General features: G+C 73.6%; 60 protein-coding genes (2 of these 60 running past the window's edge). 43 read left to right on the top strand and 17 right to left on the bottom strand.

The window, feature by feature from the left end; all coding sequences use genetic code 11:
- Together infB and rbfA are read left to right on the top strand one after the other, a co-directional pair.
- On the top strand, positions 1-664 hold the 3' portion of the coding sequence (gene infB / locus ACYVHQ_RS04785) for a translation initiation factor IF-2 (RefSeq protein ID WP_460510993.1). 2120 nt of this gene lie to the left of the window's left edge; 664 of the gene's 2784 nt are visible here — the last part of the coding sequence; its start codon lies off the left edge, out of view; it ends in the stop codon at positions 662-664.
- A 162-nt stretch (positions 665-826) separates the two neighbouring features.
- Complete coding sequence (gene rbfA / locus ACYVHQ_RS04780) at positions 827-1342, top strand: 30S ribosome-binding factor RbfA (protein ID WP_460510992.1); 516 nt, start codon at positions 827-829, stop codon at positions 1340-1342.
- A gap of 9 nt (positions 1343-1351) precedes the next feature.
- Here the strand turns inward: rbfA and ACYVHQ_RS04775 are convergent, their stop codons facing one another.
- On the bottom strand, positions 1352-2215 hold the full coding sequence (locus ACYVHQ_RS04775) for an HhH-GPD family protein (RefSeq protein WP_460511245.1): 864 nt from the start codon (positions 2213-2215) through the stop codon (positions 1352-1354).
- Positions 2216-2284: 69 nt separating this feature from the next.
- Between ACYVHQ_RS04775 and ACYVHQ_RS04770 the strand changes: the two genes are divergently transcribed.
- The 5 genes from ACYVHQ_RS04770 to ACYVHQ_RS04750 all read left to right on the top strand — a co-directional run bounded on the left by ACYVHQ_RS04770 (position 2285) and on the right by ACYVHQ_RS04750 (position 5621).
- Entirely contained in the window at positions 2285-2830 is a 546-nt protein-coding gene (locus ACYVHQ_RS04770) for a nucleoside/nucleotide kinase family protein (RefSeq protein ID WP_460510991.1), read from the top strand.
- 73 nt (positions 2831-2903) lie between these two features.
- Positions 2904-3806: a tRNA pseudouridine(55) synthase TruB gene (truB, locus tag ACYVHQ_RS04765; protein ID WP_460510990.1), complete on the top strand. Its 903-nt coding sequence runs from the start codon at positions 2904-2906 to the stop codon at positions 3804-3806.
- On the top strand, positions 3803-4171 hold the full coding sequence (locus ACYVHQ_RS04760) for a hypothetical protein (protein ID WP_460510989.1): 369 nt from the start codon (positions 3803-3805) through the stop codon (positions 4169-4171). The genes truB and ACYVHQ_RS04760 overlap by 4 nt, the downstream gene beginning before the upstream one ends.
- A gap of 50 nt (positions 4172-4221) precedes the next feature.
- A complete protein-coding gene (locus ACYVHQ_RS04755; protein ID WP_460510988.1) occupies positions 4222-4689 on the top strand; it encodes a hypothetical protein in 468 nt (155 codons plus the stop codon).
- Positions 4689-5621 carry a bifunctional riboflavin kinase/FAD synthetase gene (locus ACYVHQ_RS04750; RefSeq protein WP_460510987.1) on the top strand — a complete coding sequence of 311 codons (933 nt, stop codon included), beginning with the start codon at positions 4689-4691 and terminating at the stop codon, positions 5619-5621. Before ACYVHQ_RS04755 ends, ACYVHQ_RS04750 begins: the two co-directional genes overlap by 1 nt.
- A 22-nt stretch (positions 5622-5643) precedes the next feature.
- Here the strand turns inward: ACYVHQ_RS04750 and ACYVHQ_RS04745 are convergent, their stop codons facing one another.
- Together ACYVHQ_RS04745 and deoC are read right to left on the bottom strand one after the other, a co-directional pair.
- Positions 5644-5937 (bottom strand): hypothetical protein, encoded by a 294-nt coding sequence (locus tag ACYVHQ_RS04745; protein ID WP_460510986.1) that lies wholly within the window; start codon positions 5935-5937, stop codon positions 5644-5646.
- An 11-nt stretch (positions 5938-5948) separates the two neighbouring features.
- Positions 5949-6677: a deoxyribose-phosphate aldolase gene (deoC, locus tag ACYVHQ_RS04740; protein WP_460510985.1), complete on the bottom strand. Its 729-nt coding sequence runs from the start codon at positions 6675-6677 to the stop codon at positions 5949-5951.
- A gap of 26 nt (positions 6678-6703) precedes the next feature.
- Here deoC and ACYVHQ_RS04735 point away from each other — a divergent pair, with 26 nt between their 5' ends.
- The 14 genes from ACYVHQ_RS04735 (at position 6704) to ACYVHQ_RS04670 (ending at position 18594) form a co-directional block, all read left to right on the top strand.
- Positions 6704-8281: an SDR family oxidoreductase gene (locus tag ACYVHQ_RS04735; protein WP_460510984.1), complete on the top strand. Its 1578-nt coding sequence runs from the start codon at positions 6704-6706 to the stop codon at positions 8279-8281.
- Positions 8278-8493: a hypothetical protein gene (locus ACYVHQ_RS04730; protein WP_460510983.1), complete on the top strand. Its 216-nt coding sequence runs from the start codon at positions 8278-8280 to the stop codon at positions 8491-8493. The genes ACYVHQ_RS04735 and ACYVHQ_RS04730 overlap by 4 nt, the downstream gene beginning before the upstream one ends.
- Positions 8494-8617: 124 nt before the next feature.
- Positions 8618-9199 carry a GDSL-type esterase/lipase family protein gene (locus ACYVHQ_RS04725; protein WP_460510982.1) on the top strand — a complete coding sequence of 194 codons (582 nt, stop codon included), beginning with the start codon at positions 8618-8620 and terminating at the stop codon, positions 9197-9199.
- Positions 9200-9273: 74 nt separating this feature from the next.
- The gene (locus tag ACYVHQ_RS04720) at positions 9274-9639 is read left to right on the top strand and encodes a DUF6804 family protein (RefSeq protein WP_460510981.1); all 366 of its coding nucleotides are present in this window, start codon (positions 9274-9276) and stop codon (positions 9637-9639) included.
- Positions 9640-9735: 96 nt separating this feature from the next.
- The gene (locus ACYVHQ_RS04715; RefSeq protein WP_460510980.1) at positions 9736-11370 is read left to right on the top strand and encodes a stealth family protein; all 1635 of its coding nucleotides are present in this window, start codon (positions 9736-9738) and stop codon (positions 11368-11370) included.
- Between the two features lie 2 nt (positions 11371-11372).
- On the top strand, positions 11373-12305 hold the full coding sequence (locus ACYVHQ_RS04710) for a diacylglycerol/lipid kinase family protein (RefSeq protein ID WP_460511244.1): 933 nt from the start codon (positions 11373-11375) through the stop codon (positions 12303-12305).
- Between the two features lie 9 nt (positions 12306-12314).
- A complete protein-coding gene (locus ACYVHQ_RS04705) occupies positions 12315-12881 on the top strand; it encodes a hypothetical protein (protein WP_460510979.1) in 567 nt (188 codons plus the stop codon).
- Between the two features lie 48 nt (positions 12882-12929).
- Positions 12930-13550, top strand: coding sequence for a class I SAM-dependent DNA methyltransferase (locus ACYVHQ_RS04700; RefSeq protein ID WP_460510978.1), 621 nt, complete (start codon positions 12930-12932; stop codon positions 13548-13550).
- Positions 13547-14284 carry a glycosyltransferase family 2 protein gene (locus ACYVHQ_RS04695; RefSeq protein ID WP_460510977.1) on the top strand — a complete coding sequence of 246 codons (738 nt, stop codon included), beginning with the start codon at positions 13547-13549 and terminating at the stop codon, positions 14282-14284. Before ACYVHQ_RS04700 ends, ACYVHQ_RS04695 begins: the two co-directional genes overlap by 4 nt.
- Entirely contained in the window at positions 14272-15324 is a 1053-nt protein-coding gene (locus tag ACYVHQ_RS04690) for an acyl-CoA dehydrogenase family protein (protein ID WP_460510976.1), read from the top strand. Before ACYVHQ_RS04695 ends, ACYVHQ_RS04690 begins: the two co-directional genes overlap by 13 nt.
- Before the next feature lie 92 nt (positions 15325-15416).
- Complete coding sequence (locus tag ACYVHQ_RS04685; protein ID WP_460510975.1) at positions 15417-16172, top strand: PIG-L deacetylase family protein; 756 nt, start codon at positions 15417-15419, stop codon at positions 16170-16172.
- 88 nt (positions 16173-16260) lie between these two features.
- On the top strand, positions 16261-16989 hold the full coding sequence (locus ACYVHQ_RS04680) for a histidine phosphatase family protein (protein ID WP_460510974.1): 729 nt from the start codon (positions 16261-16263) through the stop codon (positions 16987-16989).
- Entirely contained in the window at positions 16973-17857 is an 885-nt protein-coding gene (locus ACYVHQ_RS04675) for an NAD(P)H-hydrate dehydratase (protein WP_460510973.1), read from the top strand. The genes ACYVHQ_RS04680 and ACYVHQ_RS04675 overlap by 17 nt, the downstream gene beginning before the upstream one ends.
- 8 nt (positions 17858-17865) lie before the next feature.
- Positions 17866-18594: an ion transporter gene (locus ACYVHQ_RS04670; protein ID WP_460510971.1), complete on the top strand. Its 729-nt coding sequence runs from the start codon at positions 17866-17868 to the stop codon at positions 18592-18594.
- A gap of 24 nt (positions 18595-18618) precedes the next feature.
- Here ACYVHQ_RS04670 and ACYVHQ_RS04665 read toward each other — a convergent pair whose 3' ends face one another.
- Entirely contained in the window at positions 18619-19110 is a 492-nt protein-coding gene (locus tag ACYVHQ_RS04665; RefSeq protein ID WP_460510970.1) for an NUDIX hydrolase, read from the bottom strand.
- Between the two features lie 81 nt (positions 19111-19191).
- Between ACYVHQ_RS04665 and ACYVHQ_RS04660 the strand changes: the two genes are divergently transcribed.
- The 3 genes from ACYVHQ_RS04660 (at position 19192) to ACYVHQ_RS04650 (ending at position 20757) form a co-directional block, all read left to right on the top strand.
- Positions 19192-19503 (top strand): hypothetical protein, encoded by a 312-nt coding sequence (locus ACYVHQ_RS04660; RefSeq protein WP_460510969.1) that lies wholly within the window; start codon positions 19192-19194, stop codon positions 19501-19503.
- A gap of 49 nt (positions 19504-19552) precedes the next feature.
- Positions 19553-19825, top strand: coding sequence for a hypothetical protein (locus ACYVHQ_RS04655; RefSeq protein ID WP_460510968.1), 273 nt, complete (start codon positions 19553-19555; stop codon positions 19823-19825).
- Between the two features lie 86 nt (positions 19826-19911).
- Positions 19912-20757 carry an oxygenase MpaB family protein gene (locus ACYVHQ_RS04650; protein WP_460510967.1) on the top strand — a complete coding sequence of 282 codons (846 nt, stop codon included), beginning with the start codon at positions 19912-19914 and terminating at the stop codon, positions 20755-20757.
- Between the two features lie 5 nt (positions 20758-20762).
- Here the strand turns inward: ACYVHQ_RS04650 and ACYVHQ_RS04645 are convergent, their stop codons facing one another.
- From ACYVHQ_RS04645 to rplU, 4 genes are all read right to left on the bottom strand, one after another.
- Positions 20763-21773 (bottom strand): phosphodiesterase, encoded by a 1011-nt coding sequence (locus tag ACYVHQ_RS04645; protein WP_460510966.1) that lies wholly within the window; start codon positions 21771-21773, stop codon positions 20763-20765.
- Between the two features lie 136 nt (positions 21774-21909).
- A complete protein-coding gene (locus ACYVHQ_RS04640) occupies positions 21910-23085 on the bottom strand; it encodes an alcohol dehydrogenase catalytic domain-containing protein (RefSeq protein ID WP_460510965.1) in 1176 nt (391 codons plus the stop codon).
- Between the two features lie 117 nt (positions 23086-23202).
- Positions 23203-23457 carry a 50S ribosomal protein L27 gene (gene rpmA, locus ACYVHQ_RS04635; protein WP_460510212.1) on the bottom strand — a complete coding sequence of 85 codons (255 nt, stop codon included), beginning with the start codon at positions 23455-23457 and terminating at the stop codon, positions 23203-23205.
- Positions 23458-23471: 14 nt separating this feature from the next.
- Positions 23472-23783 (bottom strand): 50S ribosomal protein L21, encoded by a 312-nt coding sequence (rplU, locus tag ACYVHQ_RS04630; RefSeq protein WP_460510964.1) that lies wholly within the window; start codon positions 23781-23783, stop codon positions 23472-23474.
- 87 nt (positions 23784-23870) lie between these two features.
- On the opposite strand from rplU, the gene ACYVHQ_RS04625 reads away from it, so the two are divergent.
- Positions 23871-24518 (top strand): hypothetical protein, encoded by a 648-nt coding sequence (locus tag ACYVHQ_RS04625; protein WP_460510963.1) that lies wholly within the window; start codon positions 23871-23873, stop codon positions 24516-24518.
- A gap of 48 nt (positions 24519-24566) precedes the next feature.
- On the opposite strand, the gene ACYVHQ_RS04620 is transcribed toward ACYVHQ_RS04625, so the two are convergent.
- The 3 genes from ACYVHQ_RS04620 to ACYVHQ_RS04610 form a co-directional block, all read right to left on the bottom strand.
- On the bottom strand, positions 24567-24932 hold the full coding sequence (locus ACYVHQ_RS04620) for a TraR/DksA family transcriptional regulator (protein ID WP_460510962.1): 366 nt from the start codon (positions 24930-24932) through the stop codon (positions 24567-24569).
- On the bottom strand, positions 24929-25945 hold the full coding sequence (locus tag ACYVHQ_RS04615) for a glutathione S-transferase family protein (RefSeq protein ID WP_460510961.1): 1017 nt from the start codon (positions 25943-25945) through the stop codon (positions 24929-24931). The genes ACYVHQ_RS04620 and ACYVHQ_RS04615 overlap by 4 nt, the downstream gene beginning before the upstream one ends.
- Positions 25946-26465: 520 nt before the next feature.
- Positions 26466-29909 (bottom strand): DNA polymerase III subunit alpha, encoded by a 3444-nt coding sequence (locus ACYVHQ_RS04610; protein WP_460510960.1) that lies wholly within the window; start codon positions 29907-29909, stop codon positions 26466-26468.
- Between the two features lie 145 nt (positions 29910-30054).
- Here ACYVHQ_RS04610 and ACYVHQ_RS04605 point away from each other — a divergent pair, with 145 nt between their 5' ends.
- The 3 genes from ACYVHQ_RS04605 (at position 30055) to ACYVHQ_RS04595 (ending at position 33696) form a co-directional block, all read left to right on the top strand.
- The gene (locus ACYVHQ_RS04605; RefSeq protein WP_460510959.1) at positions 30055-31299 is read left to right on the top strand and encodes an aromatic acid exporter family protein; all 1245 of its coding nucleotides are present in this window, start codon (positions 30055-30057) and stop codon (positions 31297-31299) included.
- 166 nt (positions 31300-31465) lie between these two features.
- Positions 31466-32338, top strand: coding sequence for an aldo/keto reductase (locus ACYVHQ_RS04600; RefSeq protein WP_460510958.1), 873 nt, complete (start codon positions 31466-31468; stop codon positions 32336-32338).
- On the top strand, positions 32335-33696 hold the full coding sequence (locus ACYVHQ_RS04595) for a glucose-6-phosphate dehydrogenase (RefSeq protein WP_460510957.1): 1362 nt from the start codon (positions 32335-32337) through the stop codon (positions 33694-33696). The genes ACYVHQ_RS04600 and ACYVHQ_RS04595 overlap by 4 nt, the downstream gene beginning before the upstream one ends.
- Positions 33697-33811: 115 nt before the next feature.
- Here ACYVHQ_RS04595 and ACYVHQ_RS04590 read toward each other — a convergent pair whose 3' ends face one another.
- The 3 genes from ACYVHQ_RS04590 to ACYVHQ_RS04580 all read right to left on the bottom strand — a co-directional run bounded on the left by ACYVHQ_RS04590 (position 33812) and on the right by ACYVHQ_RS04580 (position 37617).
- Complete coding sequence (locus ACYVHQ_RS04590; protein WP_460510956.1) at positions 33812-35704, bottom strand: glycoside hydrolase family 15 protein; 1893 nt, start codon at positions 35702-35704, stop codon at positions 33812-33814.
- A 70-nt stretch (positions 35705-35774) separates the two neighbouring features.
- Complete coding sequence (gene pnuC, locus ACYVHQ_RS04585; protein WP_460510955.1) at positions 35775-36464, bottom strand: nicotinamide riboside transporter PnuC; 690 nt, start codon at positions 36462-36464, stop codon at positions 35775-35777.
- Positions 36465-36564: 100 nt separating this feature from the next.
- Positions 36565-37617, bottom strand: coding sequence for a LacI family DNA-binding transcriptional regulator (locus ACYVHQ_RS04580; protein WP_460510954.1), 1053 nt, complete (start codon positions 37615-37617; stop codon positions 36565-36567).
- A gap of 268 nt (positions 37618-37885) precedes the next feature.
- On the opposite strand from ACYVHQ_RS04580, the gene ACYVHQ_RS04575 reads away from it, so the two are divergent.
- The 6 genes from ACYVHQ_RS04575 to ACYVHQ_RS04550 all read left to right on the top strand — a co-directional run bounded on the left by ACYVHQ_RS04575 (position 37886) and on the right by ACYVHQ_RS04550 (position 44101).
- Positions 37886-39151: an ABC transporter substrate-binding protein gene (locus tag ACYVHQ_RS04575; RefSeq protein WP_460511242.1), complete on the top strand. Its 1266-nt coding sequence runs from the start codon at positions 37886-37888 to the stop codon at positions 39149-39151.
- Positions 39152-39258: 107 nt separating this feature from the next.
- Complete coding sequence (locus tag ACYVHQ_RS04570) at positions 39259-40101, top strand: carbohydrate ABC transporter permease (RefSeq protein WP_460510953.1); 843 nt, start codon at positions 39259-39261, stop codon at positions 40099-40101.
- The gene (locus ACYVHQ_RS04565) at positions 40098-41006 is read left to right on the top strand and encodes a carbohydrate ABC transporter permease (protein ID WP_460510952.1); all 909 of its coding nucleotides are present in this window, start codon (positions 40098-40100) and stop codon (positions 41004-41006) included. Before ACYVHQ_RS04570 ends, ACYVHQ_RS04565 begins: the two co-directional genes overlap by 4 nt.
- A gap of 43 nt (positions 41007-41049) precedes the next feature.
- Positions 41050-42426 (top strand): glycoside hydrolase family 32 protein, encoded by a 1377-nt coding sequence (locus ACYVHQ_RS04560; RefSeq protein ID WP_460510951.1) that lies wholly within the window; start codon positions 41050-41052, stop codon positions 42424-42426.
- On the top strand, positions 42426-43388 hold the full coding sequence (locus tag ACYVHQ_RS04555; protein ID WP_460510950.1) for a carbohydrate kinase family protein: 963 nt from the start codon (positions 42426-42428) through the stop codon (positions 43386-43388). The genes ACYVHQ_RS04560 and ACYVHQ_RS04555 overlap by 1 nt, the downstream gene beginning before the upstream one ends.
- A gap of 89 nt (positions 43389-43477) precedes the next feature.
- On the top strand, positions 43478-44101 hold the full coding sequence (locus ACYVHQ_RS04550) for a DUF6518 family protein (RefSeq protein WP_460510949.1): 624 nt from the start codon (positions 43478-43480) through the stop codon (positions 44099-44101).
- A 116-nt stretch (positions 44102-44217) separates the two neighbouring features.
- Here the strand turns inward: ACYVHQ_RS04550 and ACYVHQ_RS04545 are convergent, their stop codons facing one another.
- From ACYVHQ_RS04545 to ACYVHQ_RS04535, 3 genes are all read right to left on the bottom strand, one after another.
- Positions 44218-44544 (bottom strand): DUF6504 family protein, encoded by a 327-nt coding sequence (locus ACYVHQ_RS04545; RefSeq protein WP_460510948.1) that lies wholly within the window; start codon positions 44542-44544, stop codon positions 44218-44220.
- Between the two features lie 86 nt (positions 44545-44630).
- Entirely contained in the window at positions 44631-45683 is a 1053-nt protein-coding gene (locus ACYVHQ_RS04540; RefSeq protein ID WP_460510947.1) for an App1 family protein, read from the bottom strand.
- 26 nt (positions 45684-45709) lie between these two features.
- A complete protein-coding gene (locus ACYVHQ_RS04535; protein WP_460510946.1) occupies positions 45710-46357 on the bottom strand; it encodes an SOS response-associated peptidase family protein in 648 nt (215 codons plus the stop codon).
- Between the two features lie 141 nt (positions 46358-46498).
- Between ACYVHQ_RS04535 and ACYVHQ_RS04530 the strand changes: the two genes are divergently transcribed.
- The 9 genes from ACYVHQ_RS04530 to ACYVHQ_RS04490 form a co-directional block, all read left to right on the top strand.
- Positions 46499-47128 (top strand): TetR/AcrR family transcriptional regulator, encoded by a 630-nt coding sequence (locus tag ACYVHQ_RS04530; protein WP_460510945.1) that lies wholly within the window; start codon positions 46499-46501, stop codon positions 47126-47128.
- Between the two features lie 121 nt (positions 47129-47249).
- Positions 47250-48146, top strand: a complete 897-nt coding sequence (locus ACYVHQ_RS04525) for an ABC transporter ATP-binding protein (RefSeq protein ID WP_460510944.1) — start codon at positions 47250-47252, stop codon at positions 48144-48146.
- Positions 48143-48823: an ABC transporter permease gene (locus ACYVHQ_RS04520; RefSeq protein WP_460510943.1), complete on the top strand. Its 681-nt coding sequence runs from the start codon at positions 48143-48145 to the stop codon at positions 48821-48823. Before ACYVHQ_RS04525 ends, ACYVHQ_RS04520 begins: the two co-directional genes overlap by 4 nt.
- On the top strand, positions 48820-49557 hold the full coding sequence (locus ACYVHQ_RS04515; RefSeq protein WP_460510942.1) for an ABC transporter permease: 738 nt from the start codon (positions 48820-48822) through the stop codon (positions 49555-49557). Before ACYVHQ_RS04520 ends, ACYVHQ_RS04515 begins: the two co-directional genes overlap by 4 nt.
- Entirely contained in the window at positions 49554-50480 is a 927-nt protein-coding gene (locus ACYVHQ_RS04510) for an ABC transporter substrate-binding protein (RefSeq protein ID WP_460510941.1), read from the top strand. The genes ACYVHQ_RS04515 and ACYVHQ_RS04510 overlap by 4 nt, the downstream gene beginning before the upstream one ends.
- Before the next feature lie 190 nt (positions 50481-50670).
- Positions 50671-52083, top strand: a complete 1413-nt coding sequence (locus tag ACYVHQ_RS04505; protein ID WP_460510940.1) for a cytochrome ubiquinol oxidase subunit I — start codon at positions 50671-50673, stop codon at positions 52081-52083.
- Position 52084: 1 nt separating this feature from the next.
- Entirely contained in the window at positions 52085-53086 is a 1002-nt protein-coding gene (gene cydB, locus ACYVHQ_RS04500) for a cytochrome d ubiquinol oxidase subunit II (RefSeq protein ID WP_460510939.1), read from the top strand.
- A 13-nt stretch (positions 53087-53099) separates the two neighbouring features.
- Complete coding sequence (gene cydD / locus ACYVHQ_RS04495) at positions 53100-54842, top strand: thiol reductant ABC exporter subunit CydD (protein ID WP_460510938.1); 1743 nt, start codon at positions 53100-53102, stop codon at positions 54840-54842.
- A protein-coding gene (locus tag ACYVHQ_RS04490) for an amino acid ABC transporter ATP-binding/permease protein (RefSeq protein ID WP_460510937.1) crosses the window boundary here: on the top strand, positions 54839-55483 show its 5' portion. The gene runs 1191 nt beyond the window's last position; 645 of the gene's 1836 nt are visible here — the first part of the coding sequence; the start codon lies at positions 54839-54841; its stop codon lies beyond the right edge, outside the window. The genes cydD and ACYVHQ_RS04490 overlap by 4 nt, the downstream gene beginning before the upstream one ends.

Here is a 55483-nt window from a genome sequence, read left to right as displayed (position 1 = left end):
GCGCATCTCGCTCGAGGACTTCACCCGTGCGCTCGAAGAGGGCAAGGTCGAGGCGCTCAACCTCATCATCAAGGGCGACGTGTCCGGTGCCGTCGAGGCACTGGAGGAGTCGCTCCTCAAGATCGAGGTCGACGACAGCGTGCAGCTGCGGATCATCCACCGCGGCGTCGGCGCCGTCACCGAGAGCGACGTCAACCTCGCCACGGTCGACAACGCGATCATCATCGGGTTCAACGTCCGCCCCGACACGAAGGCGCGCGAGCGCGCCGCTCGCGAGGGCGTGGACATCCGCTTCTACTCGGTCATCTACGCAGCACTGGAGGACATCGAGAACTCGCTCACGGGCATGCTCAAGCCCGAGTTCGAGGAGAAGCAGTCCGGTGTCGCCGAGATCCGCGAGGTGTTCCGCTCCTCGAAGTTCGGCAACATCGCCGGTGTCGTGGTCCGTTCGGGCACGATCACCCGCAACGCCCGAGCCCGCGTCATCCGCGACGGCGTCGTGGTCGGCGACAACCTCGGCATCGAGTCGCTGCGCCGCTTCAAGGACGACGTCACCGAGGTCCGCACGGACTTCGAGGCCGGCATCGGCCTGGGCAAGTTCAACGACATCCAGATCGGCGACGAGATCGAGACCATCGAGATGGTCGAGAAGCCCCGCGGCTGATCAGGTAGTCAGCACCACCAGCACCACCAGCACCACCAGCACCACCAGCACCACCAGCACCACCGAGGCCCCGCTCCGACCCCGTCGGGCGGGGCCTCGTCCGTCCTAGGCTCGTCGAGAGCACCCCGCGCCGGAGAGGCGCCCACGAGAAGGAGCAGCACCATGGCCGATCCGCAGCGCGCCCGCAAGATGGCCGACCGCATCAAGGAGATCGTGGCGAGGCGCCTCGACCGCGGCATCCGCGACCCTCGCCTCGGGTTCCTGACGATCACCGACGTGCGCGTCACCGGCGACCTGCAGCACGCCTCGATCTTCTACACGGTCTACGGCACCGACGAGGAGCGCGCCGACACGGCGGCGGCGCTCGCCAGCGCGACGGGCATGCTCCGCAGCGAGGTCGGCAAGAACATCACGGCGCGGCTCACCCCGAGCCTCGAGTTCATCCTCGACGCCCTGCCCGAGAACGCCGCCTCGATCGAGGCGCTCCTGCAGGAGGCCCGCCAGCGCGACCAGGAGAGCCAGGCCACCGCCGCCACGGCCGAGTACGCCGGCGACGAGGACCCGTACGTGAAGCCGCGCTCCCTCGAGGACGACGAGCCCGACGACGACGAGACCGAGGTCGCGGCGCCCGAGGCTCCCGCCCCGTCCGGCGACGCGGACGACGCCACGGCCCGCTGACCCGAGCGGTCAGTCGGCGAGGGACCAGCCCTCGTCGGTCGAGCCGCCGACGAGACCGTCGGCGACGAGGCCGGCGAGGGCTCTCTCGCGCTGCACGGGCTCGGGCCACGTCGCCTCGAGCTCGGCGGTGGTGACGGGCACGTCGCTGGCACGCAGCTCCGCGAGGATCCGGCCGCGGACCTGCCGGTCGGAACCCTCGTAGCGGGCCTGCACGCGCCTCCTGGGCCCGTCGTGCGCCGGTCGACCGGCGAGCACCCAGGCGCAGCGGTCGACGAGCGGGCACTCGTCGCAGCGGGGGGAGCGGGCGGTGCAGACGAGGGCGCCGAGCTCCATGGTGGCGGCGCTCACCACGGCGGCCTCGTCGCGGTCGGCGGGCAGCTGCGCCTCCATGAGCGGCAGGTCGCGCCGCGCGGCCGGCGACCACGGCTCGGCGAGCCCCTCGACGGCGCGGGCGAGCACGCGGCGCACGTTGGTGTCGACGACGGGGTGGCGGTGCCCGTAGGCGAAGACGGCGACGGCCCGGGCGGTGTAGTCGCCGATGCCGGGCAGGGCGAGCAGCGCATCGACGTCGTCGGGCACGACGCCACCGTGCCGCTCGGTGATGGCGACGGCCGCGGCGTGCAGGCGCAGGGCGCGGCGCGGGTAGCCGAGGCGGTCCCAGGCGCGCACGGCCTCGGAGGCGGGGGAGGCCGCGAGGGCGGCGGGCGTGGGCCAACGGTCGAGCCACTCGGCGAGCCGGGGGACGACGCGCACGACCGGCGTCTGCTGCAGCATGATCTCGCTCACGAGCGTGCCCCAGGCGGGGAACCCCTCGTGCCGCCACGGCAGGTCGCGGCCGTGCTCGCGGTACCAGGCGGCGAGGGGCTCGGCGATCGTCACCCGTCCACCGTAGGCGAACGCAGGAGGCGCGCCCCGCGACCCGGGGCGGCCTACGCTGGCCGCATGACGACACGGTGGGCACCCGAGAAGCGCGACGTCCTGCGCGAGCTGGCGACCGAGCTCCTGCACAACTACGGCCGTGGGCGCGTGCTCGTGGCGGTGGACGCCGCGCCGGGGACGCCGACGGCGGGCTTCGCGGACGAGCTCGCCGAGGCGCTGCGCGAGCAGGGTCACGCGGCGTACCGGGCGAGCACCGCGGACTTCGCGCGGCCCCGTGCCGAGGGCGGCGGGCTCGACGAGTCGCTGCTGCGCCGCGTGCTCGTGGAGCCGTTCCGCCTGGGCGGCAGCACCGGGTGGCAGCCGGCCGCGTGGGACGCGGACGCCGATCGCGCCGTCGAGGCCAGCTGGGTGACCGGTCCGGCGGACGCGATCCTCGTGGTCGACGGGGCGGAGCTGAACGCGGACGCCCTGCGCGGCGCCTGGCACGCGTCGCTGTGGCTCGCAGCGGCGGGGGAGTCCCGCGGCGGCGCGCTGCGGGCGCGGGCGACGATCATCGTCGACGCCTCGGACCCCGCGCACCCGCGCCGCGTCTTCGACGACGCCTGCTGACGAGGGGCGGCGGACGCTCCGGGACCCGCGGCGGCGCACCGGGGGCGTCGGCGCGCGCTGGTACCGTTCCAGGGTGAAGAACAGCGGCATCCTGCTCGTCGACAAGCCGCAGGGCCTGACCAGCCACGACGTCGTCGCCCGGGTGCGACGTGCCGCGGGCACGCGCAAGGTGGGGCACGCCGGCACGCTCGACCCGATGGCCACGGGGCTGCTGGTCGTGGGCGTGAACTCGTCCACGCGCCTCCTGACCTTCCTCGTCGGGCTCGACAAGGGCTACGAGGCGACCGTGCGCCTCGGCGTGACGACGAGCTCCGACGACGCCGACGGCGACGTGCTCGAGGTCCGCCCGGCGGGCGACGTCACCGACGACGCGGTCGACCGGGGCGTCGCCGCGCTCACGGGCGAGATCGACCAGGTGCCGACGACCGTGAGCGCCATCAAGGTCGACGGGCGACGTGCCTACGACCTGGCCCGCGAGGGCGTCGAGGTCGAGCTGGCCTCGCGCCGCGTGACCGTGGGGAAGTTCACGGTCCTCGCGCGACGCCGGTCCGAGGTCGACGGCGTCCCCGTGCTCGACCTCGACGTGCGGGTCGCCTGCACCTCCGGCACCTACGTCCGAGCACTGGCCCGCGACCTCGGCGCCGCCCTCGGCGTGGGCGGGCACCTCACGGCCCTGCGCCGGACGCGCGTCGGCCCGTTCGAGGTGGCCCGCGCCTCCGGCCTCGACGACCTCGACCCCGCCGCGGCCCTGCTGTCGCCGGCCGAGGTCGCGGCCGGGCTCTTCCCGACCTGGCAGATGGACGCGGCGCAGGCCGTCGACCTCTCGCACGGCAAGCGCGTCGCCACGGGGCGCGACGACGACGAGGGGCCCGTCGCCGCGCTCACGCCCGACGGGCGGCTCGCCGGCCTGGTGGCCGTGCGCGGGGGAGCGGCCAAGCCCATCGTGAACTTCCCGACCGACGAGGTGGCACCGTGATCGAGTGGTTCACCTGGGCGCAGGTCGTCGTGGCGACCGTGGCCGGTCTCTTCTGCCTAATCTCGGGCCTCGCCCGCCGCCTGCCCGACGACCGGACGGTGGGGGCCGCCGCCGTCGTGCTCGTGCTGCTGGTCGTGCAGGCCGTCGTCGCCGTGGTGGCGCCGTTCGTCGGCAACGCGCCGACCGGCAACCTGCTCGAGTTCTGGATCTACCTCGTCTCGGCGATCCTCCTGCCGCCGCTCGCCGTCGTCTGGGCCCTCGTCGACCGCACGCGCTGGAGCAACGTCGTCATCGCCGCCGCGCTCTTCGCCGTCGCGGTCATGGTCTACCGCATGTTCCAGATCTGGACCGTGCAGCTCGCGTGAGCCCCGGGCCGGTGCGGCCGCAGGAGGCGCGGGAGCATATCCTGGTGGGGATGCCTGCTCAGAAGTCCCGTCGCGCCTCCGGCCTGGGACGCGTCCTCGTCGCCGTGTACGCGATCCTCGCCCTCGCGGCGACCGGGCGCAGCGTGTTCCAGATCGCCACGCAGTTCGACGAGGCCCCGCTGGCGTACGGGCTGAGCGCCCTCGCGGCCGTGGTCTACGTCGTCGCCACGCTGGCGCTCGTGCTGCCGGGCCGCACCTGGCAGGCCGTCGCCTGGGCGACCATCGCCTTCGAGCTCGTGGGGGTGCTCGTCGTCGGCCTCGTCACGGTGCTCGACCCCGAGCTCTTCCCGCACGACACGGTCTGGAGCGCCTTCGGGCGTGGCTACGGCTTCGTGCCGCTCGTGCTGCCCGTCCTCGGCCTGCTCTGGCTGCGGCGCACGCGGCAGGAGGCCGTGGCGCCCGCACCAGGTGACGGCACCGCCGAGCAGGCGGGCACCCGACCCGGCGCCGACGCGTGATGCGCTGGTTCGAGGGCCTCGAGGCCGTGCCCACGGGGTTCGGGCCGAGCGCGGTGACCATCGGCAAGTTCGACGGGGTGCACGTGGGCCATCGCGCGGTCGTCGACCTGCTCGAGGAGCGCGCCGCGGTCGACGGTCTCGTCTCGACCGTCGTCACCTTCGACCGGCACCCGCTCGCGGTCGTGCGGCCGGAGTCCGTGCCGCCGGCCCTGGTCAGCAACCGCCAGAAGCGCGAGCTGCTCGAGGCTGCCGGGCTCGCCGCGACCCTGCTGCTCCGCTTCGACGACGAGCTGCGCTCCTGGACGCCCGAGGAGTTCGTCGACCGGGTGCTCGTCGGCGCCCTCGCGGCCCGGGTCGTCTTCGTCGGCGACGACTTCCGCTTCGGCGTGCGCGGCAGCGGCACGGTCGACACCCTCCGCGAGCTCGGACCGTCGCGCGGCTTCGAGGTCGTCTCCATCGACGACGTGCGGCCCGGTGGCGACCGTCGCGCCTCGTCGACCTGGATCCGCGAGCTGCTCGACGGCGGGCGCGTGCGCGAGGCCGCCCAGCTGCTCGGCCGAGAGCCCGCCGTCCGCGGCGTCGTCGTGCGCGGCGAGCAGCGGGGACGCGAGCTCGGGTTCCCGACCGCGAACCTCGACCCGCGCAGCGAGGGGTTCATCCCCGCCGACGGCGTCTACGCCGCGCGCGTGCTCGTCGGCGACCGGCTCTACCCGGCGGCCGTCTCGGTCGGCCACAACCCGACCTTCGAGGGGGTGCCGGCGAAGCAGGTCGAGGCGCACCTGCTCGACGTCGACCTCGACCTCTACGGTCAGGAGATCACGGTGTCGTTCGTCGACTGGGTCCGCGGCAACGTCGCCTTCGACGGGCTCGAGTCGCTCGTCGCGCAGATCGGCCGCGACGTCGACGACATCCGGGCGGTCCTCGGCGCCTGACGCCGCCCTCGTCGCGAGCCCGTCAGCCCAGTCTCACCGCCGTGATCGCCGCCGCGACGTAGAACGTCGCGAGCGACGCGACACAGGCCGCCCACGGCCACCACCAAGCACGGCGGTGCGCCGTCACGCGCCGGAGGAACATCGCGAGGCCGACCACCGTCACGAGGACGATGACGATCGTGCCCGCGACGGTGAGCGTGACGTCCTCGAGCAGGCTCGTGAGCAGGACGCAGGCCCAGCCGACGAGGAGCGAGACGAGGACGCCCACCGCGCCCACGGTGACGTCGAGCGCCCTGGCGGCGCGGGAGCGTGCCACCGGTGCCGGCCTCAGTAGGACGTCGTGTCGTCGCCGGCGCCCGACGCGGCACCGGTCTCGTGACGGTGGGCGAGGTCGGCGAGGATCGTGGCGCTGCCCGAGGTGCCGAAGCGGGTCACGCCGAGGTCGAGCATCTCGAGGATCGTGTCGAGGCCGCGCACGCCGCCCGAGGCCTTGACCTCGACGGAGTCCGACACGGCGTCGCGCATGAGGCGGAGGTGGGGGAGGGTGGCGCCGCCACCGGCGAAGCCGGTCGACGTCTTGACGAAGCGTGCGCCGGCGCGCTCGGAGGCCCGGGACCCGGCGACGATCTCGTCGTCGGTGAGGAAGGCCGTCTCGAGGATCACCTTGACGAGCACGTCGCCCGCGGCCTCGACGACCGCGCGCACGTCGGCCTCGACGTCGTCGACGAGCCCGCTGCGGAGACGGCCGATGTTGAGGACCATGTCGAGCTCGGCGGCCCCGTCGGCGATCGCCTGGCGGGACTCGGCGACCTTGGCCTCGGTGGACGTGGTGCCGTGCGGGAACCCGATGACGGTCCCGACCAGCACGCCCGTGCCCTCGAGGCGGGCGACGGCGTGGGCGACGTCGGAGGGGCGCACGCAGACGCTGAAGACGTGCTGCTCGGCGGCGACGTCGAGCTGGGCGTCGACCTCGGCGCGCGTGAGCTCGGGCTTGAGGATGGCGTGGTCGATCATGCCGGCGATGGCCTCGACGGTGGGCAGCTGCTGAGTGGTCATGGTGCCTCCCAGCGTAGCTTGGGCCGATGACCAGCACCCCCGACGCCGCCGTCAGCTCCGAGCCGCACGAGGCGGTGCGCCGCCGTCGCGTCCTCGTCACGGGCGCCACCGGCTACATCGGCGGCCGCCTCGCCCCGAGGCTCGTCGAGGCCGGCGCCGACGTGCGCGTCTTCGTGCGCTCGCCCGAGAAGCTCCGCGACGTCCCCTGGGCCGCCGACGTCGAGGTGGTGCAGGGCGACCTCACCGACGCCGACGCCGTGGCGCGGGCGACCGAGGGCGTCGACGTCGTCTACTACCTCGCCCACGCGATGGGCGGGCAGGGCGACTTCGCCGACGCGGAGGCGCGGGCCGCCCGCAGCGTGGCGGACGCCGCCGCCGCCTCCGGCGTCTCCCGCATCGTCTACCTGGGCGGGCTGCACCCCGAGGGCGACGACCTGTCGAAGCACCTGGCCTCGCGCAAGCAGGTGGGGGAGATCCTCCTCGCGAGCGGCGTCCCCACCGCGGCGCTGCAGGCGGGCGTCGTGATCGGCTCGGGCTCGGCGTCGTTCGAGATGATCCGCCACCTCACCGACGTGCTGCCGTACATGCCGGCGCCGAAGTGGGTGCGCAACCGGATCCAGCCCATCGCGGTCCGTGACGTGCTGCACTACCTGCTCGGTGCCGCCGACCTGCCCGACGACGTCAACCGCACCTTCGACATCGGCGGGCCCGACGTGCTGCGCTACGGCCAGATGATGAACGGCTACGCGCTCGAGGCGGGCCTCAAGCAGCGCCCCATCGCCTCGCTGCCGGTGTTCACCCCGTGGCTCGCGTCGCAGTGGGTCAACCTCGTCACGCCGATCCCGCGTGCCCTCGCCGTGCCGATCATCGCGTCGCTGCAGTACGACTGCGTCACGAAGGAGCACGACCTCGACGCGTACGTCCCCGCCCCCGCGGACGGGCTGCTGGGCTACCGCGCGGCCGTGCGGCTCGCCCTGCAGCGCGAGCGCGACGGGCAGGTCGAGACGAGCTGGCAGGACGCGAGCGTCTTCGGCGCCCCGAGCGACCTGCTGCCGAGCGACCCCGACTGGTCGGGGCACACCGTCTACACCGACGACCGCGAGACCGACACGAGCGCCCCGCCCGCGGAGCTCTGGAAGGTCGTCGAGTCCATAGGCGGCGAGAACGGCTGGTACTCCTTCCCGCTGGCCTGGTCGGTCCGCGGCTGGATGGACCGCCTCGTGGGCGGCGTCGGCCTCGCGCGCGGTCGCCGCAGCGCGACCACCCTGCACACGGGCGACGCCCTCGACTGGTGGCGGGTCGAGGCGATCGAGCGGGGCCGCCTCCTGCGCCTGCGCGCCGAGATGAAGGTGCCCGGTGGCGCCTGGCTCGAGATGACGGTCGAGCCGCGGGACGGCGGGGGCTCGCACTACCGGCAGCGTGCGGTCTTCTTCCCGACCGGGCTCGGCGGCCGCCTGTACTGGCTGGCGATCCTGCCGTTCCACGGCGTCATCTTCTCGGGCATGCTGCGGCGGATCACGACGACCGCCGAGCGCGACGCGGCCGACCCGCAGGAGGCCCGGACCGGCTCCGGCGCGGACCGCGAGCCCGCCACGGCCCCGTGACGCCCCTCGCGGTGGTGCTCGCCGCCCTGCCGACGTCGACCCCGTCGCCCCTGTACCAGGACGGCGCGGGGACGGGTTCGCCCGTTCCGCTCCCGGTCGGCATCGGGTTCGGCGTGGTGGTGGTCGTGCTGTCCTTCGTCGTCCTGCTGCCGAGCGTGCGGCACTGGCTCGACCGGGTGTCGGCGAGGCGCCCCCGACGGTTCCGCGACTGACGCGAGGGGCGTGGCGGGCGTCGTCCGGGCCTCCTGACGCGGCCGCGGGCCCGCTCCCGGGGCGACCGCTCCCAGCCCGGCGTGCCAGCATGGGGTGCACTGCACGCCAACAGGGAGGTCGGACATGTCGCACCCAGAGAAGCTCGTCTTCGTCGGGGACAGCATCACCGAGGGCGGTGACTGGGCCTCGTGGTTCCCGGACGACGACGCCGTCAACCTCGGTGTCGGCGGCGACACGGTCGCCGGGCTGACCGCCCGCGTCGACGACGTCCTCGCCACCCGGCCCGACTCGATCGTGCTGCTCATCGGCACGAACGACTTCGGGGCGCACAAGCGCACCGTCGAGCAGGTCGTCCGCGGCATCGAGAACGTCATGGTGGCCTTCCGGCGCGAGCTCCCCGGAGCCCGTCTGCTGCTCGTGTCGATCCTGCCGCGCACCCCCGAGCTGGCGCCGCGCATCAAGGACGCCAACCGCCACCTGCGCCAGTTCTCGGCGACGGTGCGCGCCCAGTACCTCGACCTGTGGCCGGCGCTCGCCTCGGGCGACGCGATCCGCCCCGAGTTCTCCGACGACGCCCTCCACCTCACCGAGGCGGGCTACCAGGCCTGGCTCGACGAGCTGCGCCCGGCCCTCGAGCGGCTCCGCGAGGAGCCCCCGATGAGCCGCCCCATCGGCATCGTCTCGAGCGACTACAGCATCGACTGACCCTCGCCCCGCTGGGCCGTCGTCGTCGACGGCGACGCCCAGGAGGCCCGGGTCGCGCCCGGTAGGCTCGCCCGGTGCCCACGCCCACCGCCCCCGAGTTCACCCGCCCGGCGCTCGCGCCCGGCCTGCTGGCCGCCGTGGCCCTCGTCGCCGGGTCCGTGCTGCTCGACTCGAGCGTCTTCACGGCGTTCCGCTACGGCGTCTCGATCCTCGCGCTCATCGTGCTGGTCTTCGTGGTCCGCGGTCGCGCATGGTGGGCGGTGCCGCTCCTGGTGGCGGTCGCCGTGCTCTGGAACCCCGTGGTCGTGGTGCCCCTCGAGGGGCAGGGCTGGGCCAGCCTGCAGTTCGTGGCCGCCCTCGTCTTCGTCGTCGCGGGGGTCCGCACCAAGGTGCCGACGGACGGCGCCGCCACCGGTGGGCGCGGAGCCCGGGCGCGCTGACCGGCCGCTGACGGCGGGCCCGCCCCGCCGGGTACAGTGAGGCGACTGCGACAGTGCTGACGGCCCACCCGAGCCGGCACGGAAGGGTGCGTCTGGATGACCACGGAGATCACCGGTACGACGGAGAGCCCCCTGCTGACCCCCCGCCCCCGCCCCGGTGGTCTCGAGCGTGACGACGTCGTCGTCCGCAAGGGACAGTTCACGTTGCTGAACGGCCATCTCACGCCGCAGCAGTCGATGATCGAGGACCTCTTCTTCATCCGCCGCGTGCTCGACGAGGCGGACGTGCCGTTCCTGCTCGTCCGTGGCAACGACGTCCGACCGGTGATCGCCGTCGACGCGGTCCACCGGGAGCGCTTCGAGCAGGCCATGCTCGAGGCCTGCCGCACCGAGCCCTTCTACGCGAAGCCGCCCAAGGGGCGTGCCGTGCTCGTCAGCGAGGACGGCCTCTCCTCCGAGGGCGAGCGCGTCTTCCGGGTGTTCCGCCCCCGGGTCGAGCCGATCGGCCGCCTGCGCTACGGCGCGGGCACGGCCGTGCAGGTCGAGTTCTGGCTGCTCACCGACGACGAGGTGCTCGTCCCCACCGAGAACGCCCTCACGCGCACGACGCTGCCCCGCTCGGAGGCCGTCGAGACGACGGTGGAGCGCTTCGGCCTCGAGTGGCCGACCCTCGAGCACATGTTCGACGACCACGCCACGGACATCACGTTCGACATCGACATCGTCTTCTCCTGGGTCGACGGCAACAGCGTCGAGTACCAGCGCGCGCGGGCCGCGCAGGCGAAGAGCCACGTGGTGGGAGAGGGCGACGACGCCCCCGCGCGCTTCCGGCAGATCGACGAGCTCAAGTACGCGCTGCGCAGCGTCTACATGTTCGCCCCGTGGGTGCGGAACATCTACATCGCCACCGACTCGCCCGTGCCCGAGTGGCTGGGGGAGCACCCCCGCGTGCGCGTCGTGCGCAGCGAGGAGTTCTTCGCGGACCCGTCGGTGCTGCCGACCCACAACTCGCAGGCGGTCGAGGCCCAGCTGCACCACATCGAGGGCCTCAGCGAGCACTTCCTGTACTCCAACGACGACATGTTCTTCGGTCGCCCGGTCGCGCCGAGCACGTTCTTCTCGCCGGGCTCGGTGACGAAGTTCGTCGAGGCCGACACCCGCATCGGGCTCGGCGTCAACAACGTCGAGCGCAGCGGCTTCGAGAACGCGGCGCGCGTCAACCGGCGGCTGCTGCAGCAGCGGTTCGGTCGCGTGACGACCCGTCACCTCGAGCACTGCGCGGCGCCCCTGCGCCGCAGCGTGCTGTTCGAGATGGAGCACGAGTTCGCGGACGACTTCCGCGCGACCGCGGCCAGCCCGTTCCGCGCGAAGGAGAACATCTCCGTCACGAACTCGCTGTACCACTACTACTCGCTCATGACGGGGCGGGCGATCGTGCAGGAGGCGGCGAAGGTCGCCTACGTCGACACCACCATGGTGTCGGGGCTCGCCTCGCTCTCGGAGCTGCTCAAGAAGCGGTCCTACGACTTCTTCTGCCTCAACGACGGCAGCTTCCCCGAGGTCACCGACGAGGAGCGCACCGCGACGGTGACGGACTTCCTCGAGCGCTACTACCCGTTCCCGGCCCCGTGGGAGAAGGCGGAGCAGGAGCGCCTCGCCGGGGAGCGGGCCGAGCAGGGTCGTCGCGACCGCCTCGCCGGTGCCGAGGCGCCGGCCGCCCTCGAGGAGTAGCCCTGCGCATCACGGTCGCCGTCAACCCCTCGGCCTCGTTCGGGCGCGGCAGCGGCGTCGGGCCCGACGTCGTGCGGGCGCTCACCACGGGCGGGCACGACGTGGTGCCGCTGGTCGCGTCGTCGTGGGACCTCCTGGTCGAGGCGTGCCGCGCCGAGCTGGCGACGGGTCCCGACGCCCTCGTCGTCGTGGGCGGCGACGGCATGGTGTCGCTCGGGGTGGACCTCGTCGCCGGCACCGGCGTGCCGCTCGGCATCGTGCCCTCGGGCACGGGCAACGACTTCGCCCGCGCGCTCGGCCTGCCGCACGACGACCACCGGGCCGCGATCGGCACGCTGCTCGGGCAGCTCGCGCTCGGGCCGCGCACGGTCGACGCGGGCCTCGTGACCGGGGCCGACGGCCGGCGCACCTGGTTCGCGGGCACGCTCTCCGCCGGCTTCGACGCCCTCGTCAACGAGCGTGCCAACCGCCTGCGCTGGCCCCGCGGTCGCCGCCGCTACGACCTGGCGCTGGCCCTCGAGCTGCTCGCGCTGCACCGCATCCGCTACGAGCTCGTCGTCGACGGCGCGGCCCGCAGCGTCGACGGCACGCTCGTCAGCGTGGGCAACGGCCGGTCCTTCGGGGGCGGCATCGAGGTGCTCCCCGACGCCGTCCTCGACGACGGCCTGCTCGACGTGCTCGTCGTGGAGCGCCTGACGCGGCTGCAGTTCCTCCGGCTCTTCCCGCGCGTCGCGAAGGGCGAGCACCTGGGCGACCGGCGTGTCTCCGTGCACCGGGCCTCGCGCCTGCGGATCGACGCGCCCGGCGTCGTCGCCTACGCGGACGGCGAGCGGGTCGGGCCGCTCCCCGTCGACGTCGAGGTCGTGCCGGGAGCCCTGCGCGTGTACGCTCCCGGGGCGGGGTCCCCCCGGTCCGCTCCCGGTCGCCGGGGCTAGGGTCGGCCCGTGCTGAGCAGGTGGCGGCGGAGCGTCGACCCCGACGTCCGCCGGTCGGTCGAGGAGGGCGCGCTCATCGTGCGCGCCGCCGTGGTCGTCGCCGTCGCGAACGCGATCATCGTGCGCGGGGTCGGTGAGCAGCGGCCCTTCGACGAGGGCGTGGCCCGGCAGCGCGTCCGCGACGAGCTGCGCCACCTCGCCGACGAGCAGGAGGCGGAGGCCCGCCGGCTGCGTCGCACCCGACGCGTCGCGCACCGCTCCTACGGGCAGTCGCAGCACCAGTTCGACTACCGGGTGGAGGACGCCGACGCCCTGCGCCGGCGGGAGCGGGCCGCCGCCCTCCTCGCCGTCGACCTCCGGGCCGCGAGCGAGGACGCCAGCTACCTCGACGGCGTCCTGGCCGCCGCCCGGCGCCGGGCGGCCGACGACGTCGGCGCGGCGGCCGTCACGAAGCTCGGCAACGTGCGGCCGCCGGACGCGGACTACGAGCAGGAGCGGGCCGAGCGGCTCCGACAGCTGCGCGAGGTCGACCTGGCGGGGCTGGGCGGCGGCACCGGGGGCGACGCTCCGGCCTGACGCGCGTCTCGGCGTCACATGTCGCACGGGTGCCGTAGCGTCGCACCCATGAGCGACCCTGTGACAGGGTCGGCCGCGGCGGCGGTGCGCTTCGACGAGGCCCACCGACGCCGCCCCGATCCCTGGTCCGTGACCACCCGCTGGTACGAGATCCGCAAGCGTGCGGTGACCCTGGCCGCGCTGCCCGACGAACGCTACGGGCGCGCGCTCGAGCTGGGCTGTTCCATCGACGCGCGCGCCGCCGAGCTCGCGGGGCGCTGCGACGAGCTGCTCGCCGTCGACCTGTCCGCCGAGGCCGTCGCCCGGGCCGACGCCCGCCTGTCGACGCTCGCCAGCGTCACGGTGCGCCAGCACGACGTCGCCGACGGCGTGCCCGAGGGGCCCTTCGACCTGGTCGTCGTGAGCGAGATGGCCTACTACCTCGACCCCGCCGTGCTGGAGCGTGCCGTCGACGGCGTGGGGCGCGCCCTCGCGCCGGGCGGCACCGTGCTCGCCTGCCACTGGCTCGTCGACGAGCCCGACTTCGCGCAGCGCGCGGTCGCCGTGCACGCTGCCCTCGACGCGGGCCTCGGCCGGCGCAGGATCGTGCACCACGAGGAGGCCGACTTCGTGCTCGACGTGTGGAGCGACGACCCCCGGAGCGTCGCCGAACGGACGGGGCTGCGATGAGCGCCGTCGACCTCGTCCCGCCGGTCGCGCGCTGCGCGACGGGCCTCTGCGCCGTGGCCGTCGTCGTGCCGGCCCGTGACGAGGAGGAGCTCGTCGGCCGCTGCCTGGCATCCGTCGTGGTGGCCGTGCGCCGGCTGCGCGCCGCGCGCCCCGAGGTGGCCGTGCGCGTCGTGCTCGTGAGCGACGCGAGCACGGACGCGACCGAGGCCGTGGCCCGCGCCGTCGAGGGCGTCGACGTCGTCGTGGTCGACGCGGGCGCCGTCGGCGTCGCCCGGGCGGCGGGCGTGCGGCACGCCCTCGACCTGCTCGGCGACCCGGACCCCGCGGCGACCTGGCTGGCCTGCACCGACGCCGACAGCGTCGTGCCCGCCGACTGGCTGCTCTCGCAGGTGCGCCACGCCGAGGCGGGCGCCGACGTCGTGGTGGGCACGGTGCGTCCCGAGGGGCTCCGGGGCAGGAGGCTCGTCACGTGGGCCCGCACGCACGTCCCCGGGCGTCCCAACGGGCACGTCCACGGGGCGAACCTCGGCGTGCGGCTCGACGCGTTCACGGCGGCCGGGGGCTTCCCCGCCGTCGCCGAGCACGAGGACGTGCAGCTGGTCGAGGGGCTGCGCGCCTCCGGCGTCCGGATCGTCGCGAGCGACGAGGCCGAGGTGCTCACGAGCGGGCGCCGAGTCGGGCGCACCCCCGGCGGTTACGCCGCGTACCTGGCGGGCGACCCGTGGGGCGCGTGAGGCTGGGCGGGGCAGGAGGCCCGGGCCCGCTGACCCGTCGAGCGGTCGCGTTCGTCGAGGCGGCCGGGCAGGCCCCGTCGTCCGACCCCGTCGGCGAGGCGCTCGTGCTCGCCGGGCGCCTCGCCGGCGAGCGGCCTTTCGTGGGGAAGGGCGGCACCGCCGACCTCTGGGAAGCGCTCGCGACGCTCGCCGCGCACGACCTCGCCGTGGCACGGGCGGTCGAGCCGCACGTCGACGCGCTGACGATCCTGCACCAGGCGGGTCGGGACGCCCTGGCGCCCGAGGGGTCGACGTGGGGCGTCTTCGCGGCCGAGGGTCCCGGCGTGCGCGTCACGGCGACCGAGGGCGCCGACGGCTCGTGGAGCCTGTCGGGCACGAAGCCGTGGTGCTCGCTCGCCGGTCGGCTCAGCCACGCGCTCGTGACCGCCTGGGTCTCCGACGACGAGCGACGGCTCTTCGCGGTCGACCTGGGCCACCCGGGCGTGCACCCGTCCGAGGCCTGGGCGGCCCTGGGCCTGCCCACCGTCCCGAGCGGTCCGGTCGACCTCGACGGCGTCCCGGCGGTGCCCGTGGGCGACGCCGGCTGGTACCTCCGCCGTCCCGGGTTCGCCTGGGGCGGTGCGAGCGTCGCCGCCTGCTGGCACGGCGGCGCCGTCGGCCTGGCCCGCACGCTGCTCGAGGCCGCACGACGGCCGCGCAGCGTCGACGACGCGCTCCTGCTGCAGCACGTGGGCGCCGTCGACGTGCGGCTCGACCAGGCGCGGCGCGCCCTCGCGACCGCCGCGGCCGCGATCGACGCCGGTGAGCTCGACGGCTCGGCCGGCGCGATCGAGGCGGCCCGGGTGCGCGGCACGGTCTCGCGGACTGCGGAGGACGTCCTCCGGCACGTCGCCCACGCGCTCGGACCAGCGCCCCTCGCGCAGGACCCCCGGCACGCGCAGCGGGTCGCCGACCTCGAGCTCTACGTGCGGCAGCACCACGCCGAGCGCGACGACGCGTCGCTCGGGCGCAAGGTGCGCGACCTGGCGGAGCCGTGGTGAGCCTCCTGCGCGGGGACCCGTCGTGCGCGGGGCGTCCGTCGTGCGCGCACGGCACGGCGTGGGTCGCCCCGGCGACCGGGCGGCGCTGAGCCGTGGCGACCTTCGACGCGCGGGATCCCGGCACCGATCCGCGGACCTGGGCGGACGACGGCCGGCACCGGGCCCTGCCCGCGCTCGACCCGGCACCGTTCGACGCGGTGGTCGTGCTGGCCGCGCACGCCGACGACGAGACCCTGGGGGCGGGCGGGCTGCTGGCCCGAGCGGCGCGGTCCGGGGTGCCCGTGACGCTCGTCGTCGCGAGCGACGGGGCCGCCTCGCACCCGGGGGCGGCGAGCACCCGGGCGCTCGCCGCCGAACGGGCGGCGGAGGCGCGCGCGGCCGCCGCGGTGCTCGGCGTCGGCCGCGTCGTGCAGCTCCAGCACCCCGACGGCGCGCTCCGCGAGGCCCGGGCGGCGCTCACGACCGAGCTGGCCGCCGTGCTCGACGACCTGCTCGGCCCCGTCGGCGAGGAGCGGGGCCGGCCGCTCGTGCTCACCACGTGGCGGGGAGACGGGCACCGCGACCACCGGATCCTCGGCGAGGTCGCCGTCGAACTGCTCGCCGGTCGCGCCGCCACGCTGCGGGAGTACCCGGTGTGGCTGTGGCACTGGGGCAGCCCCGATCACCCCGAGGTGCCCTGGGACCGGCTGGAGCGCGTCGACCTGGCACCGGGGGACCAGGAGGCCCGCCTCCGCGCCCTCGCCGCCTACCCCTCGCAGACCACGGTCCGCGACGGGCGGCCTCCCGTGCTGCACGAGCGGTTCCTGGCCCACGCCCGCCGCGACCACGACCTCGTCGTGCGTCCCTGATCGCCGCGGGTCCCGCCTCCCCGTGCACCGACGGTCGTCGTCCGTCGAGGGCGACCACGGGGAGCGCCGAGCGCCTACCGTCGCACCGATGATCGACCAGCTCGTCCTCGTCCGACACGGCGAGAGCGCGGCCAACGTGGCCGCCTCCGCCGCCGAGCGCTCCGGTGCCGAGACCATCGACGTCGCCTGGCGCGACGCCGACGTCCCGCTCACGCGGGAGGGGCAGGACCAGGCCGCGGCCCTGGGGGCCTGGTGGCGCGACGCCGGCCCCACCTCGGGCACCGTCGCGTGGAGCTCCCCGTACCTGCGCGCCCGCGAGACCCTCGGCACGGGCCTGCACGCCGCCGGCCTCGACCTGCCCGTGCGCGTGGACGAGCGGCTCCGCGACCGCGAGCTCGGCGTGCTCGACCTGCTCACCCGGCGCGGCGTGGCCGCCCGCCACCCGGAGGAGGAGGCCCGCCGGCACCGGCTCGGCAAGTGGTACCACCGTCCGCCGGGCGGCGAGTCGTGGGTCGACGTGACCCTGCGCCTCCGGTCGGTGCTCGGCGACCTGCTCGCCGAGCCCGACGCGACCCGCGCCGTCGTCGCCACGCACGACGTCGTCGTCACCCTCGTCACGGGCCTCCTGCTCGGCCTGGGCGAGCGCGAGGTGCTCGATTTCGCCACCGAGAACCCGGTGCCCAACGCGTCCGTCACGACCCTCGAGCGCACCGCCGACGGGTGGCGCCTCGTCGCCTTCGCCGACGTCGCCCACCTCGACCGCGGCGACGCCGTCGTCACCGAGCACGGAGGAGACCCCGATGTCCAGCCCCGCTGACGGCACGCCGATCACGCCCGCCCTGCTGCGCGACTGGGCGCTGCCCGGCACAGGAGGCTCGAAGTACGGCCGCGGCCAGGTGGTCGTGGTCGGCGGTGCGGCCCGCACGCCCGGCGCGGCGGTCCTGGGCGCGGTGGCCGCCCTGCGGGTGGGCGCCGGCCGGCTGACGATCGCGCTCGCCGCCTCGGTGGCCCCGCACGTCGCCGTGTCGGTGCCGGAGTGCGGCGTCGTGCCGCTCGACGAGACCGACGACGGGCACGTGCGCGGCGACGGCGTCACGGCGGCCGGCGACGACCTCGCCGGCGCGGACGCCGTGCTCGTCGGCCCGGGGCTCGACGACGCCGACGAGGCCGCGGCCCTGCTGCGCCACCTGCCCGACCTCGTGGCCGAGGAGGCCGTCGTCGTGCTCGACGCGTTCGCCCTCGGGGTGCTCGTCGACCTGCCCGAGGTGGTCGAGGCGTTCCGCGGGCGCCTCGTGCTCACGCCCAACAGCGGCGAGGTCGCGCGCCTGCTCGGGCGCGACCCCGCGGAGGGCGACGAGGGCACGGAGGCGGACGCCCGCGAGCTCGCCGAGCGCTACGGCGCCGTCGTCTCGGCCGCGTCCGTCGTCGCGGCGCCCGACGGTCGCACCTGGCGGTCCGGCACGGGCCACGGCGGCCTCGCGACCTCCGGCAGCGGCGACGTCCTGTCGGGCGCGATCGCGGGCCTCTGCGCCCGAGGCGCCGACCCGGTCCAGGCGACGGTGTGGGCCACCCAGGCGCACGCCACGGCCGGCGACCGGCTCTCGGTGCGCGTCGGCCCCCTGGGGTTCCTCGCGCGCGAGCTCCTCGAGGAGCTCCCGCAGGTGTTCGTCGAGCTGCAGGCCTGACCCGTCCCGTGCCCCCGACCCCCGACGCCCTCCACGAGCGCACCTCCTCCGACCGCCTGAGGCTCGCCGAGGCGCTCTCGCGCCGGCTCGACCGGCCCATGGGGCTGCTCGGCGTCGTGTTCCTCTTCGTCGTCCTGGGGCAGCTGCTCGTCAGCGCGCCGCCCTGGAGCACCGTGTTCACCGTCGTCGGCTGGGTCTTCTGGGCCGTCTTCGTGGGGGAGTTCCTGCTGCGCGCCTACCTCGCCGGGTTCCAGCGCGACTTCTGGCGGCGCAACTGGTGGCAGGTGGTCTTCCTGCTCGTGCCGTTCCTCCGCTTCGTCCGGGCCCTGCAGGCGCTCCGGGTGCTGCGCCTGGCCCGGGTGGCACGGGCCGGGGGCATCCTCTCGGCCAGCGTGCGGGGCACGCGGTCGGCCTCACGCCTCCTGTCGTCCCGCATCGGCGCGCTCGCGGCGCTCACCGCCGTCGTCGTGCTCGCCTCGAGCCAGCTGCTCTACGCCTCCGGCGCGCAGGACCGCTACGCCGACGCCCTCTACGAGGCCGCCCTGGCGACCGTCACGGGAGGCGGCATCACCACGGACGACGCCTTCTCGCGACTCCTGCACGTGGCCCTCGCCGTGTACTCGGTGGCCGTCTTCGCCACCCTCGCCGGGTCGCTCGGCGCGTTCTTCCTCCGCGACCGCACGACCGGGTCCGAGGGCGTCGTCGAGGGGCCCACGGCGACCGACGAGCGGCCCTGACGAGCGGCCCGACCAGCGGGTCGGTCAGCGACCGGCGAGCACCGCCCCGGCGACCGTGAAGCGGGCACCGGGCTCGTCCGAGAGGGCCGCCCCGACCCGCTCGCGCATGTCCGCGCTCATCTCCGGCAGCTCGTCGCGCGGGAACCACCGGGCCTCGGTGTTCTCCCCGTCGGCGGGGAAGGGCTCGCCCGAGGTCCAGCGCAGCCGGAACGTCACGTCCAGGTACTGCGCGCGGTCGCCGTTGCCGTAGGTGATCTGCTCCGTGACCCCCACGCGCGCCAGGCGCTGCACGACCGCCTGCACGTCGGCCTCCTCCAGCACCTCGCGCACGGCCGCGTCGGCGGGCTCCTCGCCCGGGTCGACGATGCCCGTCACCGGCGTCCACGCCCCCGTGTCGCTGCGGCGGACCAGGAGGACGTCGTCGTCCCGGTGCACGACGGCCGTCACCCCCGAGAGCCAGAGGGGGGCGGTCCCGACGCGCTCGCGCAGGGACAGGACGAAGTCGGGCGTGGCCATGCCCCGACCCTACGACGCCCTCACGGCTGATCGTCACACGGCGTTCACCCGCGCGTCGCCGACGTCCGGCAGTCTCGGACGATGATCGCGACGACGGCCCTGGTCAAGTCCTCCGGCACGGCGGCAGCGCTGCGCGAGCTCGAGCGCTGCTTCCGGCGCCACTACGAGCACGTGGCCGTGGGGGAGCACGAGTACCTCGTGCGGCTGCACTCCGGGCCCGCCCTCGTGACGGAACGCGCCACGAGCCTCCGGGTCGACGTCGTCGTGCGCGACGCGGCCGCCGAGCGGGCGTTCCAGAGGTCGTTCGCGGACGAGCTCGACGGGCGGCTCGGAGGGCACGCCCTGCACGTCGCGTGGAGCCGCGGCGACGCCGTGCCCGTCTCGCTGCGCTGACCCGTACCCCGGTCACGCCCGTTCACCTTCGTGTGCCACCATGCACCTCGTGAGCAAGAAGATCGACTCAGCCCTCAAGACCCTCGTCAAGGCACTGTCCAAGCACGGCGAGGTGATGAACGAGCGTCCCGTGAGCGTCAAGCGCGCCGGGCGGGCGACCGAGAAGGTCCGCCAGGCCGCGGCCGACTACACCGCGGTCATCGCCGAGAAGACCGGTCAGCCCAACCCCTTCGTCGACTTCCTCGACCCCGAGACCGTCGCCTCCCTCCGCGGTGAGCGCGACCGCCTCGCGAAGGGCACCAAGAAGGACCCGGTCGACTGATCGACGCCCCGAGCCACCGCCGGCGGGCCCTCCGGCGCCGACCGTCGCCCCTGGCCCAGGGCACCGTCCGCCGCCGACGGCCGCCGGTGCCCGAGGGCATCGTCGACATGTCCAGCGAGGCCGTGCTGCTGGCCGGGGGAGGCGCGGCGATCCTGCTGCAGCTCGCCGACCGCCGCGTCGGGCACGGCGTCGCACGGCACAGCGACTTCGCCTCGCGGCCGCTCGACCGGCTGCACGGCACGATGACCTACCTCTACGCGATCGTGCACGGCAGCCCCGACGAGGCGGCGTACGTCCGTCGGCTCGTCGACCGCGCCCACGGGCCCGTGCACTCCGACCGGCACGCGCCGGCGTCCGGTCCCGGCGACCCGCGTGCCGAGGTGCGCTACGACGCCTTCGACCCCGACGCCCAGCTGTGGGTCGCCGCCACCCTCTACGACAGTGCCGTGCGCGTCTGGGAGCGCGTCTTCGGGCCCCTGCCCGCTGAGCGGGCCGAACGGATCTACCGCGAGTACGCGATCGTCGGCACCGCGCTGCAGGTGCCGCCGGGGGCGTGGCCGGAGGACCGGGCCGCGTTCCGGCGCTGGTGGGACGACCGTCTCGCCGCGCTCGACGTCGACGACGAGGCCCGGGACGTGGCCACGCGCCTCCTGCACCCCACGACGGGTCCGCTCTGGCTGCGGCTCGTCATGCCGACGGCACGCCTCGTCACCGCCGGGCTCCTGCCCCCGCCCCTGCGGGAGGCGTTCGGCCTGCCCTGGAGCCCGCGGCGGGCACGGCGCTACGAGGCCGTCATGGACGTCGCCGCCGTCGTCGTGCCCCGGCTGCCCCGCCGCCTGCGGCACGTGCTCCGGGACCGGTACCTGGCCGGGCTGCGGCGCAGGATGCGCGCCGACGCGGGCCGTCCCGGCCGGACGACCCGCGCCTCCTGAGGGGGCTAGCTGCGGTCGCCCACCAGGGCGAGGTCCCGCTCGGGGGTCGCCTCGTGGGGGTGCTCGGCCGGGGCGACGTCCTGCTCCCCGCCGTCGCGCTGCGCCGCGGCCTCGGCCCGGCGCGCGTCGGTCGGTGCCGGCGCGATGCGCACGCCCGCGAGGGCCAGGCGCTCGGCCGTGGCCGCACGGTCCACGCGCTGCCCCACGGTCACCGGGCTGCCCATCGGCACGACCGAGTGCACCACGGTGCCGCCGTAGACGTGGACCAGGTTGTACGACTGCGAGCCGTCCTGGCCACGGGTGCCGCCACCGGCGGTCATGAGGTCCTGCGTGTAGCAGGTGGCCGACGCGACCGAGACGGGCACGCCCGCGAACATCGCCGTGGTCGAGTAGTGCAGGTGGCCGGCGATGATCGAGCGCACGTCGCTGCCCTCGATGACCTCGGCGAGCGAGGCCTGGTCGCGCAGCTCGACGAGCACGCTGAGGTCCTGGACGGAGGGGACCGGCGGGTGGTGCATCGCCAGGATCGTGCCGTGCGGGGCGTCGACCGAGAGCTCCTCGGCCAGCCAGTCGAGCTGGTCGCCCGACAGCTCGCCGTGGTGGTGCCCGGGCACCGTCGTGTCGAGCGTGATGACGCGGAGGCCGTCGACGTCGTAGACGAGGTCCACGGGACGGTCCGACGGCAGCTGGTCGAACAGCTGCTCGCGGAACGCGCCGCGCTCGTCGTGGTTGCCCATGGCCCAGATGAGCTGGGCGCCCAGCCGCTCCGCGGCGGGCTCGAGCAGGGCACGGAGCTTGCGGTACGCCTCGGGCTCGCCCTTGTCGGCCAGGTCGCCCGTGAGGACGATCGCCTGCGGCCGCTGGCCCGAGGCCTCGATCTCGCGGACGAGCTGGGCGAGACGGGCCTCGCTGTCCACGGCGCCGTAGAGGTCGCCGTCGCCACCGATCAGGTGGGTGTCGCTGAGGTGGAGCAGGAAGTGGCCGGGCCGGGGGTGCTCGGCCGTGCGGAGATCCATGGGGCTCTCATTCGTCCGTCGACGAGACCACTGGACCGGGCCTCGCGCTCTGTTCGGAGTCCAGTCCACCACCGACGGGCCCGTGCGGGGTGAACGCACGGGCCCGTCATGGTGAACGGTCCGGGAACGACCAGGGTCAGGGCTTGAGGACGACCTTGATGCAACCGTCCTGCTTCTGCTTGAAGAGCTCGTACATCTCGGGAGCACGGTCCAGCGGCACCGGGTGCGTCGTGAGGTCCTGCGTGCCGAGCGGGTCGGCCGGGTCCTCGACGAGGGGCAGCAGGGTGTCGATCCACTGGTGCACGTTGCACTGGCCCATCTTCATCGTGATCTGCTTGTCGAAGAGGGTGAGGAACGGGGTCGGGTCGGCCGTGCCGCCGTAGACGCCGCTCAACGAGACGGTGCCGCCACGACGGACGATCTCGAAGGCGAGGTGCATGGCCGTGAGGCTGTCGATGCCGGCCTTGTTCATGAGCGCCTGGCCGACGCTGTCGGGCAGGGCCGCGGCGAAGCGCTGCACGAGGCCGACGCCGCCGTGCTCGTGCGCCTCCATGCCGACCGCGTCGAGGACGGAGTCCGGTCCGCGGTCGTCGGTCATGCCCTTGACGATCGAGGAGACGTCCTTCGTGAGGTCGAGGACCTCGACGCCGTGGCGCTCGGCCATGGCGCGGCGCTCGGGGACGGGGTCGATGCCGATGACGCGGAAGCCCTTGTGCACGCCGATGCGCGAGGCGAACTGGCCGACCGGGCCCAGGCCGAGCACGACGAGCGTGCCGCCCTCGGGGACCTGCGCGTACTCGACGCCCTGCCACGCGGTGGGGAGGATGTCGCTGAGGAAGAGGTAGCGCTCGTCGGGCAGGTCGTCGCCGACGACGACGAGGTTGGCGTCGGCACGACGGACGCGGAGCTGCTCGGCCTGACCACCGGGCACCTGGCCGTAGAGCTTGGTGAAGCCGTAGAGCTGGGCGCCGGAGTCCTGCTCGACGACCTGCGTCGTCTCGCACTGCGAGAACAGGCCGCGCTCGCACATGAAGCACTCGCGGCAGGCGATGACGAACGGGACGACGACGCGGTCGCCGACCTTCACGCGCGAGACGGCCGAGCCGACCTGCGTGACCACGCCCATGGTCTCGTGGCCCAGGACGTCGCCCTTGTCGAGGAAGGGGCCGAAGTTGTCGTAGAGGTGGAGGTCGCTGCCGCAGATGGCGGCAGAGGTGACGCGGATGACGGCGTCGGAGGGCTCGACGATCGTCGGGTCGGGCACCTCCTCGATCGAGACGTTCGTGACGGACTGGTACGTGAGAGCCTTCATTCATCCCGTCTACGCTCCGCGGCTGGCAACGCATGCAGGGTGACGCATGTCGGGGTACGCCGAGAGGGCGGCCGGAGGGGTCCGACCGCCCTCTGGGCGTGCTGCGTGCTGGGGCCGTCAGGCTCCGGCGACGATGTTGACGACCTTGCGGCCGCCCTTGCTGCCGAACTCGACGGAGCCCGGCGCGAGGGCGAACAGGGTGTCGTCGCCGCCGCGGCCGACGTTGACGCCGGGGTGGAAGTGGGTGCCGCGCTGGCGGACGAGGATCTCGCCGGCGAGGACGACCTGACCGCCGAAGCGCTTCACGCCGAGGCGCTGCGCGTTGGAGTCACGGCCGTTGCGGGTGGACGATGCGCCCTTCTTGTGTGCCATGTGCGTTCAGCCCCTTACTTGGTGGTGATCGAGGTGATCTTGACGCGGGTCAGGTCGGCACGGAAGCCCATGCGACGCTTGTAACCGGTCTTGTTCTTGTAGTTCTGGATGACGATCTTGGGGCCGCGGAGGTCGTTCAGGACCTCGCCCTGGACCGTGACCTGCGCGAGGTCGTCGCCGGAGAGGATCGTGTCGCCGTCGACGTGCAGGACGGGGACGAACGAGACGGTGTCGGCGGTCGTGGCCTTGAGACGGTCGACGGTCAGGATCGTCCCGACCTCGACCTTCTCCTGGCGGCCACCGGCGCGCACGATTGCGAAAGCCATGGGTGCTCCTGGATGAAGGGGGTGTGACGCCCGGACTGCCGGACGACGTCGTGGTGCCACGAGGGCAACTTGGATAGTCTTTCACAGATGTCACGACCGATCAAACTTCGCCGCCCTCCGCAGCTGACCGTCGAGATCGTCGACGACGCCCGCGAGCGCCTGCTCGACCTGCTCGACGACCTCCGGGCGCTGACCACCGAGCACGCCGACGACGTCGAGGTGTGGGGCTCGGCCGTGACCACCGCCGGGTGGGAGATCGCGGCGCTCGGGCAGTGGCTGGCCCTCGAGGGCGAGGCGGCCCTCCTGCTGGGCGGCGCCTCCTACCCCGAGATCGCCGAGCACCAGGGCACGAGCGCGTCGGCCGTGTACGCCAGGGTCGGCCGGTCCCTCACGCTCGCGCCCTACGCGCAAGCCTCGGGGGCGGACGGCGCCACCAGCCGCGTCTCCGCCGAGGGCCTCGACCGGGCCAGGGCCGAGTACGCGCAGGAGGCGCGGGGCAGCGGGCAGGACGCCGCCACCGAGGCGCTCCCCGACGTCGGCGACTCGCTGGCCGACTGGATCCCCGAGGTGCTCCGCGCAGGGGAACGGCGCACCGCCGACATCGTCGCCGCGCTGCCCGGCTACCGCCGCAGCAGCGTGCTCTCGACCCTCAGCGTGCTCGCCCGGCAGGGCCGGGTCGCGCGGGTCGGGCACGGCGTGTACGCCCTGCCGGGGGAGCAGCCCTCGGCCGGCTGACGCTCCGACCCGGGGCCCACCCGGCGCGCCGGGGGCAGGAGGCCCGGGTCAGCTCGCACAGGCGATGCAGGTCCGGGCGGTCGGTCGCGCCTCGAGGCGCGCGTCGCCGATCCGGGCCGAGCAGCGCTCGCAGCGCCCGAAGGTGCCGTCGGCGACGCGCCCAAGCGCCGCCTCGGCGTCCGCGGCGCGCTCGAGCGCCGACCGACGGACCGCGTCGAGCTGCGACCGCTCGTAGGCGATGGTCGACCCCTCCGGGTCGTGCTCGTCGTCGACGTTGGCGCCCTCCCGGGCCGCCGCCACCGCCTCCATGTCGAGCAGGAGGCGCGCGGCCAGGGCGACGGCCTCGTCGCGGGTGGCCCGGAGGCGGTCGGTGACGTCCGGGGCGGACGCGGGGCGTGCCTCCTGCGCGGTCACGCGACGAGCGGCGGGACCTGCTCGCCCTCGCGCGGCGGGCCGGGGGGAGTGCCGTCGCCGAAGGGACGCCCGCCGAGCTCCTCGCGACCGTGCGGCGTGAGCCACCCGCTCGCATCGGGGCCGGCGGGGACGATGCCCGTCGGGTTGATGTCGGTGTGCACCAGGTAGTAGTGCTGCTTGATCTGCTCGAAGTCGATCGTGTCGCCGAAGCCCGGCGTCTGGAAGAGGTCGCGCGCGTACGCCCACAGCACCGGCATCTCGGTGAGCTTGTTCCGGTTGCACTTGAAGTGGCCGTGGTACACCGCGTCGAAGCGGGCGAGCGTGGTGAACAGGCGGATGTCGGCCTCGGTGATGGTGTCGCCGACGAGGTAGCGCTGGGTCGACAGGCGCTCCTCCAGCTGGTCGAGGCGGGAGAAGAGCGTCGCGTAGGCGCGGTCGTAGCTCTTCTGCGAGCCGGCGAACCCGCAGCGGTACACGCCGTTGTTGACCTCGCGGAAGATCACCTCGGCGACGTCGTCGATCTCGTCGCGCAGCGGCTCCGGGTAGAGGTCGGGAGCGCCCGCGCGGTGGTGCTCGGTCCACTCGGTGGCCAGGTCGAGCGTGATCTGCGGGAAGTCGTTCGTGACCACCTTGCCGCTCGGCACGTCGACGATCGCGGGCACCGTGATGCCGCGCGGGTAGTCGGGCGTGCGGGCGAAGAACGCCTCCTGCAGCCGCTCGATGCCGAGGACGGGGTCGCGGCCGTCGGGGTCGAGGTCGAAGGTCCAGCTGCGGGCGTCGTGCGTGGGGCCAGGCAGCCCGAGCGAGATCGCGTCCTCGAGGCCCAACAGGCGCCGCGAGATGACGCTGCGGTTCGCCCACGGGCAGGCGCGCGCCGCGACGAGGCGGTAGCGGCCGGCCTCGACGGGCCAGCCGTCGCGCGCGTCGCGGGTGATGCGGTCCTCGATGTAGTTCGTGTCGCGCGTGTACTCCTGGCCCGGCTCGACGTACGTGCCCTGCTCGTGCTCGCTCATGCGCCCACCCTACGCACGCGGTCCTCCGGCCCCGCCGTGCCCCCGGCCCCGCCCCGTCCCGCCCCGTCCCTGTCGGCAACTCCTCCTGGGTGTCCCCGTTCCCCGCCGTGCCCCCGGCCCGTCCCGTCCTGTCCATCCATGTTGGCAACTCCTCCTGGGCGTGCTCGGGTCCCCGTGTCCTGTTGCCGGCAACTCCTCCTGGGTGTTCCGCGGGTGCACGCAGGTGAGCCGACGAGGTGCGGGCACGTCATGGGTGAGGAATTGCCGACGAGGCGCGGAGGTGCTGTGAGGAGGAGTTGCCGACCAGGGGTGGGGCGGGGACGTGGCGGAGGAGTTGCCGACGAGGGGTGGGGCGGGGACGTGGCGGAGGAGTAGCCGACCAGGGATGGGGCGGGGACGTGGCGGAGGAGTTGCCGACCAGGGGCTGGGCGGGGACGTGGCGGAGGAGTTACCGACGAGGGGTGGGGCGGGGACGTGGGTGAGGAGTTGCCGACCAGGGGCAGGGGCAGGGGCGCCGGCGTCAGGCGGAGGCGAACGCCGCCTCGGCGTCGGCGCCCTCGGGGTGGGCGGCCCGCCAGTCGCGCCACAGCGCCTTGAGGTCCCAGGCGTCCTCCGCCTCGAGCGAGATGCCGCGCTCGCCGGTGCGCCGCGTGCGGCCGCGGATCAGCAGCAGCTTCGTGCCGAAGAGGTCCTGCCCGGCGCGCTCCTGCGCCTCGTCGAAGAAGGTGGCGTCGGCGCACCCCGTGCCGTCGTCGACGCTGATGAAGACGACGCGCCTGCCGCTGCGCATGGGGGGCGTCTGGGTGGCGATCCGGATGCCCGCGACGAGCACGGCCGTGCCGTTCCAGTGGTCGCGCAGGTCGGCGGCGCGCGTCACGCCGAGGTCGTCGAGCATGGGGCGGTAGGTCTCGACGACGTGCTGGCTGACGTCCATCGAGAGGATGTCGAGCTCGTCGGCCACCCGCTCGGCGAGCTCGACGTCGGGCGTGCCCGTGGGCACCTGGTCGGCGTCGTCGACCGTGAAGTCGAGCTGGTTCTCGACGTCGGTCGCGCGCGGGCGGGAGCTGCCGCGGACGAGGGTGCGCACCCGGGCGAGCACGTCGCCGCGCGTGCGGCCGGGGCCCGCCAGCGAGTCGAGCGCCCCGACCTGCGCGAGCCGCTCGAGGATCGGCCGCGACGGCGTCGCCCGCTGCCAGACGTCGGCGATCGAGTCGTACGGCTGCCCGGCGACGAGGCGCGCGATCTCGGCGTCGCTGATGCCGTGCACGTCGGCGAGCGAGAGCCGGATGCCCAGGTCGCCCGGCCGGGTCGGGGCCACCGGGGTCGCGGGCGGGCGCAGGCGTTCGACGTGGTAGACGTCGTCGGAGGCGTTGACGTCGAGCGGCAGCACGGGCACGCCCATGCGGCGTGCCTCGGAGAGCAGGAGGCGGCGCGGGTACATGCCCGGGTCGTGGGTGAGGATCCCGGCGAGGAACTCCGCCGGGTAGTGCGTCTTGAGCCAGGCGCTCTGGTACGTCGGCAGGGCGAACGCGGCACCGTGCGCCTTGCAGAAGCCGAACGAGCCGAACCCCTTGAGGACCTTCCAGATCGCGTCGATCTCGGCGTCGGTGAAGAGCCTCCTGCCGTGCTCGACGCGCCCCCGGGACCGGCGCCGGAACTCCTGCTCGATGGCGTCGGCGTCGCGCGTGAGCGTGCGCCGCAGCTCGTCGGCCTCGGCGAGGGTCACGCCCATCGTCTCGTGCAGGATCCGCAGCACGTGCTCGTGGTAGATCACGACGCCGTAGGTGTCCGCCAGGAACGGCGCGAACCGGGGGTGCAGGTAGTCGGGCTGCTGGAACCCGTGCTTCGTGTCGAGGAACGGCGCGACCATGTTGCCCTTCATGGGGCCGGGCCTGAAGAGCGAGATGTCGGCGATCAGGTCTTCGTAGCGGTCGGGCTGCATCTTGCCGATGAGCTCGCGCTGCCCTGGGCTCTCGATCTGGAACATGCCGAGCGTGTGCGTCGTGCGGATCGCCTCGAACGTCGGCTCGTCGTCGTGCGGCACCTCGTCGAGCTCGACGCGGCCCTCGCGGTCGACGTAGGGGGCGTCGACCGGCAGCCCTCCGGCGACGGCGGCCCGGCCCCCGTTGACCCGGGCGATCTCGTCGAGCGCGAACGACATGGTGCTCTGCATGCGCACGCCCAGCAGGTCGAGCTTGAGCAGGCCGGCGTCGTTCATGTCGTGCTTGTCGAACTGGCTCATCGGCAGGCCCATGCCGCTCGGTTGCACGGGCGTCGTGCTGAGCAGGTCGGCGTCGCCCAGGATCACCCCGCACGGGTGCATCGAGATGTGCCGGGGCAGCCGGTCGAGGCGCTCGGTGAGGTCGACGAGCAGGTCGAGCTGCGACGAGGTGCGCACGAGCTCGGCGATGCCGCGCAGCTCGGGCTTCTCGGCCAGCGCGGTGCGCAGGTCGCGGGCGTTCGAGCGCCACACGTTCTTCGCCACGAGGTCGACCTGTTCGTCGGAGAGCCCCAGGGCGAGGCCGGCGTCGCGCACGGCTCCGCGCGCCCGGTAGGTGGACTGCATCGACATGAGGGTGACCCGGTTGCTGCCGTAGCGGTCGAAGACCGCGCGGTAGACCTCGTGGCGGCGGGCGGACTCCACGTCGATGTCGATGTCGGGCAGCGTCTCGCGCTTGTTGCCCAGGAACCGTTCGAAGAGCAGGTCGTGCTCGAGCGGGTCGACGTTCGAGATGCGCAGCAGGTAGGTGACGAGACTGCCGGCGCCGGAGCCGCGGGCGGCGTTGCGCACGCGCATCTCGCGCATCATCTGCGAGACGTCGGCCACGGTGAGGAAGTAGCTGGCGAACCCGAAGCCCGTGATGATGCCGAGCTCGTAGCGCATGCGCTCCTCGACGCGAGCGCGCAGGCCCGCGTCGGCGTGACCGAACCGGGCCGTGACGCCCGCCTCGGCGCGGCGGTGCAGCACCCGGTCGGGGTCGCCGTCGACGCCGATGGCGCTGAGCTCGGGCACCTTGGGGCGACCCCAGCCGAGGTCGGCCTCGGGGTCGAGCCGGCAGCGGTCGGTGAGCTCGGCGGTGGCCGCGAGGAGGTCCTCGCTCGCGCTGCGCGGGCAGGAGGACGCGTCGCCCACGAGGCGTGCCAGCTGACGCATGTCGTCGCCCCGCTTGAACCACGCCTGGGCGTTGGGCTGCGGCCGGAACGCGCCCAGCGGCGACAGGCGCCCCGCCGCGTCGAGCACGTCGCCGGTGAGGGCGTCGTCGGCCTGGAGGTAGCGCACGGCGTTCGTGAGCACCGCGGGCACCCGGGCGTGCTCGGCGAGCTCGAGCAGCCGCGCCGCGTGCCGCACGCTGCGGCTCTCGCCCGGCTCGGTGAGGTGGCAGACGATCTCGACCACGACGCCGCCCGGCAGCATCGCCCGCCAGTCGGCGAGGGACGCCGCCGCGTCGCCGAGCCGCCCGGCCTGCACCAGTCGTCCGACGTCGCTGTCGGGGCCGAGCAGGACCGTGGCCGTGGGCCCGTCGTCGCCGAGCAGGAACGCCCGGAGGCGCGACCGGCCGACCGTCGCCACCGAGTTCGCGCTGCCGCTGAGGCGCCGGGTCGCGCGACCGTGCGCGGCGCTGATCAGGCGGCACAGCGAGGCCCAGCCGGCGCCGGCGACGTGGCCGTGCGCGAGCACCACGACGCGGTCGACGGCACCGGGGGAGCTGCCCTCGGCCCCGTCGGACTCGTGCCCCGGCCTGTCGTCGCGGACCCCGAGCTCGACGCCGACGACGGGGTCGATGCCCGCACGGCGGCAGGCGCCGATGTGGCGGATCGCGCCGTACAGCCCGTCGCGGTCGGTGACCGCCGCCGCGTCGGCGCCGTCGGCGACCGCCGCACCGACCAGCTCGGACGGCTGGGCGGTGCCGTGGTGGGCGCTGAAGGCGGACGCCACGTGGAGGTGCGTGAAGGGAGTGCTCATGGTCTCTGCTCCGTGCGAGCCCCCGGCCGGGCGGATCGAACGTGTGTTCGACGAGTGTACGTCGAGCGCGGCCGTTCTCGACCGCCGGTGCGCCGACGTCCCCCGGGAGGCCGTGCGTCCAGCGCGGTTCTGCCACGATGCGAGGATGTCCACGCCACGTTCGGTCGGGCGGGTCGCCCGGGCCCTGCTCGCGCAGCCCCGCCTCCTGCTCGCCCTGAAGACCGCCCTCGCGGCGGCCCTGGCGTGGTGGATCGCCCCCCGCGTGCCCGGCGTGGCCGCCGAGTACCCCTACTACGCGCCGCTCGGCGCGATCATCGCGATGTACCCGACCGTGAAGAGCTCGGTGCGGCTCGGGGTGCAGTCGCTCGTCGGCGTGTTCCTCGGCATCGTGCTGGCCACGGTCCTCACCCTGCTGCCCACCGGCAACACCGGGCTCTTCACCGTCGCGCTCCTCGCCGGCGTCGGCGTGCTCGTCGGGGGAGTGCAGCGCCTCGGCGCCGGGCGCGACTGGGTGCTGACCGCGGGGTTGTTCGTGCTGCTGCTCGGCGGCTCGGACAGCGAGGAGTACTCGCTCGGCTACATCGTGCAGGTCGGCATCGGCGTGGTCGTCGGCGTGGTCGTCAACCTCCTCGTGGTGCCGCCCCTGTACACCGGGCAGGCCGACGAGCGCCTGCGCCGGACGCGAGCGGCGCTCGCCGACCGCTTCGACGACGTCGCCGGGGTCTTCGCCGCCCCGTGGCCGCTCGAGGACCACGACTGGGAGCAGCGCCTCGAGGGCGTGCCCGCCACCATGCGCGACGTGCGGGCGCAGGTGCAGCAGGCGGAGGACTCCCGCAGCTACAACCCCCGGCGCCTGATCGGCCGCCGCGACGACGGCGCGGAGCGGAACGACCTCGCCTCGCTCGAGCGCGTCTCGTTCCACCTGCAGGACCTCGCCGAGGTGTCCGGGATCCTCGGTCGTCGCATCGGTCGCCAGATCGGCCTGCCCGACGCGCTCGCCGGGACCGTGGCCCGCGCCGTGACCGAGGTCGGCGTCGTGGTGCGCGAGGGGCTCGGCGGCGACGACGGCGGCAAGGCGGCGTTCACCGAGGCGCGCCGGGCCGTGGCCGACCTGTGGGACGCGATCGACGCCTCCGGTGCCGCCTCGGCGACCGACGTCAGCGGTGGCGCCTCGATCGCGGTGTCGCTCGGGCGGGTCATCGCGGCCCTGGACCCCGACGACACCACGGCCCCGCGGCCCGACCACGACGTCGACGAGTCCGACGGCCAGGTCGGCGGCACCGACAGCACGGGCGACAAGGACGACGACGACGCCCCGCGCGACACGGCCCCCACCCGTGACGACGAGGCCCGGGCCGACGACGCGCAGGAGGCCCGCGACGCTCGCTGAGGACGCCGACGTGCGCCGCGCAGTACGCTCGACCCCGGCACCGGAGCCGGCCCCGCGCAGCGCGGGAATGCGACGCCCGTCGAGGCGTTGGCTCCCCTGGGGGCCGTTCCCCTGCGGCACGTGCCGCACCGGCTCCGACCAGGTCCCCCCTCGGAAAGGACATCCCATGACCACCGACACCGCACGCCCCGCGGCCGCCTCCGGCCAGTTCCGCCTGGGCGGCGACCTGCCCGTCACCCGCCTCGGCTACGGCACCATGCAGCTCACCGGCGAGGGCGTCTGGGGCCCGCCGCGCGACCACGACGAGGCCGTCCGCGTGATCCGTCGCGCGGTCGAGCTGGGCGTCACGTTCTTCGACACCGCCGACTCGTACGGCCCCGTCGTCGCCGAGCCCCTCCTCAAGGAGGCCCTGCACCCCTACGCCGACGACGTCGTCATCGCGACCAAGGGCGGGCTCACGCGTCCCGGCCCCGGCGACTGGCAGCCCGTGGGCCGTCCCGAGTACCTCCGCCAGCAGGCCGAGCTGAGCCTGCGCCTGCTCGGCGTCGAGCGCATCGACCTCTACCAGCTGCACCGCATCGACCCGGAGGTGCCGCTCGCCGACCAGGTCGGCACGCTGAAGGAGCTGCAGTCCGAGGGCAAGATCCGCCACATCGGGCTCTCCGAGGTCTCGGTCGACGAGACGAAGGCGGCCCGCGAGGTCGCCGAGATCGTCTCGGTGCAGAACCTCTACAACCTCGGCGACCGCAGCGCCGACGAGCTGCTCGCCTACGCCGAGGCCGAGGGCATCGGGTTCATCCCGTGGTTCCCGCTCGCGACCGGCCAGCTCGCGAAGGCCGGCGGCCCGCTCGACGAGCTCGCGCAGCAGCACGACGCGTCGCCGTCGCAGCTGGCGCTCGCGTGGCTCCTGCACCGCTCGCCCGTCATGCTCCCCATCCCCGGCACGTCCAGCGTCGCGCACCTCGACGACAACGTGGCCGCAGCCCGCATCGAACTCGGCGACGACGAGATCGTCGCCCTCACGGAGGCCGTCAAGTGACCGACACCACACTCATCATCCTCGGCGCGAGCGGTGACCTCACCGAGCGCCTGCTGCTCCCGGGCCTCGCGAGCCTCCTGGTCAGCGACCGCGGCGTCGACGTGCAGCTGCTCGGCACGGGGCGCAGCGAGCGCACCCCCGAGGAGTGGAGCGAGGTCGTCTCGACGGCGTTCAACGGCGACGGCGACAGCGACCTCGCCAAGCGCACCGTGGCCTCGAGCCGCTACCTGCAGGGCGACCCGACGACGAAGGAGCACCTCCAGGCGCTCCTCGACGCCTCCGAGGGCACCCCGGTGCTCTACTTCGCCCTGCCGCCCGCGGTGAGCATCAAGGTGATCCGCACCCTGGGCGAGCTCGAACTGCCCGACGGCCTGCGCCTGGCGCTGGAGAAGCCCTTCGGCTACGACGAGGACTCGGCGCGCGAGCTCAACGCCGAGCTGCTCAAGATCGTGCCGGAGGAGCGCATCCACCGCACCGACCACTTCCTGGGCCGTTCGACCGTGCTCAACATGATCGGCCTCCGCTTCGCCAACCGCCTCTTCGAGCCGGTGTGGAACAGCGAGAACATCGAGAAGGTCGAGATCTTCTACGACGAGGTGCTCGGCCTCGAGGGTCGTGCCAAGTACTACGACACCGCCGGCGCGCTCGTCGACATGATCCAGAGCCACCTGCTCCAGGTGCTCGCGATCATCGCGATGGACGCCCCGTCGACCATCGACGCGGTCGAGCTGCGGAGCGAGATCGCCCGCGTGCTGCGCGCGACGTGGATCAAGGACGGCGACCCGGTCGCCGCGAGCCGTCGCGCCCAGTACGCGGCCGGCACGATCGACGGCAAGGACGTCCCCGCGTACCGCGACGAGGACGGCGTCGACGTCGAGCGCCAGACCGAGACCCTGGCCGAGGTCGAGTTCGAGGTGAAGACCCGCCGGTGGGCCGGCGTGCCGTTCATCCTCCGCTCGGGCAAGGCGATGACGGGCATCCGCAAGGAGGTCGTGGTCACCTTCAAGCCCGTCCCGGCGCTGCCGGCGGGCCTCGAGGGCTCGTCGACGCCCGACACGCTGCGCATCGAGATCAGCCCCGAGACCCTCGAGCTGGGCGTCACGACCAACGGTCGCGGCAACCCGTTCCACCTCGAGAAGTCGACCCTGTCGACGACCCTCGGCAAGCCCGAGCTCACGCCCTACGGCGAGGTGCTCAGCGGCATCTTCCACGACGACCCCACCCTGTCGATCCGTGGCGACGTCGCGGAGCGCTGCTGGGCGATCGTCGCCCCGGTCATCGAGGCGTGGGAGCGCGGCGACGTCCCGCTCGACACCTACGCGGCCGGTTCGAAGGGCCCGGAGGCCTGGCCGGCCTGACGACCGACCCCGACGACGGAGGCCGTCCCACGTGAGCGGGGCGGCCTCCGTCGTGCGCGCGGCGGGCGCAGGAGGCGCGGGCCGGCCCCGGCGGGCAGGCCCGGCCCGCCCGGGCTCAGTCCGCGCCGTGGCTCGTGGTCGCCGTGCGGCTGGCGTGGGCCTTGTCGGCGGGGGCGTCCCGGCCGGCCGCACCCGGGCCTCCTGCGCCGTCGCCGGTGGAGCCGTCGCGGCGCACGACGGCCCGCGAGATGGCGTCGGCCGCCCGCACGAGCGCGAGGTGCGACAGGGCCTGCGGCGTGTTGCCGACGTGGCGCCCGGTGGCGACCTCGATCTCCTCCGAGAGCATGCCCACGTCGTTCGCGAAGCCCACCAGGCGGTCCATCAGGGCGACCGCGTCGTCGAGGCGACCGGACCCGGCGTACTGCTCGGCCAGCCAGAACGAGCAGGTCAGGAACGGGTTCTCGGCGCCCTCGAGGCCGTCGACGCCCGACTCGGTGCGGTAGCGGTGCAGCAGGCCCTCGTGCAGGAGGTCCTGCTCGAGCGCGGCGACCGTCCCCGTCATGCGCGGGTCGTCGGCGGCGACGAAGCCGACCTGGGCGATCTGCAGGAGGGACGCGTCGACCTCGGTCGAGCCGTAGTACTGCGTGTAGGTGCCGCGCTCGGCGTCCCAGCCGTGCTCCTCGACCTCCTGCCGGACCTCGTCGCGGAGGGCGCGCCAGCGGTCGACCGGGCCGGGGAGCCCGTGCCGCTCGACGCCCTGCACGCCACGGTCGAAGGCCGCCCAGAGCATGACGCGACTGTGCGTGAAGTGGCGGGGCTCGCCGCGGATCTCCCAGATGCCGTTGTCGGGGCGCTGCCAGTTCTGCTCGACGTGGTCGAGCAGGGCGCGCTGCAGCGGCCAGGACCACTCGTTCTCGTCGACGCCGAGCTCTCGCGCGTCGTGCAGGGCGACCATGACCTCGCCGAACACGTCGCCCTGGTACTGGTCGAACGCGCCGTTGCCGACGCGGACCGGGGAGGCGCCCTGGTAGCCGGGCAGCGCCTCGAGGTCGCGCTCGGCGAGGTACCGTTCGCCCGAGAGGCCGTACATGATCTGCACGTCGCCGGGGTCGCCCGCGATCGCGCGCAGCAGCCACCGCCGCCACTGCTGGGCCTCGTCCTTGAGGCCGTGCAGCATGAGGGCCTGCAGCGTGAGCGAGGCGTCGCGCAGCCAGACGTAGCGGTAGTCCCAGTTGCGCGAGCCGCCGAACGACTCGGGCAGGCTCGTCGTGGCGGCGGCGACGATGCCGCCGGTGTCCTCGTGGGTGAGCGCGCGGAGGATCAGCAGCGAGCGGTGCACCTCGCGGTTGTACGACTCGGAGGCCTCGCAGCGGCTCGCCCACTCCTGCCACCAGGCGGTCGTCGCGGCGAGGCGCTCGTCGACGTCGAGCTGCACCGGGGGCTCGCGGTGGGCGGGGTACCAGGTGAGCGTGAGGTCGACCGTCTCGCCGGCCGAGACCTCGAAGTCGGAGACGTGGGCGTGGTCCTCCGCCCGGAGGCGCGGACCGCGGACGACGACCGCGTCCGGTCCGGCGGCGGCGACCAGCTCGACGCCGCCCGCGCCGTCGGGCAGCTGTCGCACCCAGGGGAGGGCGGTCGCGTAGCCGAAGCGCAGGCGGAGGTCCTCGTGCATCGCGACGGTGCCGGAGACGCCCCGGACCCGACGGACCACGTCGGCGCGTCGGTCGCCCATCGGCATGAGGTCGACGACCTCGACGACGCCGGTGCTCGTGGTCCACGTGGTCACGAGCACGAAGGTGTCCTCGACGTAGGCGCGCGTCGCCGTCGCCCCGGGGTCGGCGGGGGCGACCCGCCAGCGTCCGGTGTCGTCGTCCCCGAGCAGCCCGGCGAACATCGACGCCGAGTCGAAGCGGGGCAGGCAGAGCCAGTCGATGCTGCCGTCCCTCCCGACCAGGGCGGCGGTGTGGCAGTCTCCGATGAGTGCGTAGTCCTCGATGGGCAGTGGCATGACGCACAGTGAACCAGGGCCCGGCCGGAGGGGAGCTGGGACGCTCCGGGCCGCGGGTGCGCCGCCGGCGTCAGCTGCGCTGCAGCGTGGGGTCGGGCCAGAGGGTCTCGATCGCGAGGCGTTCGCGACGTCGGTCGCGTGCCCAGACCACGAAGCCCGTCAGGGTGAAGGCCCCGTAGAAGACGTACATGAGCCCCGAGGCGTAGTACCCGGCGCTGAAGAGCAAGGGGGTGCCGACCAGGTCGACCGCGACCCAGAGGAGCCAGAACTCGACCCAGCCCTTCGCCATGCCGTACGTGGCGAGCAGCGAGCCGGTGAAGATCCACGCGTCGGCCCAGACGGGCTCGTACGAGCCGAGCAGGCGGAACACCGGCGTGAGGGCCGCGGTGCCGCCGAACAGCGCGACGACCAGGAGGCCGCGGGTGCGCCAGCCCGCCCAGCGCGGCGTCACGGGGGAGCCCCCGCCGTCGCGGGCCTGCCGCCAGCGGTACCAGCCCCAGGCCGACACGGCGATGAACATGACCTGCCGTCCCGCCTGCCCCAGCAGGTCCACGGGGTTCGGGGTGCCGAAGACGGAGCCCAGGAACACCGTGAGCAGCAGGGCGTTCCCGACGATGCCCACCGGCCAGGCCCAGACGCGGCGGCGCATGCCGCCGAGGGCGCTCAGGAGGCCGAAGGCGTTCCCGACGATCTCGCGCCAGAGGATCGTCTGGTCGCCGAGCACGAGCTGTGCCTCGAACGCCCATCGGATGATGTCCACGTCGTCTCCTCGTCGCGCCGCGGACGGGGATCGCCCTGCAGCCGTGCGGTGCAACGAGCACGAGGGCGCCGTTGTTCCCGGACGGGGCCGCTGGGTGCGATCAGCGGGGTGCGTCGCGTCGAGGCGGCGCGAGGGACCTGCGCGCGACGTACCGACAGGGCACCAGGTGGCGGCCCGGCTCCTCGACCTCCGCGGTCAGGAGCCTGCCCGCGTCGTGCCCCATCTGCTGGTGCGGGAGCGCCACCGTGGTCAACGGGGGGTGCATCTGATCGGCGAGGTCGGGCTGGTCGTCGAACCCCACGATGCTGATCTGCTCCGGGCAGCGCAGCCCCAGCGACTGCGCCGCCATCAACGCGCCGACGGCCATGCGGTCGTTGCCGCAGAGGAGGGCGGTCGGCCGGTCGTCCGCGAGCACCTGCCTCGCGAGGTCGTGACCGGAGCCCACGTGGAACGTGCCGAACTCGCGCCGCACGGTCGCAGGGTCGAGGCCGGCCTCGGTCGCCGCCTGCACGAGACCGCGCTCACGTTCCCGGCAGGCGTGGTCGTCGCGCGGGCCACCGAGGAACGCGACCTCGGCATGGCCGGCGGCGAACACCGCGGCCGCCGCGTCGCGGCCACCCTGGAACTCGTCGGCGAGGACCACGGTCGCCGCGTCGACGTCCACCGCGTCGGGGTAGCAGTTGACGAACACGGTCCTGACCTCCGACGCCGTGTCGACCGGGGTGACGAGCTCCGGGCCGGGCGCGGCGTAGATCAGGCCCGCGACCCCCTGGTGCACGAGGTTCTCCACCGCGGCGCGCCCGCCATCGGCGGTGTCCGCGGTCTCGACCACGAAACAGACGTAGCCGGCCTCCTGGGCCGCCTGCTGCACGCCGAGCACGATGCGTCCTGCGTACGGCTGCGACACGAGCCCGTCGGCCACGACCCCGATGGTGTAAGAGCGGTTCGACCGCAGCGACTGAGCCGCCCGGTTCGGCCGGAAGTCCAGCTGCTCCGCGGCTGCGAGCACGCGGGCGCGCGTGTCGGCCGCGATCGACACGTCGCGGCGGTCGTTCAGCACGAACGACACCGTCGGCTGGGACACGCCCGCACGGCGGGCGACGTCCTTCATCGTCACGCGGGTCGGCCGTGGGGCCCGCTCCTCGCTCGTCATCAGTCCTCCTCCGACACGGGCAGCTGCCAGGACGATCGTCCCTTGCCGGTGGCGTGAGACATCTGTATGTTGGTGGCAAATACGTATTGGTCGTGCTCTCGCTCGGCCACGATCGCTCAGAGAGGAGTGACCCATGGCGAACAGGTTCCAGAGGCCCATCGATCGGCGCACGCTGTTGGCGTTCGGCGGCGCCGGACTCGCCCTGGCCAGCACTGCATCGTTGGCTGCCTGCGCGAGGACCGGCGGAGGTGACCCGGGCAGGGTGACGATGCTCTATTTCGGTGAGCAGAGCGCGGCCACCGCCCTGCAGAAGGCCGTCGAGCCGAAGCTCGCGCAGCTGGACGCCGGAGCCAGCCTGCGGGTCACCGCGGTCAACGGCACCGACTGGAACGACTTCCTCGCCAAGGTCCTGACCCAGGTGGCGTCGGGCGAGGTCCCCGACATCATCACCGTGGCCACCGAGGGGCAGCAGCTCCTCACGTCGAAGGGGCTGCTCACGCCACTCGACGACCTGGTCACGACGAACCTGTCCGATCTGCAGACGTACTTCACCGGCGTGCACCCGGTCCTCATCGAGTCGGCCATGTACCAAGGGCACCTGTACGCGCTGCCCGACAGCTTCAACGCGGGGAGCATGTTCTACTCCACCGAGCTGTTCGCCGAGGCCGGGCTCACCCGTCCCGCCGACGACTGGTCGATGGACGACTTCCACGCGTCGGCGGAGAGCCTCGCCCAGCTCGGTGGCGGCACCTACGCCTTCGACTGGGTGGTCCGCCTCTGGGGGAGCTGGACCTCGTTCCTCGCCGCGAACGGCGGCAACCTGCTCGAGGAGGGCACGTACGCCGGCGGCGACTGGCTCTGGAAGAGCACGGCCTTCGCCGACAACCCGGTCGGGGTCGCCGGCCGCACGGGCGGCTGGAAGTGGGGCGACCCCACGGCGAACTCGGCTGCCGCGGTCGAAGCGCTGCAGTACGTCATCGACCTCCAGAGGTCCGGGGCGTCTCCCTCGCCCGACGTCGGTGGCGGGAACACCCTGCAGGGGCTCTTCGCGTCCGGGCGCATCGGCATGACGATCGGCGGCGGCTTCTGGGCCGGTGGCCTCCACAACGCCGGCATGGCGGACGGCAGCTTCGACGTGGTGCGGTTCCCCACCTGGAAGACCGACACGTCGCTCTTCGGCGCGAGCGGCTACGGCATCTTCGACTCCTCCCCGCGCAAGGACCTCGCGTTCGAGGTCGTCAAGCTCATGGTGCAGCCGCAGGCCTTCGACGCGCTCTGGCCCGGGAACACCACGACGCCGGCGCAGAGGAGCCTGATGACCCCCGATCGGTACGCCACGACCGGGCCGGAGCACTGGTCGGTGTTCTACGACCAGCTCGACGGCGCCGTGCCGATCTCGGCCCCGCCCTACTACAACGCCCTCGCGACGGCGCTGAACCAGCGCACCACGCAGGCGATCTCGTCCGGGAACGCGAGAGACGCCCTCGACGGCCTGCAGGCCGACATCGAGGCGGCCGCGGCGCAGGCGTCGTGATGAGCCGTTCGACAGGGGTGCGCGCTCGGCGGCGGCCCGCACGGGTCGCTGGCCCGAGACCCGCCGCCCGGCGGGCCCGGCGTCGTCGATCGACGTTCGGTTACCTGATGATCAGCCTCGCGGTGGTCTTCGTCACCGTGTTCACCGCGGTCCCGATCCTCGCCTCCCTCGGGCTGTCCTTCACGTCCTGGGACGTGATCAGCAGTCCGAGCTGGGTCGGTCTCGACAACTACCGACGCCTCTTCACCAGCGGACAGGTGCTGGCCTCCTTCGGGGTCACCGTCGTGCTCGCCCTCGCGATCGTCGTGCTCCAGATCTCGCTCGGGCTGCTCCTGGCGGTCCTGGCGAACGGCCGCAGGAGGAACGCCACGCGCGTCTTCTTCATGACGTCGTTCTACCTGCCGTTGCTGGCGTCGACCGCGGCCGTCTCGATCTTCATGGGCTACATCTTCGACACCAAGTTCGGCCTCGTGAACTACTACCTGAACGAGATCGGGCTCCCCGGAGCGCACTGGCTGGACGACCCGTTCTGGGCGAAGGTGACGATCGTGCTGGTCGTGGTCTGGCAGCAGGTCGGCTTCACGTTCGTGCTCTTCGTCGCGGCACTGATGGCGGTCCCGGTCGACGTCCAAGAAGCCGCGTCGATCGACGGTGCCGGCCCCTGGCGCACCCTCTTCCAGATCAAGATCCCGCTCATCAGCCCGACGATCCTGTTCGCCACCGTGATCGCCATGATCAACGCGATGCAGCTGTTCGACCAGCCCTTCATCATGACCAAGGGCGGGCCGGGCACCGCGACGACCACCGCCACCATCTCCCTGTACCAGGCCGGCTTCCAGAACCTGCAGTTCGGGTTCGCCTCGGCCATCGCGATCCTGTTGCTGGTCATCATCGGCATCATCACCGCGATCCAGTTCCTCGCAGCACGAAAGCTGGTGTTCTACGCATGACGACCACGGACACCCTCGACCCGTCGAGCGGATCGCTCCCCGTCGGGCAGCCGAGCGCCGGGCGCCTCCCGCGTCGGCGCGGGCCCGTCGTGAAGACGGGCAGCGTCCTCGGGATGATCGTCCTGATCATCGCCGCCGTGTTCGCGCTCGGACCTCTCCTCTGGACGCTGACCACGTCGCTGCGGACCCCGGCCGAATCGTTCGAGAACCCCCCGCAGTGGATCCCGCTGTCGTGGGACCTCAGCAACTACGCCGCGGTGTTCGACCAGATCCCCATCGGGCAGTTCTTCTTCAACAGCGTCGTCGTGACCTCGTTGATCGTCGTCGGCCAGACCATCACGTGCACCCTCTCCGGGTACGCCTTCGCGATGATCAGCTTTCCGGGCAAGAACGCGATCTTCGGCCTCTTCCTCGCCACGATGATGGTCCCGATCCAGACGATCATCATCCCGGTGTTCGTCATCCTGAAGGACATCGGCCTGACCGGCTCCGTCGCCTCCCTCATCGTCCCAGCACTGGGCAGCGCGTTCGGGACCTTCCTCATGCGGCAGTACTTCCTGCAGATGCCGAGGGAGCTCGGCGAGGCGGCCCGCATCGACGGTGCGAGCCAGTTCGGCGTGTTCTGGCACGTCTACTCACGGATGGCCAGCCCCGCCATCGCGACCCTGGCCATCCTGAACTTCTCCGGGTTCTGGGCCGAGTACTACCGACCGTTGATCTTCCTCAACCAGCAAGACACGTTCACCCTGCCGCTGGGGCTCGTCGGGCTCCAGGGGAACCTCGGCACGGGGTCGATCTCCGTCGTCCTCGCCGGCGTGGTCCTCGCCATGATCCCCAGCGTCCTGCTGTTCATCGTCGCCCAGCGGTACTTCATCGCGGGCGTCACGGCCGGGTCGTCCCGATGACCGGTCTCCGTCCCCGTCCCCTCCTCCAGGAAGCAGTCGCCACGTGACCACCCCCGTCGACCACCACCTCCCGCAGTTCCACCTGAGGCTGCCCCGCGGGTACCTCAACGACCCCAACGGGCCGATCGACCTCGACGGGGAGGCGCACCTCTACTTCCAGTCGCGGCCCCGCGTCGACCTCGACGTCCCGGTCGAGTGGGGGCACGCCACGAGCGACGACCTCGTGCGCTGGACGCTGCACCGCCCCGCCCTCGTCCCCGTCCCCGGCGGGCCGGACTCAGGAGGAGCCTGGTCCGGCAACACCGTGCTGCACGACGGGACCGTCCGCGCCTACTACTCCGGCAAGGCCGACGACGACAGCACCTTCCAGTCCGTGCTCCTGGCCGAGTCCCACGACGAGGGTGCGACCTTCTGCGCCCCCGTCCAGGTCGTCGACGACCCGTCGGCGGACGAAGCGATCACCATGTTCCGCGACCCGTTCGTCTGGCGCGACGCGGAGGGCTGGTCCCTGGCCGTCGGCGCCGCCGCCGCCGACCAGACGGCCTCGGTCCGGCACTACCGATCCGCCGACGGGCTCAGCTGGCGGCACGTCGGCGATCTCGTCTCGATGCCGCGGGAGACGATCGACGGCATCGACACGGGTGAGGGGTGGGAGTGCCCGCAGATCCTCACGGTCGACGGCGCCGACGTCGCCCTCGTGGCGTCCTGGTCCCACGCGGGCGGGCCCGGTGACGTGCTCGCCATCCCGCTCGGCGGCGAGCCCCGCCCGACGAGGGTCGACGACGGGCACAGCTTCTACGCCGCCTCCGTCCTCAGGGAGAGCTCCTGGGGGCCGGTCCTGTTCGGCTGGGTCAGGGAGGGCCGGACCCAGCAGTGGACCGAGGAGGCCGGTTGGTCGGGTGCGATCTCCTTGCCCCGACGGGCGTGGCTCGGCGGCGGACGACTCGCGACCGCCCCGCACCCGTCGGTCGACTCCCTCCGGCTCGGCGCCCCGCGTCGGGGGCGACGGGCGTCGATCGGTGCGCGGGCCGAGATCGTGCTCCCCGACGCCACGAGCGGGCGGATCAGGCTCCGGTTCTCCGAGACCGAGCACCTCGACCTGCACGTCGACGCGGAGGGCGGGCGTGTCACGGTCGACCGGACCCACGCGAGCACGGACCCCCGGGCCGATCGCAGCGCCGCGACGGCCACGGCCGCCTTCGACCCGGCGACGGGCCTCCCCGCGGTGCGCGTGTTCGTGGACGGTTCGATCATGGAGGTCTTCACCAGCGCGGGACGGTCCCTCACGACACGGGTCTATCCCACGCAGCCGCCGCCGTGGGCCCTGGAGGCCGCCGCGGACGTCACGGTGTGGGCGCTCGCCGCGGTGTTCGAGGCCGGTCCGGCCTCCGCGGCGGACGCCGACGGCGAGGTGGCCTGATGCACCCGCGACGACCGGCTCACGGGGGCAGGGGCTCGGAGGACCACGCGGCCCGGCTCGTGACGGTCGTCGGCGAGGCGCTGGTCGACATCGTGGACGACGGGTCCCCACGGGAGATCCCCGGGGGCAGTCCCGCCAACGTGGCGCTCGGGCTGGGCCGGCTCGGCGTGCCCGTCGAGTTCGTGACCTGGCTCGGCGACGACGCCCGGGGGCACCGCGTCGCCGACCACCTCCGAGCGTCCGGCGTGGACCTGGCCGACGGCGCGTTCGGGGCCTCTCGGACCTCGACGGCGGCCGTGCGGTGCGCGCCGGACGGTCAGCCCTCGTACGACCTCGACCTCGAGTGGGACCTCCCGGCCGTCCCCGAGGTCCCCGACCGGTTGCACGTGGGCTCGATCGGCGCGTTCCTGAGGCCCGGCGCCGACGCGGTGCTCGAGCTGACCCGGAGGACGGCGGCGGCCGGAGGACGGGTGTCGTTCGACCCGAACGTCCGGCCGGCGCTCCTCGACGACGCCGCGGGCGCTCGGACACGGTTCGAGCTGCTGGCCGTGCACGCCGACGTGGTGAAGCTGTCCGACCAGGACGCCGCCTGGCTGTTCCCCGGAGCGAGCACGGACGTCGTGCTCGACCGGCTCCTCGCGATGGGCGTCCGCCTGGCCGTGATGACCGCCGGCGCGGCCGGTTCGGTCCTCAGCACGGGGCGGGACCGCGTCAGGGTCCTCAGCGAACGGGTCGACGTCGTCGACACCGTCGGTGCGGGCGACAGCTACACCGCGGCGCTCCTCTGGCAGCTCGACGGTCCTGCGGACGAGCTCGACGCGCTCCGGCGGTCCGACCTCACCGAGCTCGGCCTGGTGAGCTCGCGGGCCGCGGCGAGGACGGTGGGGAGGCGGGGCGCCGACCTCCCGACCGCCGACGAGGTGCTGTCCGTCACGCGGGGACCGCTCGACGGCAGCCCCTGAGGGCCGTCGTCCTCTGGTCCCGTCCTCGGGCCACGCAGATCGTCCTCCGGTCCGATGCCGCGCGCGCTCGCCGCTGTGATCCTGGAGCCATGATCCGTTCCTCCGCCCAGGCGCTCGCATGGTGGCTGCTCGGTGCAGCCGTCGGTCTCGTGCTCGGGGGTGCCACGTCGTTCGGGCAGCAGTACCTGCCCGACGGGTTGCGTCCGTTCGCCAACTCGAACGGCGGTTGGACCCTGCTCGCCTTCGTGGTGGTCGTCGTCGGCACCCGGTGGGGGAGCGCGCGGCTCTGGTGGGTGGCCGCCGGCCTGGGCCTGCTGGTCTTCCACGCGCTGCTCCAGGGGTACGCGATCGTCTCGACCCTGCGCGGGTTCCCGGACTCCTACGGGCCCGGCGACTTCTACTTCGTCGTGGCGACGCTCGCGGGCCCGATCGTCGGACTGGCCGGCTTCGCCTGGCGATCCGCGTCGGGCCTCGCCCGTGCGGCCGGTACCGGGGTGGTCGCCGCGGTCATGATCGGCGACGGCACGTGGGGCCTGCTCCGGGTCCTCGACACCACGGGCTGGCTGTGGTGGGTCCTCAGCATCGTCATCGGCCTCGGACTGCTCGCCTGGACGGTCCTGCGTCGGCTCGGACGATCGCGGGACCGCGTCGTGTCGGTCGTGCTGACCGCCCTGGGCGCGACGGCGTTCGTGCTGCTCTTCTCGGCCCTCTGAGGAGTCCCCGCACGTCGCGTCCGATCGGGACGGGCAGGAGGCCTCCGCGGGTCGTCGGGCGAGGGCGCACGCACCGGGTGGCGCCGTGCGGGGCCGTGCGGGGTCGTCGCGCCGACTCAGGCGAACAGCTGCTCGTCGACCCGGTCGTCGAAGACCCCGAGCAGCGACCAGCGCTGCGTCAGCGGGTCGAGCGTGAGGTCGAAGGTGCCGTCGACGCGTGACGCCCCGTCCGTCAGGGGGAGGGCGTCGACCCGCCACACCGTGAGCTCGAGCAGGTCGGCCCCGGCACCACGCGGTGCTCGCGGCGTCGAGCGCCACCAGTCGCGTCGGGTGATCCAGAGCTCGGGCGAGCTCACCACCCCGTAGGTCACGCCCCGCCACTCGAACCGCAGCGGAGCACCCCGCTCGGTCGTCTCGACCGGTACCTCTTCGTCGACCCGCACCTCGTGCCTCCTGACCCTCGTTCGAACACGTGTTCGAGTGTACGAAGGGCCACCGACAGGCACCAGGGTCGACGGCGCGTCGCGGCTCAGGAGGAGCGGCGCGCCACGTCCGTCCGCAGCAGCTGCTCCCAGAGCCCGGCCCCGTCGGAAGCGCTCACCCAGGGGACGTCGGACCCGTCGCCCTGGTCCGTGCGCGACCGGCCACCGGCCAGCACCGCCTCGCTGGGCGACAGCTGGCGGATCGCCACGGCGGCGACGTTCTCGGGGTGGTCGCGCAGGAACGCGCCGTAGAGGTCCTCGTCGTGCTGGCCGTCGTCCCCGACGAGCAGCCAGCGGAGCTCGGGGAAGTCCGCGGCGAGGCGGCGCAGCGACTCGCGCTTGTGCTCCTGGCCGCTGCGGAACCAGCGGTCGTGCGTGGGGCCCCAGTCGGTGAGCAGCAGGGGGCCAGCGGGGTACAGGTTGCGCGAGAGGAACCTCGAGAGCGTCGGGGCGACGTTCCAGGCGCCCGTCGAGAGGTACACGACCGGGCAGCCGGGGTGCTGCTCGCGCAGGCGCTCGTAGAGCACCGCCATGCCGGCCACGGGGCGTCGGGCGTGCTCGTTGAGCACGAAGGTGTTCCACGCCGCCAGCATCGGGCGGGGGAGGGCCGTGACCATGACCGTGTCGTCGATGTCGGAGACGACGCCGAAGCGCGCGTCGGGCGCGATCACCTGGACCGGTGCCTCGACCGGGCGCGAGCCCTCGGTGGTGAGGGTCGCGAGGTGCCAGCCGGGCTCGAGCTCGCACTCGAGGCGCACGTCGACGACGCCGCCGCGGTCGGCGTGCACCGTGTGGACCCGCCCGCCCAGGCGCACCTGCACCTCGGCGGCGTCGACCGGTGCGCTCGTGAAGCTGCGCCAGCCGCGCACGTCGGCCGAGCCAGCGCCCTCGAGCGAGCCCGTGCGGGTGAGCAGCACGCGGCAGAGCACGCGTGCCCAGCCCGGGGAGCCGTAGCCCGTGTAGGGCACGATCGTGGGCAGCAGCCCCCGCTTGCGGGCGCGCTTCTCGCGGAAGGCGTGCAGGGCGTCCTCGATGCGGGCGGCCCGGTGCAGGATCGGCTCGACGGCGGCGGGCGGTGCGACCTTGCGGGAGTCGGGCATGCCGTCATCCTCCCACGAGGGCGCGCTCAGGCGACGACCAACCGGTCGGCGAGCTCGCCCGCCTCGCCCACGAGCCCGGCGAGCAGGTCGCCGTCGACCTCGGCCTCGGGGTCGAGCCACTCGTCCATGACGTCCGACCCCACGAAGACGGGCATCCGGCCGGAGGCGCCGGTCGCCCCCGCCACGCCGGTCGCCGGGCGGCTCAGCACCGCGGTCGACAGCAGCCACCGCGTCGGCCCGCCGTCGGGCGCGGCCGGGGCCCGCCACCACTCGTAGACGGCGGCGAGCAGGAGCACCTCGTCGTCGGGCAGGTGCAGGCGGGCCCGCCCGTCGGGGCTCCATCCCGTCACCGCCACGAGCCCGCGGCGGGCGAGCACCGCCTCGGCGGTCGTGCGCTCCTCGGCCACGGTCTCGACGTCGGCGAAGGCGGCCGAGGCGCCGACCGAGGGGTCGGGCGCCCAGGACGGCACGAGGCCCCACCGGGCCGAGGCGAGACGGCGCACAGGAGGCCCGCCCGCGTCGGCCCCGCGCGGCGCCGCGTCGACGAGGAGGCACACCTCGTCGGTCGGAGCGATGTTCCAGGAAGGTTCTGGGAGCATGTCCCCCGACACGTCCACGTCGAACAGGGCCACCAGGTCCTCCGCGGCGCGGGCCATGGCGAATCGTCCACTCATGCGACCATTCTCCGCCAGGTCCAGCGTGTCCCCGGCAGGCCGTGCCCTCGCCGGGCATCGCGTCGTCGCGAGGGAGCCCCTCCCACGACGCAGCCGCAGCGCCGCGCACCGGTCGTCGCCGGTGCGCACGAAGGAGGAACCGTGACCGTCACCGACGTCGCCGACGCCCTGCCCGGCGGAGCGTCCCTGCTCCGCAACGAGCCCGTCCAGGCCCGCAGCTCCGCGCGGCTCACCGGCCTGCTCGACGCGGCGGCGGGCCTCATCGACGAGATCGGCTACGAGCGCCTCACGACCGCGATGGTCGCCGAGCGCGCGGGCGCGTCCATCGGCACGGTCTACCGCTACTTCCCCGACCGCATCGCCGTCGTCGACGCCCTCGCGCTCCGGTGCCTGCAGCGTCTCGGCCAGCGCTTCGACGCCGCGCTCGCCGAGGCGGGCGACGACTGGGCCGCGCCCGTCGACCTCCTGGTGGACTGCCTGGTCGAACTGCACCGCACCGAGCCCGGCTTCCGAGCCGTCCGCTTCGGTGAGCGCCCCGAGGTCGACGGGGACGACGGCCCCGCCCTCGCCGACCTGCTGCGCTCCGCGCTCGCCGCCCGCACCGACGCGACCACCGCCGAGGCGCTCGCCGTGCCCGCCGACGTCGCCGTGGAGACCGCGCAGGCGCTCGTCGCGCACGCCGCCCGCGGGGGCGCTCCCGACGAGGCCCTCGTCGCCGAGTGCCGTCGCGTGCTGCGCGCCTCCCTCGAACCCGTCGTCACCGCGCGCTGAGGGCTCCTCGCTTCGTCGCACGGACACGCACGCGCCGCAGCGGTGCGCCGACGGGGCGGCTGTGGTTGGGTGGTCCCCTGGCAAGTGTCGATTCGTGCTGCCCACGAGGAATGAGCCACCCATGATCCAGTTCACCAACGTGAGCAAGCAGTACCCCGACGGCACCCGCGCGGTCGACGACTTCACCCTCACCATCCCGTCCCGACGCACCACGGTGTTCGTCGGGTCGAGCGGGTGCGGCAAGACGACGATCCTCCGCATGGTCAACCGCATGATCGACCCGACGTCCGGCACGATCGAGATCGACGGCGAGTCCGTCGCGGGCCTCGACCCCGTCGCCCTGCGCCGCAGCATCGGATACGTGATGCAGAACTCGGGACTCCTGCCGCACCGCAAGGTCGTCGACAACATCGCGACCGTGCCGGTCCTCACGGGCACCGCGAAGCGCCAGGCCCGGGAGCGCGCCCTCGAGCTCATGGACACCGTGGGCCTCGACCGGTCGCTCGCGGACCGGTACCCGTCGCAGCTCTCCGGCGGACAGCAGCAGCGCGTCGGCGTCGCGCGCGGTCTCGCGGTCGACCCGAACATCCTGCTCATGGACGAGCCCTTCGGCGCCGTCGACCCCCTCGTGCGCGCCGACCTGCAGCGCGAGCTGCGCCGCCTGCAGCGCGACCTCGACAAGACCGTCGTCTTCGTCACGCACGACATCGACGAGGCGTTCCTGCTCGGCGACCAGGTCGTGATCCTCGAGAAGGGCGGCCGCATCGCCCAGCAGGGCTCGCCCGACGAGATCCTCAGCGCCCCCGCCACCGACTTCGTGGCCGATTTCGTGGGGGCGAACCGCGGCAAGCGGGCGCTGTCCCTGCGCGACACCCCCGACGGCCAGGTCGTCGTCGACGGCGACGGCCGCACCGCGGGCGTCATCACCGCACCCGTGCCGGTCCCCGTGCCCGCCCCCTCCGAGGCCGATGCCCCCCGGGCACCGGGTGCCCCGGCGCAGGGTGGGCGAGCGTCGTGAACTGGGTCTGGTCGAACGCCGACTTCATCCTGGACAAGACGCTGGTGCACCTGCAGCTCTCGTCGATCGCGATCGTGGCCTCGCTCGTGCTCGCGCTGCCGATCGGCTGGGCCGCCAACCGCGTCGCGCCGCTCCGCGGCGTCGTGCTCACGGTGGCGGGCCTGTTCTACTCGGTGCCCTCCTTCGCCCTCCTCGTGGTGCTCCCGACGATCGTCGGCTACGGCCTGCGCAGCGACACGAACCTCGTGGTGGCGCTGACGCTGTACGGGCTGGCGCTCATGGTGCGGTCCGTGGCCGACGGCCTGGCCTCGGTCGAGCCCGACGTGCGCCAGTCGGCGACGGCCATCGGCTACTCGTCCTGGCAGCGGTTCTGGCGCGTCGAGGTCCCCCTCGCGGGGCCGGTCCTGCTCGCGGGCCTGCGGGTCGTCGCCGTGAGCACCATCAGCCTCGCCACCGTGGGCGGCCTCATCGGCATCAACGGCCTGGGCCTGCTCTTCACGGACGGCCTGCAGCGGTACATCCTCGAGGAGATCGTGGCCGGCATCGTCATGACCATCGTGCTCGCCCTGCTCGTCGACGCGGCCCTCGTGCTGCTCGGCCGGGCGCTCATGCCGTGGAGCCGAGGCCCGTCGCGGACCGAGCGGCGCCAGGGCGCGCTCGTGGGGGCCGCCGCGTGAACTTCTTCCTGGAGGCCCTGGCCTGGATCGTCGATCCGGCCCATCTCAGCGGTCCCGACGGCATCCCGGTGCGCGTGGGCGAGCACCTGCTCTACACGGTCGTCGCCGTCGCCCTCGCGAGCGTCGTGGCGATCCCCGCCGGGTACCTCATCGGCCACACCGGCAAGGGCCGCACGATCGCCGTCGCGCTCACGGGCGGCGTCCGCGCCCTGCCGACGGTCGGCCTGGTCTTCCTGCTCGCGCTGCTCATGGGGATCGGGAGCACCCCGCCGGTCATCGCCTTCGTCGTGCTCGCGATCCCGAGCGTGCTCGCCGGGGCGTACGCGGGCTTCGAGGCCGTCGACCGGGCCACCGTCGACGCCGCTCGGGCGATGGGCATGACCGAGCGCCAGATCGTCGCGCAGGTCGAGGTGCCGCTCGGCCTGCCCCTGCTGATCGGCGGCCTCCGCTCGGCGATGCTGCAGGTGGTCGCGACCGCCACGGTCGCGGCCGTCGTGGGCGCGGGCGGGCTCGGCACCTACATCTTCCGCGGCCTCCGCTCGAACGACTACGTGCAGATGGTGGCGGGGTCGATGCTCGTCATCGCCGTCGCGATCGTCCTCGAGATCGTCTTCGCGATCGCGCAGCGCCTGGTCGTCCCGGCCGGCGTGACCGCGGGCCGCCCCTCCGACTCCCGTGCCCCGGCCTCCCGGACGCGCACGACGAACGAACCCCTCCAGGAAGGAACACAGTGATCACAGTGAACAAGAAGGGCCGGCTCACCGTTCTCGGTGCCGTCGCGATCGGGGCCTCCGTGGCCCTGGCAGGATGCGCCTCCGGCGACCCGCTCGACTCCGGGTCCGACGAGGCGGCGTCCGGTGACGCCCTCGTCGTCGGCTCGCAGGCGTACTACTCGAACGAGATCATCGCCGAGCTGTACGCACAGGCCCTCGAGGCCGCGGGCTACGACGTCGAGCGCGAGTACCAGATCGGCCAGCGCGAGGTGTACCTGCCCGAGATCGAGTCCGGCTCGATCGACGTGTTCCCCGAGTACACGGGCAACCTCGTGCAGTACTACGTCGACGACCTCGACGCGAGCTCGCCGGAGGAGGTCGCGGAGGCCCTCTCCGAGGCCCTGCCCGACGGGCTCTCGAGCCTGGAGATGGCCGACGCCAACGACCAGGACAGCTACACGGTCACGCGCGAGTTCTCCGAGGAGAACGACATCACGAGCCTGGCGGACCTCGCGGACTTCGACGGCACCCTGTCGGTCGGGGCACCGCCCGAGAACGAGACCCGTCCCTACGGTCCTCCCGGGCTGAAGAGCGTCTACGGCGTGGACGTGCAGAGCGTCGGCATCGACGACGGCGGCGGCCCGCTCACGGTCCGTGCGCTGCTCGACGGCAGCGTGCAGCTGGCCGACATCTACACGTCGAGCCCGCTCATCGCCGAGAACGACCTCGTCGTGCTCGAGGACCCCGAGAACCTGATCCTGCCGCAGAACGTGGTGCCGATCGTGTCCGACCGGGTCGACGAGGGCGCGCAGGAGGCCATCGACGCCGTGAACGAGGTGCTCACGACGGAGGACCTCCAGATGCTCAACGCCAAGAGCACGGAGGACAAGGAGACCTCGGCGGCCATCGCCACCGAGTACCTCACCGAGAAGGATCTCCTCTGACGCGTCGACGACCGTCACGGCACGGGGACCGGAGGCTCGCCTCCGGTCCCCGTGCCGCGTCCGGGGACTCTCGGCGAGCTCCCGGGTCGGACCCCCTCTAAACAACAGGTGTTGCCTAACGTGCGACGTAGGCTCGGATCGTCCCGATGGCGCGACGGCTCCCGGTCTCCTTCGTCACGAGGAACGCCCCATGAACGACCTGCTCGACCCGCTGCTGCTCTCCCGTTGGCAGTTCGGGCTCACCACGATCTACCACTTCCTGTTCGTGCCGCTCACCATCGGCATGGCCTTCACGGTCGCCGTGTTCCAGACGGCCTGGGTCCGCACGGGCCGCGTGCACTACCTCCAGCTCACGCGCTTCTTCGGCAAGATCTTCCTCATCAACTTCGCGATGGGCGTGGTCACCGGCATCGTGCAGGAGTTCCAGTTCGGCATGAACTGGTCCGACTACTCGCGCTTCGTCGGCGACGTCTTCGGGGCCCCGCTGGCGCTCGAGGGCCTCCTGGCGTTCTTCCTCGAGGCGACCTTCATCGGCGTCTGGATCTTCGGCTGGGGCAAGGTCCCCGAGAAGCTGCACCTCGCGAGCATCTGGGGCGCGACGGTGGGCAGCATCCTCTCGGCGTACTTCATCATCGCCGCGAACGCCTTCATGCAGAACCCGGTCGGCTTCGCCGTCAACGAGGAGAAGGGCCGCGCCGAGCTGACCAGCATCGTCGAGGTGCTGACCAACAAGGTCGCCCTGGCGGCGTTCCCGCACACCATCTTCGCCTGCTTCATGGTGTCGGCCGCCGTCATCATCAGCGTCGCGGCCTGGCACCTGCACCGGGGCCAGCACCTCGAGACCATGCGACCTGCGCTGAAGTTCGGCCTCTGGACCATGGTCGCGGCAGGGGGGCTCACGCTCCTCACCGGTGACCAGCTGAGCCTCGCCATGGTCGACACGCAGCCCATGAAGATGGCCGCCGCCGAGGCCATGTACCGCACCTCGACCGGTGCCGACGCCTCGTTCTCGGTGTTCACGCTCGGCACCCCGGACGGCGTGCGCGAGCTGTTCAGCATCCGGATCCCGTACCTCCTGTCGTTCCTGTCGACGCACACCTTCGACGGCACCGTGGAGGGCATCAACGACCTGCAGGCCCAGTACGAGACCCTCTACGGCCCCGGCGACTACACGCCGCTGATCTGGGTCACCTACTGGTCGTTCCGTTGGATGATGGGCCTCGGCATGCTCGCCATCGGCATCGCGGTGCTCGGCCTCTGGCTCACCCGCCGCGGCCGGACGCCCCAGAACCGCTGGGTCTGGCGTGCGGCCACCTGGAGCTTCCCGCTGCCGCTGCTGGCGATGATCGTCGGCTGGGTCTTCACCGAGATGGGGCGGCAGCCGTGGCTGGTCTTCGGGCTGCTGCGCACCGAGGACGGCGTCTCGCCGAGCACCACCGGGCTCGAGGTGCTGATCTCGCTCGTCGCCTTCACGGTCGTCTACGGCTCGCTCGCGGTGGTCGAGTTCCGCCTGATCGTCAGGGCGGCGCAGGCGGGCCCGGACGACGCCCCCGAGCCCGATCCCGAGTCCGGCACGATCCGACACGAAGCGACGGTGTACTGAGATGGACCTGCCCACCCTGTGGTTCGCGGTGATCGCGTTCTTCTTCGTCGGCTACTTCGTGCTCGACGGCTTCGACTTCGGCGTCGGCATGTCGCTGCCGTTCCTCGGCCGCGACGACACCGACCGCCGCGTGCTCATCAACACCATCGGCCCGGTCTGGGACCTCAACGAGACGTGGGTCATCGTGGCCGGGGCCGGGCTGTTCGCGGCGTTCCCCGAGTGGTACGCCACCATGTTCAGCGCCTTCTACCTGCCCCTGTTGCTGATCCTGCTGGCGCTGATCCTCCGCGGCGTCTCGTTCGAGTACCGGCACCAGCGCCCCGACCACGCGTGGAAGCGCCGCTTCGACCTCATGATCGTCGTCGGGTCGGCCGTGCCCGCCTTCCTCTGGGGCGTCGCCTTCGCCAACGTCGTGCGCGGCGTGCCGCTGGACGCGGACCACGACCACATCGGCGGGTTCCTCGACCTGCTCAGCCCGTACGCGCTCCTGGGCGGCGCGACGACCCTCCTGCTGTTCTTCACGCACGGCGTCGTCTTCGTCTCGCTCAAGACCGAGGGCGAGATCCGGGAGAGGGCCAGGAGGCTCGCGGTGCGGGCAGGGATCGTCACGATCGTGGTCGCCGCGGCCTTCCTCACGGCCACGTCCCTGGCGCACGGCTCGCCGCTGTCGACGCTGCTCTCCGTGCTCGCGGCCACGACCCTCGTGGCCTCGTTCGTCGCGAACCTCCGCGGCGCGGAGCTGCGGGCCTTCGGCCTCATGGCGGCGACCATCGGCATCGCGGTGGTGAGCCTCTTCGCCGCGCTGTTCCCGTTCGTCATGCCGGCGAGCAACGACCCCGCGAACTCCCTCACCATCGAGAACGCGGCGAGCGGCACCTACACGCTCACGATCATGAGCTGGGTCGCGCTGGTCTTCGTGCCGCTGATCCTGCTCTACCAGGGGTTCACGTACTGGATCTTCCGCAAGCGCGTCACGCGCGACGCGATCCCCGCCGGGCACTGAGGCAGGAGCCCCCGTGAAGCCGCTCGACCCGCGCCTCCTGCGCTACGCCGCCGCCGCCCGCGCCTTCCTGGTGGGCGGAGCGCTGCTGGGCCTCGTGCAGACCGCCTGCACCGTGGCCTTCGCCTGGTGGCTCACCGCCGCGGTCGTGGCGGTCGTCGAGGGGAGGGCGCCCGACGACCTCGCGCCGGCCCTCCTGGGCCTCGCCTGCACCGTCGCCGTGCGCGCGGTCGTGCTCTGGGCCCTGGACGCCGTGGCCGCCCGCTCGGCCGCGGCGGTGAAGAGCCAGCTCCGCGGGCGCGTGGTCGACGCGATCGCCCGTCGGGGCCACGCGTGGCTCGCCCGACAGCACTCGGCACGGCTCGCGACGCTCGTCGGCCCCGGCCTGGACGCCCTCGACGAGTACTTCGCGAAGTACCTGCCGCAGCTGCTGCTCACGGCGATCGCGACGCCCCTGATCGTCGTCGTGACGTTCGTCGTGGACCCGCTGTCGGCACTGGTCATCGTGCTCACGCTGCCGCTCGTGCCGGTCTTCATGGTCCTCATCGGCTGGAGCACGCAGGCGGCCCAGCATCGCCAGTGGGACCGCCTCACGGGCCTCGCGACGGCGTTCCTCGACGCGGTCGGCGGCCTGTCCACGCTCAAGGCCTTCGGGCGCGAGCGGCGCCAGGTGGCCCGCATCGGTGCGCTCACCGACGAGTACCGGGTCGAGACCGTGAAGGTGCTGCGGGTGTCCTTCCTCAGCGGCTTCGCGCTCGAGCTGGCGGCGTCGCTGTCGGTGGCGCTCGTGGCGGTGTCGATCGGCATCCGGCTCGTCGACGGCTCGCTCGGCCTCACGGCAGGGCTCTTCGTGCTGCTGCTCACGCCCGAGGCGTACCTGCCGCTGCGCCAGGTGGGCGCGAACTACCACGCGGCGGCCGACGGCGTCGCGGCCGCCGACGAGGTGTTCGCCGTCCTCGACGAGGACCGGCGGGGCGCCGACGTGGCGGCGTCCGCGGCCGCGTCCGCACCCGCAGCCGCGTCCGCACCCGCGTCCGCAGCCAAGTCCGCGTCCGCACCCGCGTCCGCAGCCAAGTCCGCGTCCGCACCGGCGTCCGCAGCCGCACCCGCACGCGCCGCCGGAGACGCCCTCGTCGTGCGGGGCGTCGCCGTGCGGCACGGCGACGTGCAGGCGCTCGAGCCCGTCGACCTCGTCGCCGAGGTCGGTGCGGTGACCGCCGTCGTGGGCGCGAGCGGCGTCGGCAAGTCCACCCTCGTGACGGCACTGCTCGGCCTCACCGGGCACGACGGGACGGTCGCCTGGCGCAGCACGGGCCTGCCTCCCCACCGTGACGAGACGGCGTGGGCCGGTCAGGAGCCGGCCTTGACCGCGGGCACCGTCGCCGAGGCGGTGGCGCTCGGCGACGACGTCGACCCCGCGCTCGTCGCGGCCTGCCTCGACACCGCGGGCGCGCGCGGCGTCGACCCCGCCGCCCCGCTCGGCCCGGGAGGCACGGGGCTGTCGGGCGGGCAGGCCCAGCGCGTGGCGCTCGCCCGTGCCCTGTACCGGCTCGAGCGACGCGGCTGCCGCTTCCTGCTCGTCGACGAGCCCACGAGCGCCCTCGACCCGGTGACCGAGGCCGAGCTGGTGGCCGGGCTGCGGAGGGTGGCCGCGCGAGGGGTCGCCGTCGTGGTGGTCACGCACCGTCCGGCCGTGCGCGCCGCCGCCGACGCGGTCGTCGCCCTCGAGCGTGGCGCCGCCGGGGCGGTGGCCCTGTGAACCGCAGCCTGCTGCGCACGGCCCAGCCGGGCCTCCGGCGCTCGTGGCCCGGTCTCGCGGCCGGCACGCTGAGCGCGCTCTGCGCCGTCGCGCTGCTCGCGTCCAGCGCGTTCCTCATCACGCGGGCCGCCGAGCAGCCGCCGATCCTCTTCCTGTCGATGGCGATCGTGGGCGTGCGCGCCTTCGCGCTGTTCCGGGCCGTGTTCCGCTACCTCGAACGGCTGGCCAGCCACGACGCGGCGTTCCGGCAACTGGCCGTCGTGCGCACCGAGCTGTACCGACGGCTGGCGCGCATCGCGCCGGCCGGCCTCGGGCGCACGGACCGCGGCGAGCTGCTCAGCCGGGTCGTCTCCGACGTCGACGCGTTGCAGGACCTCCCGCTGCGCGTGGTCCAGCCGCTCGTCGTCGCGGGGGTCACGGCGGTCACGGCCGTCGTCGGCGTCGCGGTCGTCTCGCCCGCGGCGGCCGGGGCGCTGCTGGCCTGCCTCGTCGTGGCCTCCGTCGTGGGATCGGTGCTGGCCGACCGCCTCGCCACCGCGTCCGAGCGACGCGGCGCCGAGGCCCGGGGCAGGCTCTCGACGGCGGTGCTCGACCTGGTGCAGCGGTTCGACGTGCTCGTCGCGTTCGACGCCCTGGACCGG

The organism is Frigoribacterium salinisoli, from assembly GCF_054781095.1.
Note: the sequence above shows the minus strand (reverse complement) of the source record. Positions and strands in the feature narration are given on the sequence as shown.

Coding starts and splice junctions, on each gene's coding strand:
- ACYVHQ_RS04700 (WP_460510978.1), top strand. CDS start 12,930: ATGAGCGACCCTGTGACAGGGTCGGCCGCGGCGGCGGTGCGCTTCGAC.
- ACYVHQ_RS04570 (WP_460510953.1), top strand. CDS start 39,259: ATGATCAGCCTCGCGGTGGTCTTCGTCACCGTGTTCACCGCGGTCCCG.
- ACYVHQ_RS04600 (WP_460510958.1), top strand. CDS start 31,466: ATGACCACCGACACCGCACGCCCCGCGGCCGCCTCCGGCCAGTTCCGC.
- ACYVHQ_RS04680 (WP_460510974.1), top strand. CDS start 16,261: ATGATCGACCAGCTCGTCCTCGTCCGACACGGCGAGAGCGCGGCCAAC.
- rpmA (WP_460510212.1), bottom strand. CDS start 23,457: ATGGCACACAAGAAGGGCGCATCGTCCACCCGCAACGGCCGTGACTCC.
- ACYVHQ_RS04615 (WP_460510961.1), bottom strand. CDS start 25,945: ATGAGCGAGCACGAGCAGGGCACGTACGTCGAGCCGGGCCAGGAGTAC.
- cydB (WP_460510939.1), top strand. CDS start 52,085: ATGGACCTGCCCACCCTGTGGTTCGCGGTGATCGCGTTCTTCTTCGTC.
- ACYVHQ_RS04535 (WP_460510946.1), bottom strand. CDS start 46,357: ATGAGTGGACGATTCGCCATGGCCCGCGCCGCGGAGGACCTGGTGGCC.
- deoC (WP_460510985.1), bottom strand. CDS start 6,677: ATGACCACTCAGCAGCTGCCCACCGTCGAGGCCATCGCCGGCATGATC.
- ACYVHQ_RS04665 (WP_460510970.1), bottom strand. CDS start 19,110: ATGGCCACGCCCGACTTCGTCCTGTCCCTGCGCGAGCGCGTCGGGACC.
- ACYVHQ_RS04735 (WP_460510984.1), top strand. CDS start 6,704: ATGACCAGCACCCCCGACGCCGCCGTCAGCTCCGAGCCGCACGAGGCG.
- ACYVHQ_RS04695 (WP_460510977.1), top strand. CDS start 13,547: ATGAGCGCCGTCGACCTCGTCCCGCCGGTCGCGCGCTGCGCGACGGGC.
- ACYVHQ_RS04645 (WP_460510966.1), bottom strand. CDS start 21,773: ATGGATCTCCGCACGGCCGAGCACCCCCGGCCCGGCCACTTCCTGCTC.
- ACYVHQ_RS04505 (WP_460510940.1), top strand. CDS start 50,671: ATGAACGACCTGCTCGACCCGCTGCTGCTCTCCCGTTGGCAGTTCGGG.
- ACYVHQ_RS04750 (WP_460510987.1), top strand. CDS start 4,689: ATGCGCTGGTTCGAGGGCCTCGAGGCCGTGCCCACGGGGTTCGGGCCG.
- ACYVHQ_RS04590 (WP_460510956.1), bottom strand. CDS start 35,704: ATGCCACTGCCCATCGAGGACTACGCACTCATCGGAGACTGCCACACC.
- ACYVHQ_RS04580 (WP_460510954.1), bottom strand. CDS start 37,617: ATGACGAGCGAGGAGCGGGCCCCACGGCCGACCCGCGTGACGATGAAG.
- ACYVHQ_RS04770 (WP_460510991.1), top strand. CDS start 2,285: ATGACGACACGGTGGGCACCCGAGAAGCGCGACGTCCTGCGCGAGCTG.
- ACYVHQ_RS04725 (WP_460510982.1), top strand. CDS start 8,618: ATGTCGCACCCAGAGAAGCTCGTCTTCGTCGGGGACAGCATCACCGAG.
- ACYVHQ_RS04525 (WP_460510944.1), top strand. CDS start 47,250: ATGATCCAGTTCACCAACGTGAGCAAGCAGTACCCCGACGGCACCCGC.
- ACYVHQ_RS04555 (WP_460510950.1), top strand. CDS start 42,426: ATGCACCCGCGACGACCGGCTCACGGGGGCAGGGGCTCGGAGGACCAC.
- ACYVHQ_RS04610 (WP_460510960.1), bottom strand. CDS start 29,909: ATGAGCACTCCCTTCACGCACCTCCACGTGGCGTCCGCCTTCAGCGCC.
- ACYVHQ_RS04565 (WP_460510952.1), top strand. CDS start 40,098: ATGACGACCACGGACACCCTCGACCCGTCGAGCGGATCGCTCCCCGTC.
- ACYVHQ_RS04715 (WP_460510980.1), top strand. CDS start 9,736: ATGACCACGGAGATCACCGGTACGACGGAGAGCCCCCTGCTGACCCCC.
- ACYVHQ_RS04605 (WP_460510959.1), top strand. CDS start 30,055: ATGTCCACGCCACGTTCGGTCGGGCGGGTCGCCCGGGCCCTGCTCGCG.
- ACYVHQ_RS04540 (WP_460510947.1), bottom strand. CDS start 45,683: ATGCCCGACTCCCGCAAGGTCGCACCGCCCGCCGCCGTCGAGCCGATC.
- ACYVHQ_RS04550 (WP_460510949.1), top strand. CDS start 43,478: ATGATCCGTTCCTCCGCCCAGGCGCTCGCATGGTGGCTGCTCGGTGCA.
- rbfA (WP_460510992.1), top strand. CDS start 827: ATGGCCGATCCGCAGCGCGCCCGCAAGATGGCCGACCGCATCAAGGAG.
- rplU (WP_460510964.1), bottom strand. CDS start 23,783: ATGGCTTTCGCAATCGTGCGCGCCGGTGGCCGCCAGGAGAAGGTCGAG.
- ACYVHQ_RS04625 (WP_460510963.1), top strand. CDS start 23,871: ATGTCACGACCGATCAAACTTCGCCGCCCTCCGCAGCTGACCGTCGAG.
- ACYVHQ_RS04660 (WP_460510969.1), top strand. CDS start 19,192: ATGATCGCGACGACGGCCCTGGTCAAGTCCTCCGGCACGGCGGCAGCG.
- ACYVHQ_RS04675 (WP_460510973.1), top strand. CDS start 16,973: ATGTCCAGCCCCGCTGACGGCACGCCGATCACGCCCGCCCTGCTGCGC.
- ACYVHQ_RS04640 (WP_460510965.1), bottom strand. CDS start 23,085: ATGAAGGCTCTCACGTACCAGTCCGTCACGAACGTCTCGATCGAGGAG.
- ACYVHQ_RS04575 (WP_460511242.1), top strand. CDS start 37,886: ATGCTCTATTTCGGTGAGCAGAGCGCGGCCACCGCCCTGCAGAAGGCC.
- ACYVHQ_RS04755 (WP_460510988.1), top strand. CDS start 4,222: ATGCCTGCTCAGAAGTCCCGTCGCGCCTCCGGCCTGGGACGCGTCCTC.